This window comes from Micromonospora sp. M61 (assembly GCF_018070245.1).
Taxonomy (GTDB): domain Bacteria; phylum Actinomycetota; class Actinomycetes; order Mycobacteriales; family Micromonosporaceae; genus Micromonospora; species Micromonospora zamorensis.
Genome location: NZ_JAGPYA010000046.1, coordinates 1 through 55,878, shown reverse-complemented (window position 1 = coordinate 55,878; position 55,878 = coordinate 1). Strand labels below are relative to the sequence as shown.

56 protein-coding genes (1 of these 56 only partly in view) are annotated in these 55,878 nt (G+C 71.1%); 17 read left to right on the top strand and 39 right to left on the bottom strand.

Annotated elements, in window-relative coordinates; genetic code table 11:
* From KBX34_RS23855 to mqnC, 12 genes are all read right to left on the bottom strand, one after another.
* Positions 1-247 carry part of the coding region annotated (locus KBX34_RS23855; protein ID WP_210927020.1) for a 2Fe-2S iron-sulfur cluster-binding protein on the bottom strand (this coding region is incomplete at its 3' end). The annotated region extends 944 nt beyond the left edge of the window, so 247 of the 1,191 annotated nt are shown.
* On the bottom strand, positions 247-1,563 hold the full coding sequence (gene nuoF / locus KBX34_RS23850) for an NADH-quinone oxidoreductase subunit NuoF (protein ID WP_210792571.1): 1,317 nt from the start codon (positions 1,561-1,563) through the stop codon (positions 247-249). The genes nuoF and KBX34_RS23855, both read right to left, overlap by 1 nt.
* The gene (nuoE, locus tag KBX34_RS23845; RefSeq protein ID WP_210927018.1) at positions 1,560-2,747 is read right to left on the bottom strand and encodes an NADH-quinone oxidoreductase subunit NuoE; all 1,188 of its coding nucleotides are present in this window, start codon (positions 2,745-2,747) and stop codon (positions 1,560-1,562) included. Before nuoE ends, nuoF begins: the two co-directional genes overlap by 4 nt.
* The gene (locus KBX34_RS23840) at positions 2,744-4,069 is read right to left on the bottom strand and encodes an NADH-quinone oxidoreductase subunit D (RefSeq protein WP_141907602.1); all 1,326 of its coding nucleotides are present in this window, start codon (positions 4,067-4,069) and stop codon (positions 2,744-2,746) included. The genes nuoE and KBX34_RS23840 overlap by 4 nt, the downstream gene beginning before the upstream one ends.
* Positions 4,066-4,803 carry an NADH-quinone oxidoreductase subunit C gene (locus KBX34_RS23835; RefSeq protein WP_099849906.1) on the bottom strand — a complete coding sequence of 246 codons (738 nt, stop codon included), beginning with the start codon at positions 4,801-4,803 and terminating at the stop codon, positions 4,066-4,068. Before KBX34_RS23835 ends, KBX34_RS23840 begins: the two co-directional genes overlap by 4 nt.
* Positions 4,800-5,477, bottom strand: coding sequence for an NADH-quinone oxidoreductase subunit B family protein (locus tag KBX34_RS23830; RefSeq protein ID WP_124821345.1), 678 nt, complete (start codon positions 5,475-5,477; stop codon positions 4,800-4,802). Before KBX34_RS23830 ends, KBX34_RS23835 begins: the two co-directional genes overlap by 4 nt.
* A gap of 14 nt (positions 5,478-5,491) precedes the next feature.
* A complete protein-coding gene (locus KBX34_RS23825) occupies positions 5,492-5,857 on the bottom strand; it encodes an NADH-quinone oxidoreductase subunit A (protein ID WP_007454588.1) in 366 nt (121 codons plus the stop codon).
* A gap of 135 nt (positions 5,858-5,992) precedes the next feature.
* Positions 5,993-7,270, bottom strand: coding sequence for a geranylgeranyl reductase family protein (locus KBX34_RS23820; RefSeq protein WP_088951125.1), 1,278 nt, complete (start codon positions 7,268-7,270; stop codon positions 5,993-5,995).
* A 139-nt stretch (positions 7,271-7,409) separates the two neighbouring features.
* The gene (locus KBX34_RS23815; RefSeq protein ID WP_088951124.1) at positions 7,410-7,634 is read right to left on the bottom strand and encodes a hypothetical protein; all 225 of its coding nucleotides are present in this window, start codon (positions 7,632-7,634) and stop codon (positions 7,410-7,412) included.
* Between the two features lie 87 nt (positions 7,635-7,721).
* A complete protein-coding gene (locus tag KBX34_RS23810; RefSeq protein WP_088951123.1) occupies positions 7,722-8,432 on the bottom strand; it encodes a demethylmenaquinone methyltransferase in 711 nt (236 codons plus the stop codon).
* Positions 8,433-8,597: 165 nt separating this feature from the next.
* Positions 8,598-9,878, bottom strand: coding sequence for a cell wall anchor protein (locus KBX34_RS23805; RefSeq protein WP_210792573.1), 1,281 nt, complete (start codon positions 9,876-9,878; stop codon positions 8,598-8,600).
* A 420-nt stretch (positions 9,879-10,298) separates the two neighbouring features.
* A complete protein-coding gene (gene mqnC / locus KBX34_RS23800; protein WP_088951121.1) occupies positions 10,299-11,489 on the bottom strand; it encodes a cyclic dehypoxanthinyl futalosine synthase in 1,191 nt (396 codons plus the stop codon).
* 154 nt (positions 11,490-11,643) lie between these two features.
* On the opposite strand from mqnC, the gene KBX34_RS23795 reads away from it, so the two are divergent.
* A complete protein-coding gene (locus KBX34_RS23795) occupies positions 11,644-12,687 on the top strand; it encodes an IS30 family transposase (RefSeq protein ID WP_307871479.1) in 1,044 nt (347 codons plus the stop codon).
* 62 nt (positions 12,688-12,749) lie between these two features.
* Here KBX34_RS23795 and paaE read toward each other — a convergent pair whose 3' ends face one another.
* The 5 genes from paaE to paaA are packed head-to-tail and all read right to left on the bottom strand — an operon-like array spanning position 12,750 to position 16,408.
* Positions 12,750-13,859 (bottom strand): 1,2-phenylacetyl-CoA epoxidase subunit PaaE, encoded by a 1,110-nt coding sequence (gene paaE / locus KBX34_RS23790; RefSeq protein WP_210792575.1) that lies wholly within the window; start codon positions 13,857-13,859, stop codon positions 12,750-12,752.
* On the bottom strand, positions 13,856-14,332 hold the full coding sequence (gene paaD, locus KBX34_RS23785) for a 1,2-phenylacetyl-CoA epoxidase subunit PaaD (RefSeq protein ID WP_088951117.1): 477 nt from the start codon (positions 14,330-14,332) through the stop codon (positions 13,856-13,858). Before paaD ends, paaE begins: the two co-directional genes overlap by 4 nt.
* Positions 14,326-15,051, bottom strand: a complete 726-nt coding sequence (gene paaC / locus KBX34_RS23780) for a 1,2-phenylacetyl-CoA epoxidase subunit PaaC (protein ID WP_088951116.1) — start codon at positions 15,049-15,051, stop codon at positions 14,326-14,328. Before paaC ends, paaD begins: the two co-directional genes overlap by 7 nt.
* On the bottom strand, positions 15,048-15,332 hold the full coding sequence (paaB, locus tag KBX34_RS23775; protein ID WP_088951115.1) for a 1,2-phenylacetyl-CoA epoxidase subunit PaaB: 285 nt from the start codon (positions 15,330-15,332) through the stop codon (positions 15,048-15,050). Before paaB ends, paaC begins: the two co-directional genes overlap by 4 nt.
* Positions 15,329-16,408 (bottom strand): 1,2-phenylacetyl-CoA epoxidase subunit PaaA, encoded by a 1,080-nt coding sequence (gene paaA / locus KBX34_RS23770; protein ID WP_088951114.1) that lies wholly within the window; start codon positions 16,406-16,408, stop codon positions 15,329-15,331. Before paaA ends, paaB begins: the two co-directional genes overlap by 4 nt.
* Positions 16,409-16,778: 370 nt before the next feature.
* Between paaA and KBX34_RS23765 the strand changes: the two genes are divergently transcribed.
* Both KBX34_RS23765 and KBX34_RS23760 read left to right on the top strand, forming a co-directional pair.
* The gene (locus KBX34_RS23765; protein WP_210792576.1) at positions 16,779-17,771 is read left to right on the top strand and encodes a hypothetical protein; all 993 of its coding nucleotides are present in this window, start codon (positions 16,779-16,781) and stop codon (positions 17,769-17,771) included.
* A complete protein-coding gene (locus KBX34_RS23760) occupies positions 17,771-18,733 on the top strand; it encodes a hypothetical protein (RefSeq protein WP_210792577.1) in 963 nt (320 codons plus the stop codon). The genes KBX34_RS23765 and KBX34_RS23760 overlap by 1 nt, the downstream gene beginning before the upstream one ends.
* 69 nt (positions 18,734-18,802) lie before the next feature.
* Here the strand turns inward: KBX34_RS23760 and KBX34_RS23755 are convergent, their stop codons facing one another.
* From KBX34_RS23755 to KBX34_RS23745, 3 genes are all read right to left on the bottom strand, one after another.
* Positions 18,803-19,654, bottom strand: a complete 852-nt coding sequence (locus tag KBX34_RS23755) for a menaquinone biosynthetic enzyme MqnA/MqnD family protein (protein ID WP_088951111.1) — start codon at positions 19,652-19,654, stop codon at positions 18,803-18,805.
* Positions 19,606-20,997, bottom strand: a complete 1,392-nt coding sequence (locus KBX34_RS23750) for an MFS transporter (protein WP_210927016.1) — start codon at positions 20,995-20,997, stop codon at positions 19,606-19,608. Before KBX34_RS23750 ends, KBX34_RS23755 begins: the two co-directional genes overlap by 49 nt.
* Before the next feature lie 114 nt (positions 20,998-21,111).
* Positions 21,112-21,696, bottom strand: a complete 585-nt coding sequence (locus KBX34_RS23745) for a helix-turn-helix transcriptional regulator (protein WP_088951109.1) — start codon at positions 21,694-21,696, stop codon at positions 21,112-21,114.
* A gap of 180 nt (positions 21,697-21,876) precedes the next feature.
* Between KBX34_RS23745 and KBX34_RS23740 the strand changes: the two genes are divergently transcribed.
* Both KBX34_RS23740 and KBX34_RS23735 read left to right on the top strand, forming a co-directional pair.
* Positions 21,877-23,127, top strand: a complete 1,251-nt coding sequence (locus KBX34_RS23740) for an HNH endonuclease signature motif containing protein (RefSeq protein WP_210927013.1) — start codon at positions 21,877-21,879, stop codon at positions 23,125-23,127.
* A 307-nt stretch (positions 23,128-23,434) separates the two neighbouring features.
* A complete protein-coding gene (locus KBX34_RS23735; RefSeq protein WP_210927011.1) occupies positions 23,435-25,591 on the top strand; it encodes an AAA family ATPase in 2,157 nt (718 codons plus the stop codon).
* Here the strand turns inward: KBX34_RS23735 and KBX34_RS23730 are convergent.
* From KBX34_RS23730 to KBX34_RS23715, 4 genes are read right to left on the bottom strand one after another with little or no spacing between them, the layout of a single operon-like run.
* Positions 25,580-26,197: a hypothetical protein gene (locus KBX34_RS23730; RefSeq protein ID WP_210927009.1), complete on the bottom strand. Its 618-nt coding sequence runs from the start codon at positions 26,195-26,197 to the stop codon at positions 25,580-25,582. The genes KBX34_RS23735 and KBX34_RS23730 overlap by 12 nt on opposite strands.
* Positions 26,194-26,541, bottom strand: a complete 348-nt coding sequence (locus KBX34_RS23725) for a YbaB/EbfC family nucleoid-associated protein (RefSeq protein ID WP_099849887.1) — start codon at positions 26,539-26,541, stop codon at positions 26,194-26,196. Before KBX34_RS23725 ends, KBX34_RS23730 begins: the two co-directional genes overlap by 4 nt.
* 9 nt (positions 26,542-26,550) lie before the next feature.
* Positions 26,551-27,477 carry a WXG100 family type VII secretion target gene (locus KBX34_RS23720; protein WP_141907592.1) on the bottom strand — a complete coding sequence of 309 codons (927 nt, stop codon included), beginning with the start codon at positions 27,475-27,477 and terminating at the stop codon, positions 26,551-26,553.
* The gene (locus KBX34_RS23715) at positions 27,474-27,869 is read right to left on the bottom strand and encodes a WXG100 family type VII secretion target (RefSeq protein WP_143743148.1); all 396 of its coding nucleotides are present in this window, start codon (positions 27,867-27,869) and stop codon (positions 27,474-27,476) included. Before KBX34_RS23715 ends, KBX34_RS23720 begins: the two co-directional genes overlap by 4 nt.
* 131 nt (positions 27,870-28,000) lie before the next feature.
* On the opposite strand from KBX34_RS23715, the gene KBX34_RS23710 reads away from it, so the two are divergent.
* From KBX34_RS23710 to KBX34_RS23690, 5 genes are all read left to right on the top strand, one after another.
* On the top strand, positions 28,001-28,627 hold the full coding sequence (locus KBX34_RS23710; protein WP_141907590.1) for a transporter: 627 nt from the start codon (positions 28,001-28,003) through the stop codon (positions 28,625-28,627).
* A gap of 8 nt (positions 28,628-28,635) precedes the next feature.
* Positions 28,636-28,947 carry a transcriptional regulator gene (locus KBX34_RS23705; RefSeq protein ID WP_210927007.1) on the top strand — a complete coding sequence of 104 codons (312 nt, stop codon included), beginning with the start codon at positions 28,636-28,638 and terminating at the stop codon, positions 28,945-28,947.
* Entirely contained in the window at positions 28,944-29,885 is a 942-nt protein-coding gene (locus tag KBX34_RS23700; protein WP_210927005.1) for an ABC transporter ATP-binding protein, read from the top strand. Before KBX34_RS23705 ends, KBX34_RS23700 begins: the two co-directional genes overlap by 4 nt.
* 10 nt (positions 29,886-29,895) lie before the next feature.
* A complete protein-coding gene (locus KBX34_RS23695; protein ID WP_088951100.1) occupies positions 29,896-30,633 on the top strand; it encodes an ABC transporter permease in 738 nt (245 codons plus the stop codon).
* A 94-nt stretch (positions 30,634-30,727) separates the two neighbouring features.
* A complete protein-coding gene (locus KBX34_RS23690; RefSeq protein ID WP_210927003.1) occupies positions 30,728-31,492 on the top strand; it encodes a VOC family protein in 765 nt (254 codons plus the stop codon).
* Here the strand turns inward: KBX34_RS23690 and KBX34_RS23685 are convergent.
* From KBX34_RS23685 to KBX34_RS23670, 4 genes are all read right to left on the bottom strand, one after another.
* Positions 31,442-32,278, bottom strand: a complete 837-nt coding sequence (locus KBX34_RS23685) for an ABC transporter ATP-binding protein (protein ID WP_210927001.1) — start codon at positions 32,276-32,278, stop codon at positions 31,442-31,444. The two genes, KBX34_RS23690 and KBX34_RS23685, sit on opposite strands and share 51 nt — an antisense overlap.
* A 104-nt stretch (positions 32,279-32,382) precedes the next feature.
* A complete protein-coding gene (locus tag KBX34_RS23680; RefSeq protein ID WP_172862255.1) occupies positions 32,383-33,444 on the bottom strand; it encodes an iron ABC transporter permease in 1,062 nt (353 codons plus the stop codon).
* A 118-nt stretch (positions 33,445-33,562) separates the two neighbouring features.
* The gene (locus KBX34_RS23675; protein WP_210792583.1) at positions 33,563-34,492 is read right to left on the bottom strand and encodes an ABC transporter substrate-binding protein; all 930 of its coding nucleotides are present in this window, start codon (positions 34,490-34,492) and stop codon (positions 33,563-33,565) included.
* A gap of 363 nt (positions 34,493-34,855) precedes the next feature.
* Complete coding sequence (locus KBX34_RS23670) at positions 34,856-36,736, bottom strand: M14 family metallopeptidase (protein ID WP_088951095.1); 1,881 nt, start codon at positions 36,734-36,736, stop codon at positions 34,856-34,858.
* A gap of 211 nt (positions 36,737-36,947) precedes the next feature.
* Between KBX34_RS23670 and KBX34_RS23665 the strand changes: the two genes are divergently transcribed.
* A complete protein-coding gene (locus tag KBX34_RS23665) occupies positions 36,948-38,285 on the top strand; it encodes a C39 family peptidase (RefSeq protein WP_141907582.1) in 1,338 nt (445 codons plus the stop codon).
* A 100-nt stretch (positions 38,286-38,385) separates the two neighbouring features.
* Here KBX34_RS23665 and KBX34_RS23660 read toward each other — a convergent pair whose 3' ends face one another.
* From KBX34_RS23660 to mqnE, 3 genes are all read right to left on the bottom strand, one after another.
* Positions 38,386-38,688, bottom strand: coding sequence for a DUF4229 domain-containing protein (locus KBX34_RS23660; protein WP_210926999.1), 303 nt, complete (start codon positions 38,686-38,688; stop codon positions 38,386-38,388).
* A 73-nt stretch (positions 38,689-38,761) separates the two neighbouring features.
* Positions 38,762-39,199 (bottom strand): hypothetical protein, encoded by a 438-nt coding sequence (locus KBX34_RS23655; protein WP_141907580.1) that lies wholly within the window; start codon positions 39,197-39,199, stop codon positions 38,762-38,764.
* 23 nt (positions 39,200-39,222) lie between these two features.
* Positions 39,223-40,392: an aminofutalosine synthase MqnE gene (gene mqnE / locus KBX34_RS23650; RefSeq protein WP_088951092.1), complete on the bottom strand. Its 1,170-nt coding sequence runs from the start codon at positions 40,390-40,392 to the stop codon at positions 39,223-39,225.
* Positions 40,393-40,629: 237 nt separating this feature from the next.
* On the opposite strand from mqnE, the gene KBX34_RS23645 reads away from it, so the two are divergent.
* The 4 genes from KBX34_RS23645 to KBX34_RS23630 all read left to right on the top strand — a co-directional run bounded on the left by KBX34_RS23645 (position 40,630) and on the right by KBX34_RS23630 (position 46,879).
* Positions 40,630-42,180: a C40 family peptidase gene (locus KBX34_RS23645; protein ID WP_210926997.1), complete on the top strand. Its 1,551-nt coding sequence runs from the start codon at positions 40,630-40,632 to the stop codon at positions 42,178-42,180.
* Positions 42,181-42,294: 114 nt separating this feature from the next.
* Positions 42,295-43,956, top strand: a complete 1,662-nt coding sequence (locus KBX34_RS33770; protein ID WP_247672159.1) for a hypothetical protein — start codon at positions 42,295-42,297, stop codon at positions 43,954-43,956.
* Between the two features lie 197 nt (positions 43,957-44,153).
* Positions 44,154-46,136 carry a DEAD/DEAH box helicase gene (locus tag KBX34_RS23635; protein ID WP_210926995.1) on the top strand — a complete coding sequence of 661 codons (1,983 nt, stop codon included), beginning with the start codon at positions 44,154-44,156 and terminating at the stop codon, positions 46,134-46,136.
* A 122-nt stretch (positions 46,137-46,258) separates the two neighbouring features.
* Complete coding sequence (locus KBX34_RS23630; RefSeq protein WP_210792627.1) at positions 46,259-46,879, top strand: putative glycolipid-binding domain-containing protein; 621 nt, start codon at positions 46,259-46,261, stop codon at positions 46,877-46,879.
* Positions 46,880-46,894: 15 nt separating this feature from the next.
* Here KBX34_RS23630 and KBX34_RS23625 read toward each other — a convergent pair whose 3' ends face one another.
* The 3 genes from KBX34_RS23625 to KBX34_RS23615 are packed head-to-tail and all read right to left on the bottom strand — an operon-like array spanning position 46,895 to position 49,358.
* Entirely contained in the window at positions 46,895-47,986 is a 1,092-nt protein-coding gene (locus tag KBX34_RS23625) for a PLP-dependent cysteine synthase family protein (RefSeq protein WP_210792590.1), read from the bottom strand.
* Positions 47,987-48,018: 32 nt separating this feature from the next.
* Complete coding sequence (locus KBX34_RS23620; protein WP_210926993.1) at positions 48,019-48,849, bottom strand: SDR family oxidoreductase; 831 nt, start codon at positions 48,847-48,849, stop codon at positions 48,019-48,021.
* A 50-nt stretch (positions 48,850-48,899) separates the two neighbouring features.
* The gene (locus tag KBX34_RS23615; RefSeq protein ID WP_088951087.1) at positions 48,900-49,358 is read right to left on the bottom strand and encodes an Lrp/AsnC family transcriptional regulator; all 459 of its coding nucleotides are present in this window, start codon (positions 49,356-49,358) and stop codon (positions 48,900-48,902) included.
* Positions 49,359-49,628: 270 nt separating this feature from the next.
* On the opposite strand from KBX34_RS23615, the gene KBX34_RS23610 reads away from it, so the two are divergent.
* The gene (locus tag KBX34_RS23610; RefSeq protein ID WP_007454516.1) at positions 49,629-49,895 is read left to right on the top strand and encodes a BldC family transcriptional regulator; all 267 of its coding nucleotides are present in this window, start codon (positions 49,629-49,631) and stop codon (positions 49,893-49,895) included.
* 107 nt (positions 49,896-50,002) lie between these two features.
* Here KBX34_RS23610 and KBX34_RS23605 read toward each other — a convergent pair whose 3' ends face one another.
* Complete coding sequence (locus tag KBX34_RS23605) at positions 50,003-50,632, bottom strand: UbiX family flavin prenyltransferase (protein WP_210926991.1); 630 nt, start codon at positions 50,630-50,632, stop codon at positions 50,003-50,005.
* 161 nt (positions 50,633-50,793) lie between these two features.
* Here KBX34_RS23605 and KBX34_RS23600 point away from each other — a divergent pair, with 161 nt between their 5' ends.
* Positions 50,794-51,756: a terpene synthase gene (locus KBX34_RS23600; protein WP_210926989.1), complete on the top strand. Its 963-nt coding sequence runs from the start codon at positions 50,794-50,796 to the stop codon at positions 51,754-51,756.
* A gap of 16 nt (positions 51,757-51,772) precedes the next feature.
* Here the strand turns inward: KBX34_RS23600 and KBX34_RS23595 are convergent, their stop codons facing one another.
* The 4 genes from KBX34_RS23595 to KBX34_RS23580 all read right to left on the bottom strand — a co-directional run bounded on the left by KBX34_RS23595 (position 51,773) and on the right by KBX34_RS23580 (position 55,599).
* Positions 51,773-52,771, bottom strand: a complete 999-nt coding sequence (locus tag KBX34_RS23595) for a DUF1648 domain-containing protein (RefSeq protein WP_210926987.1) — start codon at positions 52,769-52,771, stop codon at positions 51,773-51,775.
* The gene (locus KBX34_RS23590; protein ID WP_141907571.1) at positions 52,768-53,121 is read right to left on the bottom strand and encodes a GntR family transcriptional regulator; all 354 of its coding nucleotides are present in this window, start codon (positions 53,119-53,121) and stop codon (positions 52,768-52,770) included. Before KBX34_RS23590 ends, KBX34_RS23595 begins: the two co-directional genes overlap by 4 nt.
* A 106-nt stretch (positions 53,122-53,227) precedes the next feature.
* Positions 53,228-54,139 carry a menaquinone biosynthesis prenyltransferase MqnP gene (gene mqnP, locus KBX34_RS23585; protein ID WP_141912296.1) on the bottom strand — a complete coding sequence of 304 codons (912 nt, stop codon included), beginning with the start codon at positions 54,137-54,139 and terminating at the stop codon, positions 53,228-53,230.
* On the bottom strand, positions 54,139-55,599 hold the full coding sequence (locus tag KBX34_RS23580) for a menaquinone biosynthesis decarboxylase (protein WP_099849851.1): 1,461 nt from the start codon (positions 55,597-55,599) through the stop codon (positions 54,139-54,141). Before KBX34_RS23580 ends, mqnP begins: the two co-directional genes overlap by 1 nt.
* Positions 55,600-55,878: the final 279 nt, after the last annotated feature.

Here is a 55,878-nt window from a genome sequence, read left to right as displayed (position 1 = left end):
TACGCACGACCATGCCGTCGGCGACGGCCTGGGTGCAGGAGGCCACCGGCTTGCGCTGGCCCTCCACCTCGACCAGGCACTGCCGGCACGCGCCGGCCGGGGCCAGCAGCGGGTGGTCGCAGAACCGGGGGATCTCGGTGCCCATCTGCTCGGCGACCCGGATCAGCAACGTCCCCTTGGGGGCGGTGACCTCGACGCCGTCGATGGTGAGCGTGACGGTCTCGGTCTGCTTGGCTACGTCGGTCATCAGTGCGCCCCTACCAGGGTCTTCTCCGACAGCTTGGGTGCGGTCCGACCCTCGATGTAGTCGAGGTAGTCCTGCTTGAAGTACTTCAGTGACGAGGTCACCGAGCTGGTCGCGCCGTCACCCAGGCCGCAGAACGAGCGGCCGAGGATGTTGTCGCAGGTGTCCAGCAGGGTGTCCAGGTCTTCGTGGGTGCCAAGACCTGCGAGGATCCGCCGGTAGACCCGAACCATCCAGTAGTTGCCCTCGCGGCACGGGGTGCACTTGCCGCACGACTCGTGGTGGTAGAACTCCAGCCACCGGTACGTCGCGTAGACCGGGCAGTCCTGGTCGGAGAAGATCTGGGTGGCCGTGGTGCCCAGGATCGAGCCGGCCGCCGCCACCCCCTCGAAGTCCAGTGGCACGTCCAGGTGCTCGGCGGCGAGCAGCGGGGTGGACGAGCCGCCCGGGGTCCAGAACCGCAGGTTGTGCCCCGGCTGCATGCCACCGGCGAGCTCCAGCAGCTCGCGCAGCGTGACACCCATCGAGCACTCGTACTGGCCCGGGTTGACGATCCGACCGGACAGCGAATAGATCATCGGCCCGGAGGACTTCTCGGTGCCCATGCTCTTCCACCAGTCGGCCCCGCCGAGCACGATCGGCGGCACGCTGGCGATGGTGCCGACGTTGTTCACCACCGTCGGGCTCGCGTACAGGCCGTGGGTGGCCGGGAACGGCGGGCGCAGCCGGGGCTGCCCCCGGAAGCCTTCCAGCGAGTCCAGCAGCGCCGTCTCCTCGCCGCAGATGTACGCCCCGGCGCCGGAGTGCACCACCAGCTCCAGGTCGTAGCCGCTGCGCAGGATGTTCCGGCCGAGGTAGCCCTTGTCGTACGCCTCCTGGACCGCGTTGCGCAGCCGACGCGCGGCGTGCACCGCCTCGCCCCGGATGTAGATGTAGGCGCGGTTGGCCCGGATCGCGTACGACGCGATGATCACGCCCTCGACCAGCGCGTGCGGGTCGTGGGTCATCAGCGGCAGGTCCTTGCAGGTGCCCGGCTCGCCCTCGTCGGCGTTGACCACCAGGTAGTGCGGCTTGCCGTCGCCCTGCGGGATGAAGCCCCACTTGAGACCGGTGGGGAAGCCGGCGCCACCCCGGCCGCGCAGCCCCGAGTCCTTGATCAGCTGGATCAGGTCGTCCGGGTGGGCCTTGAGCGCCTTGCGCAGTGCGGCGTAGCCGTCCAGTTGCTCGTACGTGCCGATACGCCAGGCGTCCGGCGACAGCCAGCGCTTGGTCAGCACCGGCGTCAGCTTGGCCACGGTCTCCGGGCGGGGAGTGGTCACTTCTGGGCCCCCGTTTCGTTCGCGTCCGCCGGTCCGGCGCCGTCGGCGTCCGTGCCAGCCTTCGCTTCGGTGAGGTTGCGCTCCTGCGCCCCGGCCTCGTCGCCGGCGGGCTTGCCGTCACCGGCCGGCGCGTTGGCCGCCACACCGGCGGCCTCGGCCGACCGTGCGTCGCCAGCCTCGGGCGCGGTGCCGGTGCCGTCCGTCGGGACCTTGGTGCCAGGGGCGTCCGGCACCGCCGTGCCCGCGTCCGGCTGCCGGGTCTCGGCGGTACGCACCTGCGGCGACTTGTCGTCCGGTGCCTTGACGTCCCGGGTGGTGCTGCCACTGGCCTCCGCCGGCCCAGTGGCGTCCGCCGGCTTCGCCGGCTCGCCGACCCCGGCCGCCCCCGTCGGGGCGGACGCCCCGTCGCCACCCTTGACCGGTGCCGCGCTGGCCTCGACGGGCGCCGGCTTGGCGGCCTCCGCCTTCGCCTTCGCCTCAGCGGCGGCCTTGTCGGCCTCGGCCTTGCTGCGGATCGGGGTGTTCGGGTCGAAGCCCGGCACCGAGACGCCGTGCTCCTGCGCCAGCCGCAGCCCGCGCAGGGTGGGCTCACCCGGCCCACCGTCGGCGACCGCGCCCTCGCGCTCGTCGGCGAAACCGGCGAGCTGCACCGCCATTTCCTTGAGGGTGCAGAGCCGGGCACCGCGGGTCGGCATCGGCCGCCCGCCCGCCCGCAGCTCGTCGACGACACCGACCGCCGTGGACGCGTCCACGCCGTCGAAGAAGTCGTAGTTGACAGTCATCACCGGGCCGTAGTCGCACGCCGCCAGGCACTCGGCGTGCTCCAGCGTGATCGTGCCGTCGGCGGTCGTCTCGTCGTGCCCGACGCCCAGGTGCTCGGACAGGGTGTCGTAGACCTCCTGGCCACCGAGCACGTTGCACATGGTGTTGGTGCAGACGCTGACCAGGAAGTCACCGGTCGGCTTGCGCTTGTACATCGTGTAGAAGGTCGCCACCGCGCCGACCTGGGCCTTGTTCAGCCCCAGGACCTCGGCGCAGAACGTGACCCCGGCCGGGGAGACGTACCCCTCCTCGGCCTGCACCAGGTGCAGCAGCGGCAGCAACGCCGAGCGGGACCGGTCCGCCGGGTAGCGGGCGATGATCTCGCGCGCCCGCTCCCGGGTCTCGTCAGTGAAAACACTCATCGGTCACAACCACCCATCACCGGGTCCAACGAGGCGCCGCCGGCGATCACGTCGGCGATCAGACCGCCCTCGGCCATCGCCGGGAGGGCCTGGAGGTTGACGAAGCTGGGCTCGCGGTAGTGCACCCGGTACGGCCGGGTGCCACCGTCGGAGACCGCGTGCACGCCCAACTCGCCCCGGGGAGCCTCGATCGCGACGTACACCTGGCCCGGCGGAACCCGGAAGCCCTCGGTCACAAGCTTGAAGTGGTGGATCAGCGACTCCATCGACTGACCCATGATCTTCGCTACGTGCTCCAGCGAGTTGCCCATGCCGTCCACGCCGATGGCCAGCTGCGCCGGCCAGGCGATCTTGCGGTCGGCGACCATCACCGGACCCGGGCGGAGCCGGTCCAGGGCCTGCTCGACCAGCTTCATCGACTCCCGGATCTCGGCGAGCCGGACCTGGTAGCGGCCCCACACGTCACCGTCGGGGTGGGTCGGCACGTCGAACTCGTAGTTCTCGTAACCGCAGTACGGCATGGTCTTGCGCAGGTCCCAGGCGAGACCGGCGGAGCGCAGCACCGGCCCGGTGATGCCGAGGGCCACGCAGCCGGTCACGTCCAGCACCGCGACGTTCTTCGTCCGCTCGGTCCAGATCGGCTGGCCGGAGAGCAGGTCCTCGTACTCCTTGAGCTTCTTCGGCATCATCTTGAGGAACTCGCGGATCTTGACGATCGCCTCGTCCGGCACGTCCTGCGCCACACCGCCCGGCCGGACGTACGCGTGGTTCATCCGCAGACCGGTGATGGTCTCGAAAATGTCGAGGATGTACTCCCGCTCGCGGAAGCCGTACAGCATGATCGAGATCGCGCCCAGCTCCATGCCGGTGGTGGCCAGCCAGACCAGGTGCGACGAGATCCGGTTGAGCTCCATCATCAGCACGCGGATGGTGGTGGCCCGCTCGGTGATGTCGTCGGTGATGCCGAGCAGCTTCTCGACGGCGAGGGCGTACGCCGTCTCGTTGAAGATCGGGGCGAGGTAGTCCATCCGGGTCACGAACGTCGAGCCCTGAACCCAGTTGCGGTATTCGAGGTTCTTCTCGATGCCGGTGTGCAGGTAGCCGACGACGGAACGGGCCTCGCGGACCGTCTCGCCCTCCAGCTCCAGGATCAGCCGCAGCACCCCGTGCGTGGACGGGTGCTGCGGACCCATGTTGACGACGATCCGCTCGTCGTTGATCGGGTCGGTGCCCGAGACGATGGTGTCCCAGTCCCCACCGGTGACGGTGAAGACCCGACCCTCGTCGGTCTCGCGCTCGCTGGCGTAGTTCGACGTCGTCACTGGTACGACCTCCGCTCGTTCGGCGGCTGGATCTCCGCGCCCTTGTACTCGACGGGCACACCGCCGAGCGGGTAGTCCTTGCGCTGCGGGTGGCCCTCCCAGTCGTCCGGCATGAGGATCCTGGTCAGGTTGGGGTGGCCGTCGAAGACGATGCCGAACATGTCGTACGCCTCGCGCTCCTGCCAGTCCGCCGTCGGGTAGATGGCGGTCACGCTGGGCAGGTGCGGGGCCTCGACGGAGACCGCGGCCTCCAGCCGGACCCGCCGGCGGTACGTCATCGAGGTGAGCAGGTAGACCACGTGCAGCCGCCGCTCGTCGGCGCCCAGGTAGTCCGCGCCGGACACCGACGAACAAAGCTCGAACCGCAGCGCCAGGTCGTCGCGCATCACCTGGCAGACCTCGGCGATCCGTTCCGGGCGGATGTGCAGCGTCAGCTCACCCCGGTCGACCACGACCTTCTCGATCGCGTCGCCGAAGGCCGGGTAGGCCTCCTCCAACGCGTCGCGGACCTCGTCGAAGTAGCTCCCGTACGGACGGGACGCCTCCTCGATGGGCTGGCGCTGGCGGACCAGGCCGCCGTAGCCGGACACGTCGCCGGTGCCCTGGTTGCCGAACATCCCGCGCCCGGCCGGGCTGGCCGGCGGGAACTCGGCGGGGGCACCACTGGTGGCGCCTGCCGGCACCACCGGCAGCGGTACGCCGCCGTCGTTGGGCTTGTCCGTGGGTGAGGTCATTTGGGGCCTGCCTGCGGGTGGAGGTGGTTCTGAGCGTTCATCCAGTTCTCGATCCGCAACTGCTCCTCGCGGCCCTCGCGGACCGCCCGTGTCCACTCGGCACGCCGGGCCTTGTCGCTGCGGTACGAGGAGGGCATGGAGCCGTAGGGCACGATCGGAACGTCGCCGCGCTCCTGGCGGGCAGCCAGCATCTTGCGGCCGTTCGGGCCCAGCGGCTCATACATGATCTTCTCGCGGAGCTTGAGGATCGCGTCGATGAGCATCTCCGGCCGGGGCGGGCAGCCCGGCAGGTACATGTCGACCGGCACCACGTGGTCGACGCCCTGCACGATCGCGTAGTTGTTGAACATGCCGCCGCTGCTGGCGCAGACGCCCATCGAGAGCACCCAGCGGGGCTCGGCCATCTGGTCGTAGATCTGGCGCAGAACCGGGGCCATCTTCTGACTCACGCGGCCGGCCACGATCATCAGGTCGGCCTGCCGGGGCGACGCCCGGAAGACCTCCATGCCCCAGCGGCCCATGTCGTAGTGCGGACCACCGGCTGCCATCATCTCGATGGCGCAGCAGGCCAGGCCGAAGGTAGCGCCCCACACGGACGACTTCCGGGACCAGTTGACCAGCTTCTCCACCGAGGTGAGCAGGACGCCGGCGGGAAGCTTCTCCTCGATGCCCATCTGACGTTCCTTCCTCAGTCCCAGTCCAGGCCGCCGCGCCGCCACACGTAGGCGTACGCAACGAAGACCGCGACGATGAACAGGACCATCTCCACGAAGCCGAAGATCGGCAGAGCGTCGAACGAGACCGCCCAGGGGTAGAGGAAGATGATCTCGATGTCGAAGACGATGAAGAGCATCGCCGTCAGGTAGAACTTGATCGGGAACCGGCCGCCGCCGACCGGCTGCGGGCTGGGCTCGATGCCGCACTCGTAAGCCTCGAGTTTGGCCTTGTTGTAGCGACGGGGACCCGCGAAGCGGGCGGCGCCGACGGAAAACAGCGAGAACGCCGCGGCGAGGGCGAACAGCCCGATGATCGGTGCGTAAGGCGAGAGCGACATCGTTTTCTCCTGCTCGTCCTTCCCTGCCCTCGGTGCTTGACGAAAATCACACTATTCACGTCCCTCGCAGTGGCAGTCGGCGGGGGTCGATCTTTGTCGGCGTCGGGGCTGTGACCAGCACCGATGCCGTCCTACTTATACGGCTGGAGCTGCCTTCGTCATCGCGTTGATGACCCGGTCCATCGCATCCCCGCCACGCGGGTCGGTCAGGTTGGCCAACAGCTTGAGGACGAAACGCATCAGCGTCGGGTGCGGCATGCCGTGTTTGGTGGCGATCCGCATGATCTCCGGGCGGCCGATCAGTTTCACGAAGATGCCGCCCAACCGGTAGTAACCGCCGAGTCGGGCCTTCAGCTCGTTCGGGTACGCCATCAGCGCCCGCTCCCGCTCCGGGCCGGCCGGCCGGGCCAGGGCCTGGACGATGGCCTCCGCGGCCAGTTCGCCGGACTCCATCGCGTACGCGATGCCTTCGCCGTTGAACGGGTTGACCATGCCGCCCGAGTCACCGACCAGCAGCACGCCACGGGTGTAGTGCGGCACCCGGTTGAAGCCCATCGGCAGCGCGGCGCCGAGGATCGGGCCGTCGGCGTTGGTCTCGTCGGTCATCCCCCAGTCCTCGGGGGTGTTGGCGAGCCAGTCGGTGAGCAGCCGGCGGTAGTTGGTCTTGCCGAACGCCGAGGACGAGTTGAGCACGCCGAGACCGACGTTGACCCGACCGTCACCCAGGCCGAAGATCCAGCCGTACCCGGGCAGCAGGTTGTCGCCGCTGTCCTTGCTGCGCAACTCCAGCCAGGACTCCAGGTAGTTGTCGTCGTGCTTGGCCGGCGAGCGGTAGTAGCGGCGGACGGCCACGCCGATCGGCCGGTCCTCCCGCTTGGCCAGCCCGAGCGCGAGCGGGAAGCGGCCGGAGACCCCGTCCGCCGCGACGACCAGCGGGGCGTGGAAGGTGGTCGGCTCCTTGCCCGGCCCGACCTCCGCCTCGACGCCGGTGACCCGGCCGTCGCCGTCGAGCACCGGGCCCAGCACGTTGACGTTGGTCCGCAGCTTGGCACCGGCGGCCACCGCCTGCCGTGCGAGCAGGTCGTCGAAGTCCAGTCTCGTACGCACCAGGCCGTAGTTGGGGAAGCTCGCGAGCTCCGGCCAGTCCAGTTCCAGGCGCACCCCGCCACCGATGACGCGCAGGCCGCGGTTGTGCAGCCAGCCCGCCTCGGGCGAGGTGTCCACACCCATCCGGATGAGCTGACGGACGGCGCGCGGGGTCAACCCGTCGCCGCAGACCTTCTCCCGCGGGAACTCGGTCTTCTCCAACAACAGCACCCGTACGCCGTGCCGGGCCAGGTGGTACGCAGTAGCTGATCCACCGGGACCGGCGCCCACGACAATGACGTCGGCGTCGTGTTCCACCGGGGTCATTCGCGCCTCCTCCCGCACGCTCGTGAAATGCTTCACAAGCCAGACGGGACGAGTGTATGACCGGCGTCATACCAGCGCAGGATCAGGGGTACCTAACTCGCCGATGTGACAGTCCCCGACCGTCCACAGCAGTCAGGTGTCAGGCCGAGCTGGAGGCGTCCAGCCCCGCATCGACCCGGATTGTCTCGGGCAGATGCTCACGGAGCGCGCCACCCGCCGCCCGGTCCAGTGCCGCCAACACCTCGGCGACCACCAGCCGGACCTCCACCGGGTCGGCTCCGGCCAACGCGCGCAACTGCGCGATGAGTTCGGCCGCGTCGTCGTCGGTGGCGGCCACCGGGTCCGCCGGGTCTGCTCCGGTCATGCGATCGAGCGTACGGGGCAAAGTGGACTAAAGACCGATATTCACGAAACCTGAATAATGTCCGTGCCGTCCCGTGTCGATCGCGGACTACTCGCGGATGCCCCGATGCAGGGCAACCACACCACCGGTCAGGTTGCGCCACGCCACTCGTCCCCACCCGGCTGCGGCGATTCGCCCGGCAAGCGCGGCCTGCGCCGGCCAGGCCCGGACCGACTCGGCGAGATAGACGTACGCCTCGGGGTTGCTCGACACCGCTCGGGCGACCACCGGCAGCGACCGCATCAGGTACGACAGGTAGACCGTCCGGAAGGCCGGGTTGACCGGGGTGCTGAACTCGCAGACCACAAGTCGCCCGCCCGGCCGGGTGACCCGGGCCAGCTCACGCAGGGCCGCGTCGGTGTCGTTGACGTTGCGCAGCGCGAAGGAGATGGTCACCGCGTCGAAGCTGGCGTCGGCGAACGGCAACCGCAGCGCGTCGCCGGCCAGCAGCGGCACCTCGGGGCGGGCCCGCTTGCCGGCGTACAGCATGCCCAACGACAGGTCGGCGCCCACCGCGTACGCCCCGGACTGCGCCAGCTCCCGCGTCGAGACGCCGGTGCCCGCGCCCACGTCCAGCACCCGCTCACCCGGCCGCAGCCCCAGCGCCGCCCGGGTGGAGCGACGCCACGAGCGATCCTGACCCAGCGAGATCACCGTGTTGGTCAGGTCGTAACGCTCCGCCACGCCGTCGAACATCGCGGCGACCTCGTGCGGCTGCTTGTCCAGACTGGCTCGCTGGCCCTGCGGGGTACGGCTCACCCCTCCACTCTGCCAGCCGGCCGACGAGCGCCGCCAGCTGGGTGCGGTGCCGTCGCACGGGTACGCGAAAGGGCGGGGTGGTCGCCCACCCCGCCCTCGCGTCGTGCCAGGTCCGCCGCCGTTGCGCCTCGTGTCGAAGCGCCTCGGGTCAGCGGCGCGGTGTCATCAGTCGGTCGACTTCTCGTCGCCCGGAGCGACCAGGACGACCTTGCGCCGACGGGAGAGCACCAGCAGCGCCCCGCCCACGAGCAGGATGATCGCGCCGATGCCGCCGATCAGGCCGACCTGCACACCGGTCACCGGCAACCCACCACCGCCGGCGCCACCGCCACCGGCGGCCGGCGACGTGGTCGTGCCGGGCGTCGTCGTGCCGCTCGGGCTCGGCGTGCCGTCCGGCGTCGGCGTGGCGGTGGGCGTCGGGGTCGCGGTGGGCGTCGGCGTGGGGGTCGGGGACGGCTGGGTGGTCAGGTCGACGAAGACGTCGAAGATCGCCTGGTTGTCACCCTCGTCGACCTCGGTGAAGGCCTTCCGCTGGGCGCTGGTCGCCGGCTCCGGCTCCTCCTCGGGCTGGCCCGTCGCCGCGTCCAGACCATGCGCGACCAGCTCACCAACGCGCAGCACCGGCTCGGTGACGTTCGTGCCGACCGTCACCTTGATGTCCGCCGTGTAGTACTCACCGGGCTTGATCACCGCGCCGTCGTCCTGGCAGAGCGCCTGGGCGACGCCGCCGAAGGTCTGCGCGACGCAGGTGTCCGGCAGGGTGGCGAAGGTGACCCCGGCCGGGAGCGTGAGCACGTAGGACAGGCCGGTGGCCTTGCGGCTGCCGTCGTTGTAGACCGCCCAGTCCAGTGGCACCGTCTCGCCGCGCCGGACCGGCCTGAGGTCGGGGTCGTCGCCCTGGACGCCGTTCACCACCACGTTCGCGTTGACGTCCTGCACCCAGCTGGTCAGGTCGTAGCCGGGCTTCGCGACGGTGATGTCGTGCTCGACCGTGTTGTCCTCGCGGTTGGGGTCGGCGGTGGCCGATTTGATGGTGACCACCAGCGTGCCGGCCTCACCGCGGCCACCGGTGGAGAAGAGCGGGATGCCGAAGTCTTCGCTGGTGCCGGCGGCCACGTCGCCGAGCTGGCAGGTGAAGGTCCTGCCCTTCACCTGGCAACCGTCGGGCACCAAGACCCCGACCCGGCCCTTGCGCAGGTTGCTGGTGTCCACGGTGTAGCTGACGCCCTTGGCGGCGACCGTGCTCCGGGTGTTGTCGACCAGGAACTTGAACGGCTTGGCCTTGGCCGCCTTGACGCCCTTGGCCAGCTCGTAGCTGAGCGGCACCAGCGCCAGGTCGGCCTGGTCGGCGGCCTGCGCCGGGGCGGCCACGGTGGCCAGGCCACCTGCCGCGAGCAGAGCCACAACGCCGGCGCGCGCCAGGGCCGAGCGGTGGAACGCTGTCATCAGTCCCCCGGGGGTAGGGAAGAAGAATGGTTGCGGAACGGAGCGGACGCTATCGAAGGTCGATCTCTTACGCCAGCTGGGGAGGGCGTTTTCATCCATCCGGCCCGAGCTGGGCAGACGGTACGGGCGGGATGGTCACCCATCCCGCCCGTACCGCCGTGCGTTATATGAACGACCCTCAGCGGGCCGATGGAGGACAGCCCACGGCCATCAGACCATCCGCCACCAGCACGGTCGCGCCGTTCTCGGCGGCCGACTGTGGCAACGGATACGAGGCGCGACGCTAGCCGTCGACGATCATCTCCACCACCCCCGCGACGAACAGCCTGACGCTGCGGCGACGGGGACCACCCGTACCGCCGACCCGACCAGGCGAGAGCATGAGCCTCGGTCAGCCGAACGGCCGGACGCCGATCCGCGTCAGTTGACCTCGACCAGCGGCAGGGATTTGCCCGCCCCGCCACCGGGCAGCGCGATCGAGGAGAAGTGTGAGACCACCCGCTCGTCGGTCGGGTCGTCGGCCGGCGTGTGGTGCACGGCGAGCCGGTTGTAGAGGGTGTCCCGCTGCGCGGGGATCCGGTCCGCCGAGCGGATCATGCCGATCAGCTCGTGCAGGTTGGAGCGGTGCCGGGCACCGGCGGAGGAGATGACGTTCTCCTCCAGCATGATCGAGCCGAGGTCGTCCACGCCCATGTGCAGCGAGAGCTGCCCGACGTCCTTGCCCGTGGTCAGCCAGGACGCCTGGAGGTGCGGCACGGTCTCGAAGAAGAGCCGGGCCACCGCGACCAGCCGCAGGTATTCCAGCGTGGTCGCCTGGGTGCGGCCCTTGAGGTGGTTGTTCTCCGGCTGGTACGTCCACGGAATGAAGGACCGGAAACCGCCGGTGCGGTCCTGCACGTCACGGATCATGCGCAGGTGCTCGATCCGCTCGGCGTGCGTCTCACCGGTGCCCATCATCATGGTGGCGGTCGACTCGATGCCCTGCCGGTGGGCCAGCTCCATGACCTCCAGCCAGCGCTCGCCCGACTCCTTGAGCGGCGCGATGGCCTTTCGCGGCCGCTCCGGCAGCATCTCCGCGCCGGCGCCGGCGATCGAGTCCAGACCGGCCGTCTTGATCCGGGCGATCGCCTCGTCCAGGCTCACACCGGAGACCTTCGCCATGTGCAGGATCTCGCTGGGGCCGATCGAGTGGATGACCAGCTGCGGGTATGCCTGCTTGACCGAGGAGAACAACTCCTCGTAGTACTCCACGCCATAGTCCGGGTGGTGCCCGCCCTGGAGCATCACCTGGGTCGCGCCCAGCTCGACCGCTTCGCCGCACCGGCGCAGGATCTCCTCGGTCGGGTGGGTCCACCCTTCCTTGTGCTTGGGAGCGCGGTAGAACGCGCAGAACTTGCACGCCGTCACGCAGACGTTCGTGTAGTTGATGTTGCGGTCGATCAGGTACGTGACGACGTTGTCCGGGTAGCGCCGCCGGCGCACCGCGTCCGCCGCCTCGCCCAACGCGTGGAAGGGCGCCTCGGTGTAGAGCAGCAGCGCCTCCTCGGGCGTGATCCGCCCGCCGTCCGCGCCACGCTGCAGGATGTCGTCGATCTCCCGGCTCACCGTCACACCCCGAGCCTACGTCGCCCGCCCAGCGCCCGGCATTCCGCTCCGCCTCCCGTGACGTGCACCCCAGCGTCTGAGAGCTGTCCGGAGGGCCAAGATCTTGGACAGTTTCCGTCAGCGCGGCGGGCTCAACTGGTGGTTGCAACACCCTTCCGTGATGTTCGTTGGGGTGGTTATGGCGTCGAGGTTGAGTCCGTTTGAGCGGGAGCAGATCGGGTTGGGTCGGGCTGCGAGTGAGTCGTTGCGGTCGATCGCGCGAAGGTTGGGGCGGTCGGTGTCGACGATCTCGCGGGAGGTGGGTCGGTTCGAGCGTTATGGGCAGCGGTATCAGCCGTTGATGGCGCAGTGGGCGTCGTTTCTGCGGCATAACCGCTGCGGGCGGGTGGCGCGGTTGGCTGTTGACGGGCCGTTGCGTCAGGTGGTGCTGGATATGCTGCGTCGACGTCGTTCGCCGCAGCAGATCAGTGCCCGGCTGCGGGCGCAGTTCCCGGACATGCCGGAGATGTGGGTGTCGCACGAGACGATTTACCAGGCGATCTATCTGCAGGCGCGGGGCAACCTGCGCGCGGAGTTGACGCGGCAGGTGGCGTTGCGGTCGGGTCGGGCCGCTCGCCGCCGTCGGGCCGCGCCGGCCGGGGCGGTGCGCTCGGCTAGGCCCTGGGTGAACCTGCGTATCGCTGACCGGCCAGCTGAGGTCGCTGACCGGGCGGTGCCCGGGCACTGGGAAGGTGACCTGCTCGAAGGCGTCCGTCGGGGCGGGCGTGGTGGTTCCGCGATCGCCACGTTGGTGGAACGCGCTACCCGGTTCGTGATCCTGGTCGGGCTGCCTGAGGGCAAGGTCTCCGAGCACGTCGTGTCCCAACTGGCCGCCGCGATGACCTGGCTCCCGCAACGGTTACGGGCCTCGCTGACCTGGGACCAGGGCGTCGAGATGGCCCGGCACCGTGACTTCACCATCGCCACCGACTGCCCGGTCTACTTCTGCGACCCACACAGCCCCTGGCAACGCGGCAGCAACGAGAACACCAACGGACTGCTGCGCCAGTACTTCCCCAAAGGCAAATTCGACTTCACCACCATCGACCAGGCCGGCCTCGACCACGTCGCCGACGAACTCAACGACCGCCCCCGCATGACCCTGGGCTGGGCCACCCCAGGTGAGAAGATGACCCAGCTACTCGGTGTTGCAACCACCAGTTGAGCCCGCCCGCCGAACGGAAACTGTCCAAGATCTACGCAAGGCGACCCCGTCGTTCGGCGTCGTCATGCGTCGTAGTCGACAGTGAGCTTGTCGGTCGTCGGGCTGGACTGGCAGGTCAGGACGTAACCGGCGGCCAGCTCGTCGGGCTCCAGGGCGTAGTTGCGGGCCATCGTGACGGCACCGTCCACGACCTTCGCCTTGCAGGTCGAGCAGACACCACCCTTGCAGGCGTACGGCAGCTCGCCGCGAACCTTCAGCGCGGCGTCCAGCACCCGCTCCTCGCGACCCATCGTGAAGCTCGACGAGCGGCCGTCCAGCACGATGGTCACCTCGGCCCCGGCGCCCACCTGGTCGGTGGGCCGGCGGACCGGCTCCGGAGGCGCGTCGACGTGGAACAGTTCGGTACGCACCGCCGACTCGGGAAGCCCGCGCGCGGTCAGCACGTCCCGGACGTCGACCACCATGCCGTACGGGCCGCAGAGGAACCATTCCTCGACCAGGTCGCCCGGCACGATGCTGCCCAGCAACTGGCCCAGCCTCTCGGCGTCGATGCGCCCGGAGAGCAGTGGTGACTCGCCCTGCTCCCGGGACAGCACGTGCACCAGGTGCAGCCGGGTGGGATAGCGGTCCTTCAGGTCGGCCAGCTCCTCGGCGAACATCACAGTGTTCGCCGTGCGGTTGCCGTACACCAGGGTGAACGTGCTGGCCGGCTCGACGGCCAGGGCGGTCGCGACCAGCCCGAGCACCGGTGTGATGCCGGAGCCGGCGACGACCGCGCCGTAGTGGCGAACCCGGTCCGGCGCGAAGGCCGTCGTGAAGGTGCCCAGCGGCGGCAGCACCTCGACCGTGTCGCCGCCGCGCAGCGCCCCGCAGGCGAACGCCGAGAACGCGCCGCCGGGGATCTCCCGCACCCCGATCCGCAACCGGCCGCGCCGGGTCAGGTCGTCGGGAGTGGAGCAGATCGAATACGACCGGCGCACGTCCGAGCCGTCCTCAGCCACCCGCCGCACCGTGAGGTGCTGGCCCGCCCGGAACGCGAACGTGTCCCGCAACTCCTCCGGTACGGCGAACGTGACCGCCACGGAGTCGTCGGTGAGCCGGTCGACGGCCGCGACCGACAACGGGTGGAAGGCCGGCCGGCGACGGACCGGGCGGGTGATGGTGACAGTCACAGCGCCTTCAGGTGGTCGAAGGGTTCGGAGCAGGAACGGCAACGCCACAGCGCCTTGCACGCGGTGGAGCCGAACCGGCTGACCTGCTCGGTCTCCGGCGAACCGCACTGCGGGCAGCGGACCGCGAGGGTCAACGACACCACGCCGGCGGCCGGCACCGGGGCCGGCGGGGCGATCCCGGCGGCGGCCAGCTTGGCCCGCCCACCATCGGAGATCCAGTCGGTGCTCCACGGTGGGCTGAAGACCGTGCGCACCTCGGCGTCGGCGTGGCCCGCGACCGCGAGCGCGCGGCGGATGTCGGCCCGGATCACGTCCATCGCCGGGCAGCCGGTGTAGGTCGGGGTGATGGTGACGGTGACCCGACCACTGGCCGGATCCTCCTCGACCGCCCGCAGGATGCCCAGCTCGTCGATGGTGATCACCCGGATCTCCGGGTCCACCACCGACGCGGCCGCCTCCCTGGGGTTCACCACTGCGCTCCGGGGTGGGCGCGGTGCAGCACCTGCATCTCGGCGAGCAGGTAGGCCAGGTGCTCGGTGTGCACGCCGGTTCGTCCACCGGCCGGCGCCCAGCCGCTTCCCGGCAGGGTGAGCGTCGCCTCCGCCAGCACCGCGCCGACGGTCTCGTCGAACGCCGGCCGCAGGGTGGCCGGGTCGACCGGCGCCGCCGGGTCCGCGGCGAACAGCTCATGGGTGTACGGCCACACCTGGTCGACGGCGGCCTGCATGCGACGGTGCGACTCCTCGGTGCCGTCGCCGAGCCGCTTCACCCACAGCGCGCCGTGGTCGAGGTGGTACGCCGACTCCTTGCGCGCCTTCGCGCCGATCGCGGCCAACCGCTCGTCCGCGCAGCCGGCCAATGCCGTGTACAGCGGCAACTGGTACGCCGCCAGGAAGAACAGCTTCGCCATCGTCACCGCGAAGTCGCCGTTGGGCAGCTCGACCAGGAGCGCATTACGGAACTCGCGGTCGTCGCGCAGGTACGCCAACGCGTCCTCGTCCCGGCCCGCGCTCTCCAGCTCGCCCGCGTACGACAGCAGCAGGCGGGCCGCGCCGAGCTGGTCGAGGGCGATGTTGGCCAGCGCCACGTCCTCTTCCATCTCCGGGGCGCGGGTGGTCCACTCGGCCAGGCGCTGCGCGGCGATCAACGCGTCGTCGCCGAGGCCGAGGGCGAAGTCAAAGGGTCCATTCACAGGTGGGCCACCCCGTCCGGCACCTCGTAGAAGGTGGGGTGGCGGTAGACCTTGTCGGCGGCCGGGTCGAAGAAGGCGTCCTTCTCGTCCGGGCTGGACGCGGTGATCGCGCCGGCCGGCACCACCCAGATCGACACGCCCTCCTGGCGACGGGTGTAGAGGTCCCGGGCGTTGCGCAGGGCCAGCTCGGCGTCGGGGGCGTGCAGGCTGCCGACGTGGGTGTGCGACAGCCCGCGCCGCGCCCGCACGAAGACCTCCCACAGAGGCGAGTGATCCGTCATGCCGCTACCTTCTCCCGCTGTTCTGCCCGCTTCGCGGCGTACGCCGTGGCGGCCTCCCGTACCCATGCGCCGTCGGCGTGTGCGGCCCGGCGGTGGGCGATCCGTTCCCGGTTGCACGGCCCGTCGCCGGAGATGACCCGCATCAGCTCGTCGTAGTCCGGCTGGGTGTAGTCGTGAGCCTGCCGTTCCTCGTTCCAGCGCAGATCCGGATCGGGGATGCGCAGCCCGAGGATCTCGGCCTGCTGGACGCACATGTCGACGAAACGCTGCCGCAGGTCGTCGTTCGAGAAGCGCTTGATCTTCCAGGCCATCGACTGACCGGAGTGCGTGGAGTCGCCGTCCGGCGGGCCGAACATGGCCAGCGACGGGTACCACCAGCGGTCCACCGCGTCCTGAGCCATCGCCTGCTGCCCCGGGGTGCCGTGCGCCAGGGTGTGCAGGATCTCGTAGCCCTGCCGCTGGTGGAACGACTCCTCCTTGCAGACCCGGATCATCGCCCGGGCGTACGGGCCGTAGGAGCAGCGGCACAGCGGCACCTGGTTGACGATCGCCGCGCCGTCCACCAGCCAACCGATCGCGCCCACGTCGGCCCAGCTCAGGGTGGGGTAGTTGAAGATCGAGCTGTATTTCTGTCGCCCGTCGAGCAGCAGCCGGACCAGCTCGTCGCGGCTGATGCCGAGGGTCTCGGCGGCGGCGTAGAGGTAGAGGCCGTGGCCCGCCTCGTCCTGCACCTTGGCCAGCAGGATCGCCTTGCGCTTGAGTGACGGCGCCCGGCTGATCCAGTTGCCCTCCGGCTGCATGCCGATGATCTCGGAGTGGGCGTGCTGCGCGATCTGCCGGATCAGCGTCCGGCGGTACGCGTCGGGCATCCAGTCGCGTGGCTCGATCTTCTGCTCGGCGTCGACCACCTCGGCGAAGTACGCCGCCAGGTCCTCGTCCGGGGCTGGGCCGCCACGCCGTCCGCGCGCTGCCGCCGCGCGAAGCTCGGCCTCGGCGGCCTCGACCTCACCCAGCAGGCCGCTACCGGGGGCGTCGTCCGGGGTGCCGTTCGGGGCGGAGAAGTCGTTGCCATACATGACGCTAAGTGTTACAGCTTGCGCCACGTTGCACCAGGGGGTGTAACAGGAATCCGAGGATCCCATCCGTAACGGAATGAGCGCTTTGCGTCACCTGGATCGCCGGACGTCGCAGTGACTTGGGCCACGAAACAAAGGTGAATCCCCGCAAGAACCGCATACCGGTCCCATATCGCGTCTTTATGGCGACGTGCCTGGTGTCGGACTCTGGCGGGTCCGGCAACCGGACGTAGACTTTCCGCCGTCACACCGATCGGCTTCAAACGATCGCCGTACGACAGAGGCCACCTCCCCCGGCCTTGGCGATCAGCCGGTTTGTCCGGACAACAAGCCGGTCCCCCCGGCCCTGACACCTGGAGCTCACCCACTCATGCGATCTCGCGTGACCATGGTGCTCGCCATCACGGCGGTCCTGCTCGGCGGCGTCCTACTGGTCCCCGCCGCGTACGCCCGCCTCTCCGACGGCGACAGCAGCGGAGGCGGAGGCGGCGGTGCCGCCTCGACCGTCGCCGCGCCCGCGCCCACCCCGCCGCCGCCGCCCACGCTGGCGGCCGGACCCGTGTCGGTGAGCTTCCAGGGTGAGTTCTTCTCGTGGGCGCTGCTGGACCGGCAGACGGGCACGATCTCCGGATCGCCGAACATGACCGCGACCAGCTCCACCGAGTCGATGATCAAGGCGTGGATCGTCTCCGACTATCTGCGGCAGCTCAAGAACAAGGAGCCGTCCGCAGCGATGAAGGAGATGGCTCGAGTCGCCATCGTCGACAGCAACGACGGGGCTGCCAACAAGGTGCACGCTGCTGCTGGCGGCTCGTACAAGCCCTCCAACAGCAGCACGCCCGACGCGGTGATCCAACGGGCGATCACGATCTGCGGGCTGACCGACACCAAGCGCGGCAACGTCAAGCCGTACACCGGTTACTGGAGCTTCACCCGGATGTCCCCCCGCGACGCGGTCCGGCTCGGCGACTGCATCGCCGACGGCAAGGCCGCCGGGCCCAAGTGGACCAAATGGGTGCTGGACCAGATGAGCAAGGTCAAGGGCACCACCGCCAAGAAGGACCAGAGACCAGACTCCGGCGGTGGACGCTGGGGGATCATCGACGGTCTGCCCAAATCGATCACCGCGCAGGGCCCGGTCAGCATCAAGAACGGCTGGACCCCGATCAACTACGACGGCAACTGGCACGTCAACTGCCTCGCCGTCAACGACAAGTGGAGTCTCGCGGTGATGCTGCGCTACCCGCAGAAGAGCGGTCTGGACTACGGCGCGAAGGTCTGTGCCAGCGTGGCCACCCAGCTGGTCACCCCGCAGCCGGGTGCCGCGCTCAAGGTGCCGCAGCAACCGGTCGGGAAACTCTGATGGCCGGCAACCGTCGGGCCGCCCGGCGCGAGGGCGCTGACGCGTCCCCCCTTCGGCTGGTCGCGATCGCGGTCATCCTGATCGGCCTGGTGCTGGTGTCGCTGCGGCTGCTGCCCGGGTCGCCGTTCGAGTCGTCCGCCGCCGCCAAGTGGGGAAACGCCGGCACGACGACCAACGACCGGTCCACCGGCAAACCCACCGACCGCAGCGCCCGCCAGCCGGCCCCGCCGTCGCCAAGCCCCAGCCCCTCCCTGGCACCGCTGCCGTTCGCGGCCAAGGACCTCGACCTGGACATCGAGGGCTGGTATTCCTGGAGCGTGCTGGACCGTCGGACCGGGCAGATCATCGGCTCCAGGAACATGGGCGAGACCAGCACCACCGCCTCAATGATCAAGTCGTGGATCGTCGCCGACTACCTGCGTCGCGCGGCCGACGCCGGTCAGACCCCGAGCGACGCGAAGCTCGCCGACGCGACGCGGATCATCCGGGACAGCGACAACACCCGGGCCGAACAGTTCTACAACCAGGTCGGCCGGGACGCCTCGATCAAGCGGCTGATCTCCATGTGCAAGTTGACCGACAGCAGCGTCGCCCCCGACCGCGGTTGGAGCCGCACGGCTCTCTCCCCCCGGGACACCGCCCGCCTGGGCAACTGCATCGCCACCGGCACCGCTGCCGGGCCGAAGTGGACCAAGTGGCTGCTCAACGAGATGAAGCTCGTGCGCGGCGCCGGGGACTTCGGCATCCGCAAGGCCTTCCCGGCCGCCGAGCAGAAGCAGATCGCCATCAAGAACGGGTGGATCGACCGGACCAGGGAGCAGGAGATGCACATCAACTGCCTGGCCATCGGCGACACCTGGACGATGGGCGTGATGGTGAAGTACCCGATCGACAAGGGCTACGACTACGGCATGAAGAACTGCGAGAAGATCACCGAGGCGCTGCTCCGCCCCGGTGCCTGAGCCCCGCCGGCCCCGGCCGGCTGCTCAGCTGGCCCGCGCAGGCTGGCTGGCAGGGGCCGCGCCCGCCGCTCAGCCCGCGAAGAACTCCGGGCCGCCGTCCGGCAGTGCCGGGGCCTCGCCGATGGCGGTAGCCCGCCGGGCCCACTCCCGCAGCCCGGCGACCTGACGGTCACCGAGGGAGAAGTCCAGGGTCCGGAAGTACGTGGCCAGCGTCTCCGCGTCGAACGTCTCCCACCGGGCCGCCGCCTCGGCGACCTGGTCCAACTCGGCCAGGCAGAGGTCCCGCGAGCGCAGGAACGCCTCGTGCACCTCCTTGACCATGCCCGGATGGGCGGCGGCGAAGTCGCGGCGGACTGCCCAGACGGCGAAGACCATCGGCAGGCCGGTCCACTCCCGCCACGCCTGCCCGAGATCGGTGACGGTCAGGCCCCGCTGGGGCGCCTCGTAGTACGCCCGCAGCGCCACGTCACCAATCAGCACCGCGGCGTCGGCCTCCAGCAGCATCTGGGTCAGGTCCGGCGGGCAACGGAAGTAGTCGGGCCGCACGTTGTACTGCTCGGTGAGCAGCAGTTGAGCCAGCATGACCCCGGTCCGCGACGTCGAGCCGAGCGCCACCCGGGCGCCGTCCAGCTCGGCGAGGGGTCGGGTGGAGACCATATTGACCGAGAGCACCGGCCCGTCGCTGCCCACCGCCAGGTCCGGCAGGAGCAGAAGCTCGTCGGCGTGCTTCAGGTACTCCAACAGGGTGATCGGGCCGATGTCGAGGTCGCCGGCGACCAGCGCAGCGCTCAACCGGTCCGGTGAATCCTTGTGCAGGTCGACGTCGAGCAGGGCGCCGGAGCGCATCAGACCCCAGTAGATCGGCAGACAGTTCAGGAACTGGATGTGCCCGACCCGCGGGCGTGCGATGCGCTCAGCCATGACCCGACCGTATCCCCGGCCTCCGGCTCCGGCTCGGCGGGCCGGCCCGAAGTGGCCAACCCCGCATCCGTGCCAGCGGCCTGGGGATGTCGGAGGGCTTCGTCCGGCACCGGCCGTCGTACCGCCCGGGCGACGACCGGCACGAACGCCAACACCACCACGAGCCCGGCCGCGCCCGCTGCGGCGATCAGTGGTCGGGGCGGGACGACCGTGAGCAGCGCCCCACCGATCAGATAGCCGGCCATCGAGCCACCCTGCACCGCAGCGCCGTAGCTGGCGTACGCCCGGCCGCGCATCGCCTCCGGCACCCGGCGGCTGGTGAGCAGGTTGGCGAAGACGTTCTCGCCGCCGTTCGCCGCGCCGGCCACCAGCCAGAGCGGCACGAGCAGGGCGGCCGTCGGCACCGTCGCGGCGATCAGCACCAGCAGGCTGCACATGGCCAGCGTCACCAGCACCCCACGGATGAGCGCCCCGTCGTGGTCGAACCGGCGGGCGAGTCGGGCGGCAATCCAGCTGCCGGGCAGCATGCCGGCCATCCATGCCGCTCCCACCAGGCCGTACGTGGTCGCCGAACCGTGCAGCGTCTCCCGGATGAAGAAGACCTCGATCACGTTGATGCCGCCGATCGCCGCGATCACCACCGCGGTGCTGGCCACCATGACCAGCATCAGCGGGTCACGGCGCAGCCGCCAGCCCATCCCCGTACCGCTCGGGTCGGCCTGGTTCGCGGGGCGTCCCCCGCCCGCCGGCCCGGCCGCGGCGGGCCGCCGGCCGCCCCGCCGGGTCCGTAGGAGCAGGCCCGCGACCACCAGCGCCAGGTAGGTCACGGCATCGAGAAGCAGGGGTACGCGAGTGCCGAACTGCCCCACCAGCAGGCCGGCCAGCACCGGCCCGCCGAGCGCGCCGAGGGAGACGGCGTTCTGACTGATCGCGCTGGCCCGGGGCAGGTCGGCCGGGCGGACCATCGCCGGCAGCAGCGCCGCCAGGCAGGGCTGGGTCACCGCGAGCCCGCAGGCGAGCAGGGCGACGAGGCCCACGACCAGGACCGGGTGCTCGGCGACGGCGAGCAGCGTACAGATGACAGCCTGCGCCAGCCCGACGGTGACCAGCAGGGTGCGGCTGTCCACCCGGTCGGCGAGCCGTCCGGTGAGCGGGGCGAGCACCACCAGGGGCAGGGTGGCCGCGAGCAGCAGCCCCGACACGGCAAGCCCTCCGGCGCCGGAGCCCTGGAGCGCCAACGCGAGCGCGGTGGCGGCCAGAAAGTCGCCGCAGATCGTGGTGCCACGGGCGGTGGCGGCGAGCCAGACGTCCGACCAGCGCGACGGCTCAGTTGTGAAGGACATACTTCGAAAATAATACTTCACAACTGATCAGCACAACCCCCTGCCGCCGCCACGACGGTGAATGGCCGGTCGGCGATCAACCCGCGTGCGGCTCGGCGCACCGCGACCGTCCAGTCAGGCCAGCGGCACAGCCCGGTACTGCACGGCGACCATGCGGGCCCCCGCCGGAGGATCGGCCTGGCGCAGGCGAGCCCGGTACGGCTGCAGCATGGTCATGACCGCCTGGTTCACCTCGGCCAACTCCTCAGCGGTGAGCAGCAGCAATGTGTCGTTGAAGAGCGCGGCGTCGTACCACTCGGCGGGCTCATCCCCGGCGCGCCGCAGCCAGTCCCGGGTCCGCTCCATGGCCCGAACGGCATGCGCCTCCACCAGCGCCTGCTCGGCCGCGCGCGCCTCGGGCCCGGCATCGCGACCCGCCTCGACCCACACACTCACACTCGGCACTCGCCACAGCCGCTCGCGCGCGTCCCCGCGACTCGGCGCCTGCTCGACCAGGCCGAACTTCGCCAGCGCGCGCAGGTGGTAACTGGTCGCGCTCGGCGACAGCCCGACGATCTCCGCGCACTCGGTGGCGGTCCCACCGCTCTCCCGGCTACTCAGGTATTCCATGATCGCGATCCGGGCCGGATGAGCCATCGCCCGCATCACCTGCGGGTCACTGATCGTCATCCGACGGGAATCGGGGCTGGCCTCGGTCATGAGCCCATGATCCCGGGCGGCTCCCCGACCCGCCATCACCCCCGCTCTCCCCGACCAAGCCTGCCACCTCGGTGACCGACTCAGCTCGGGTCAGCGAGCCGGCAATGTCGGGTGGATTGGGTTGTTCCGCGTCGATCAACACGGACCGAAACTGTCGTACACCTGTTCTAGTCTCGGTCTATGTTGAGGGCGTTGGCGCAGGCGGGCGGTGCCGTCGACGACTGTGCCGGCACCTCGCTGTGGGCGCTCTCCGACGACGACCTGCTCGCGTGTCTCGACGCGACCCACGTGCTGGCGCAGCGGTTGGCTACCGTCCAGCTCGGCCTGGTGCGCGAGGTCGACTCTCGCGGCCTCGCGGTCGCCCAGGGTGCCTCGTCCACGTCCGTCTGGCTGCGGGAACGGCTGAGGCTTTCCAGTCGCTCCGCCCGCCAGTTGGTCCAGCTCGCCGCCGCCGTCGACGCGGCACCGCAGGCGGTGCGTGACGCACTGCTCAGCGGCGCGATGACCGTCGAGCAGGGTCGGGTGGTGGCAGAGACGATCGCGGCCCTGCCGCCCGAGGCCGGTCCGGAGGTGGCGGACAAAGCCACTCAACTGCTGGTCAGCTGGGCCAACCGCTTCGATCCGACCATCCTCAGCCGGCTCGGGGAGCGCGTCCTCACGCACGTCGCACCGGATCTGGCCGACCAGGCCGAGCTGGCCGCCCTCGAAAAAGCCACCGAGCGGGCCGTGGCCCGTCGGCACGTCACGCTCTCCGAGCAGCAGGACGGGCAGGTACGCCTCAGCGGCAACCTCGACACCGAAACCGCGAGCCTGCTACGGGAGGCGATCGACCCGCTCTGCGCCCCGGCCGGCGAGCACGACGACCGCAGTCCCGGTCAGCGCCGAGCTGACGCGCTGGGCGAGGTCTGTCGTTTGGCGCTGCGCACCGGCCAGCTGCCCGACAACGGCGGCGACCGGCCGCAGCTCGTCGTGACCGTGTCGCTGGACGAGCTGGTCAACGGCGTACGCGCCGGCGCCCTGGAGACCGGGACACCCCTCACGCCGGGCGCGATCCGCCGTCTCGCCTGCGATGCGGGCGTGCTGCCGGCGGTGCTGGGCGGCGACAGTCAGGTTCTGGACGTCGGGCGCCAGCGCCGGCTCTTCAACGGCCCGTTGCGCCGGGCACTCGTGCTGCGCGACGGCGGTTGCGCCTTTCCTGGTTGTGATCGGCCACCCCGATGGTGCGACGGTCACCACGTCCGGCACTGGGCAGACGGCGGAGCCACCGCGCTGGGCAATGCCGTGCTGCTCTGCGGCTACCACCACCGGCTCATCCACCGCGGCGACTGGCTGGTCCGCATCGCGCCCGACAGCCGGCCGGAATTCCTCCCGCCCAGCTGGCTCGACCCGCTACGCGCACCACGACGCAACCTCTACCACCGGCGCCGCTGACACCCGGCAGACGTGCCGTCGCCACCCGAGACAGGGATCAACCACCCGGGCCGACCGCTGACGTCGGGGCAGCGCGTTGCTACCCGACGACACGCCCACTTTCGTGCGCCGCGCCCGGCGACACGCCCTCTCGTACGGATGGTCGCGTGGGTAATTCGGTGGAACGGTCAGGCTGGGGAGCGTAGGGTTGCAGCCCGCTTGACGGCCGAGGTGATCTGCACCGGAACGGACGTCTTCGCGCCGGGCGGCCGGCCATCCGCCCCCGGACACGCGAGCGCGCAGCAGATGTGAACGATGGGACGTCAGCATGCCCGCACTTGACCTCGACACCCACCTCGACACGGATCTGGCCGCCGAACGCACGCACCTCGCAAACTCGCGGGCAGCGCTACGCCGGATGCGGGAGCGGGCCGAAGCCCTCTTCTCGACCGGTGACCAGGTTGCCGGCGACGCCTACGCGGCCGAGACGCTGGGTCGCACCCTGGCCCGCCGGGTGGCCGAGCTGGCGGACGACCCGACCACGCCGCTCTTCTTCGGTCGCCTCGACTTCACCGGAACCACGGACCACGAAACCATCGACAACGCGACCGCGGACAGCGAGGCCACCAGCAGCGGGTCTACCGACGGCCGCCCGGCGCAGGGCGGCAGCGGCAGCGGCAGCGGCAGCGGTGATCATGAAGGCCGGCGGTACCACGTGGGGCGGCGGCACGTCACTGACGAGCTTGGCGAGCCGTTGGTGCTGGACTGGCGGGCACCGGTCTCCCGGTCGTTCTACCGGGCCAGCGCGCGGGATCCGCAGGGGGTGGCCGTCCGGCGGCGGTTCGGGTTCAGCAACGGCGTGCTGACCAGCTTCGAGGATGAGCGGTTGGATCGGGGCGAGGAACTCGGCACGACCAGCCGAATCCTCACCTCCGAGATCGAACGACCGCGCGTCGGGCCGATGCGGGACATCGTCGCGACCATTCAGCCGGAGCAGGACGAGCTGGTCCGGGCCGACCTGGCCGACTCGATCTGTGTGCAGGGAGCACCGGGGACCGGCAAGACGGCTGTCGGCCTGCACCGGGCCGCGTACCTGCTGTACCTGCATCGGGAGCGTCTGCGACGGGCCGGTGTGCTGATCGTCGGACCCAACCGGGCGTTCCTGTCGTACATCGCGGCAGTGCTTCCGGCGCTCGGCGAGGTCGAGGTCGAGCAGGCCACGGTGGAGGAGTTGATCTCCAGGGTGCCGGTTCGGGCGGTCGAGGCGCCGACGGTCGCCACGCTCAAGCACGACGTACGCATGGCGAGCGTGCTGCAACGCGCGGTGCAGGCACAGATCGACACGCCCACCGAGTCGATCACCGTGTCGGACGGTTCGTTCCGGTGGCGGATCGGTCTGGAGCCGTTGCACCGGATCGTCGAGGAGACCCGCCGGGAAGGTCTGCCGTACGGCACCGGCCGGGAGCGCGTCCGGGCGCGGGTGGTGAGCCTGCTGCAACGGCAGGCCGAGGCCCGTCGGGCCGAGTCGCCCGGTGATGCCTGGCTGCGTCGGATGAGCCGCTGCCGCCCGGTGGTCGACTTCCTGGACGCGGTCTGGCCGGCACTCACCCCGGAAGGGCTGGTGCACAGCCTGCTCTCCGACCCGGATCGGCTGGCCGCGGCGGCGGACGGCCTGCTCAGCGACGCGGAACAGGCGTTGCTCGTCTGGGCGAAGCCGGCTCGCACCCCCAAGGCGACCCGCTGGACCGCCGCCGACGCGGTGCTGATCGACGAGGCGACCGGGCTGCTGGAACGACCCTCCGGGTTCGGGCACGTGGTGGTGGACGAGGCGCAGGACCTCTCCCCGATGCAGTGTCGGGCCATCGCCCGGCGCAGCGAGCACGGCTCGATCACCCTCCTCGGTGACCTGGCCCAGGGCACCGCGCCGTGGGCGGCCACGGACTGGAAGGAGTCCCTCGCCCACCTGGGCAAGCCGGACGCCGTGGTGGTCCCGCTGACGATCGGTTTCCGGGTGCCAGCCGCGGTGGTCGCGTTCGCGAACCTGCTCCTTCCGGCGCTCGCTGTGGACGTACCGCTGGCCGAGTCGCTACGGCACGACGGCGGCCTGGACGTGCGTACGGTGACCGACCTGACCTCGGCGACGGTGGCGGAGGTGCGCTCGGCGCTCGCGCACGACGGCTCGGTCGGTGTGATCGCCGCGGACGACGCGGTCGACGGGTTGCGCGCCGCACTGGCCGACGCCGGTGTCGCGACCGCGACCGCCGACGACGTGGCGTCCGCGGAGCGGGTCACCCTGGTGCCCGCGACGCTGGTCAAGGGCCTGGAGTACGACCATGTGGTGGTGGTCGAGCCGGCCGCGATCGTCGCGGCCGAACCGCGTGGGCTGCACCGGTTGTACGTGGTGCTCACCCGAGCGGTGTCCCGGCTGGCGGTGCTGCACCACGAGCCGCTGCCCGCGCCGCTCGTCGGCGGGTCAGCCGGCTGACAGGGCCGCCGCGACCTCCCGCAGGGGGCGGCCGGAGTCAGCCAGTGGCACGTGGAACGACAACCACGACCCGTCGGCAAAGTCGATCCGCAGCCGCTTCCAGTTCAACCGGTACCGGCCGACCCGGGCGGTCACGGCCGTGCGCGGCACCAACCCGAGCAGCTCGATGTCGGCCTGCGCCCGTTCGTCCGCCGCTGAGCTGGAGAGCAACCCGACCGGTGCTGTCGCGCCGACCAGCAACCGCTGGTCGGTGACCCCCAGCACGATGTCGCGGACGCCGGAACCCTTCGCCGTCACGGTCAGGGCGTGGTGCAGCAGGGAAGCCTGCGAAGGCTTCCCTGGTTCGCCTCGACCTCCGACGCCGAAGAAGAGCCAGTCGACGGCGTCGTCCGCCCGACCGAAGGTGATGTTCGGCGACAGCACGTTGAGCAGGGCACCCAGGAAGCCCGGCCCACCCGGGATGGGTGGCGCCGACGGCTGCGGGGGTGCCGCCGGGGTCAGCCCTCCCCCCGCTCGGACCCGGGCCACCGCACGCACCTGCTCTCCGGCCGCTAGCAGCCGCGTGATCCCCTCGACGTACCGCGCCTGACTGCCGTCGACCGTCATCGGCGCTCCTCGTGGTCGCCGGGCCGGCGCGGGCCGGCACCTGGTTCCCCGATGACCTCACCGACCAACTCCCGGACCTGGGCCGCAGCGGCCTCCTGCGCCCGGTTGGCGGCTGCGGTGAACTCCTCGGCCAGGCTGTAGGAGTCCAGTCGCATCGCCCGCGCGTTCAGCTCCGCAGAAACGATCTTCCCGTCGGCGGCGGCGGTGACGCGCACCAGGCCGGAGTCGCTCACCCCCTCGGCGCTGGTCTGCTCCAGCTCCGCCATCCGGTCGGCGAGCTGCCGCTGCCAACCGTCCAGGTTGCGGGCCAGCGCCTCGATGCGGTCCAGGGCGGGGAAGGTCATGGCTGCCTCTCAGTTCACGATGGAGTCGAAGACATTCTGCACACTCTTGGTGTACGGGCCCAGGTCATCGCTGTACGTGCCGTCCACGAGGTAATTGCGGTCCTTCTGCCCGTCGGAGATGTCGTGCAGGCCCACACCGGTGTCCAGCAGTGCGCCGCCGAAGCCGGGGACGTTGACCGGCGAGACATGGTTGATGACGAACTTGCCGGGAAAGAGGGTCTTGAACTTCTCGATCTGGAAGGCACGCCCCTCCGGCGTCCAGCCACCCTTGGTAATCAGCTTGTACTGCTTTTTCCGCTTCTTGAGCTCCATGACGGTGTTGGCGTACTCGCGGAGCTGCCCGGCGACTTTGCCCAACCGAGTGGCGAGGCGGGTGAGCACCTCGGCGAACCGGGCGACGATCTTGACCATCCGACCCACGGTGGTGGCCAGCCGGGCCAGCACCCGGACCACAGTGGCGGCCAGCGAGACGCCGGCGCTCAGCGCCGCGGCCACCGCCGCGATGATCACCTCGGTGAGGAACCAGAGCAGGAACTCGAGGATCAGCTCGACCAGCAGGTTGAACGCGTCGACCGCCGCGTTGGCCGCCTCGACCAGCACGTCCTTGGTGCCGTCGAGCCCTCGGGCCAGCTCCTCGATCGCCTTTTCCACCGACTCCATCGAGGCGTGGAAGCTCTCTGCGGCGTCGCCCTTCCAGTTGCCGCGCAAGCGGGCCCGGTCGGCGATCTGGTCGCCTGCGATCTCCCGGACCGCCGCGCCGGTGTCCAGGCAGACCTGCGCCGCCCGCATCAGGTCGTCCGGTTCACCGGCGACCAGTTCCAGCAGTTGCTCGAACGGCCAGAGCACCGCGTTGGAGAGCGGCTTGAAGGGCTCCGGAGTGCCCGACACGATCTGCTCGAAGTAGGTCTTGTTGCGGTGCAACGCCTCCGTGCTCATGCGGGCACCGGCCCGCTCGGAGCGCCGGTGCCACCCGACCAGGGGCCGGGAGCGATGAGGTCGGGAGCTGGCGGGCGGCCGGGCACGAACATGTCGGTGTTGGCCACGTCGGTGCCGGTGTAGGCACCGGCAGTGTCGCTGACCCCCTCCGCGATGTCCGCCATCATTTCGGCGCCGTCGGCGAGCCCCTGCAGGCACGCCTCGAACTGCTCGGCGTACGCGGCGGCGAGGCCGAACGACGCCGGCATCACCCCGAACGCGTGCCGGGGCACGTGCCCGTCGCCAAATGAACGGTGCAGCTCGCGGAAGCGGGCCGCCCGGTCGTTGGACGTCTTGGCGAACGCCGCCAGCGCCTCCGGCTGGACCTCCAGGTCTCTGCTCGGGCTCGACACGGACCCTCCCCTGTGTCCTGTGCGACCGGTCAGCCGCCACGGTTCCCCACCATAGGCACTGCGCGCCGCTGTCGTAACCCGGACGCCGAGCGGGACACCGCGTTCGGACTTTGCATCGTAAAGTAGTTTGCGTGCACCTAGACGATGACCTTCCACCCGCCGACGCGGCAGCGGCCCTCCGGCTGATCCAGGACCAGCGTTCCGCGACGGCACGGCGCCTCGATCCCGACGCCCGCCTGGTCTACTGGCCCTGGGGAGTCGCCTGGCTGGTCGGCTTCGGGCTGTTCTTCCTGCGGTTCTCCCCCGACGACCGGGAGCTGCTCCGGCTGCCGAGCTGGCTGCCGCTGACCGTCCTCTTCGCGCTGCTCGTGGCAGCCGGAGTGATCCAGGCAGTGGTCAGCACACGGGCCTACGGCCAGGTGATCGGTGACTCCGCCCAGCGTGGGCGCTGGTATGGGTGCACGTGGGCCCTCGGCTCCGTGAGCATCTACGCGGGGCTCGGCCGGATCTCCGAGCACCTACCGGACGATCTGGCGGGCCTGGTCTGGTCGGCGACCGCCGTCGGGCTGACCGGCGCGCTACACATGGCCGGTGGAGCGATCTGGCTGGATCGGGACCTTTTCCGGCTGGGCGTCTGGATCAGCGTGATCAACCTGGCCGGTGTGATCGCCGGGCCCGGCTGGCACGCGCTGGTCATTGCGGTGGCCGGCGGCGGCGGGATCCTGGTCGCTGGCGCGATCGCCCGACGGCGACAGTGACACCGCCGATGAGCGAACTGGACCCGGTCATCCACGCGCAGGCTCGGCTCCGGGTGGTCGCCAGCCTCTCCGCTCTCGGCGACGGCGACCTGATCGCCTTCCCCCGGTTGCAGGAACTGCTCGCGATGACCGCCGGCAACCTCTCCGTGCACCTGCGCAAGCTCGAGGAGGCCGGCTACGTGGAGATCAGCAAGACCCACCGTGGACGCACCCCGGCAACCCTGGTCCGGCTCAGCCGGCGGGGCCGGCTGGCGTTCGAGGAGTACACCGAAGCGATCCGCACCCTGCTCGACCCCACCCCGTCGAAGGAGCAGACATGACCCTCGCCCGCGCCGACCAGGCCAGTCGCCGGTACGGCGACGTCCTCGCCCTCGACCGTGTCGACCTGGAAGTCCGGGCCGGTGAGCTGGTCGGCCTGCTCGGCCCGAACGGCGCCGGCAAGAGCACACTGATGAACCTGCTGGTCGGCCTGCGCCGGCCCAGCTCGGGGCGGGTCGAGCTGTTCGGCGGCGACCCCCGCGACCCGGCGAACCGGCGGCAGATCGGGGTCACCCCGCAGGAGACCGGCCTGCCGGGCACACTGCGCGTCGGTGAGGTCGTCGACTTCGTCTCCGCGCACTACCCGGACCCGGTGCCCCGCGGTGAGTTGCTCGACCAGTTCGGCCTGGGCGACCTCGCCCGACGGCAGACCGGAGGCCTCTCCGGTGGGCAGCGTCGCCGGTTGGCGGTGGCGTTGGCATTCGTCGGCCGACCCCGGCTGGTGCTGCTCGACGAACCGACCACCGGTCTGGACGTCGCCGCCCGGCACACCCTGTGGGAGGCGATCCGCGCGTTCCACGCCGACGGCGGCACCGTGCTGTTGAGCAGCCACTACCTGGAGGAGGTGGAGGCGCTGGCGCACCGGGTGGTGGTGATCGGGCAGGGCCGGGTGCTCGCCGACGACACGGTGGACGCCGTGCGCGGCATCGTCGGCGTACGCCGGGTCAGCCTTGTCGCCGACCAACTGCCCGATCTGCCCGGCGTCGTCCGCACCGAACGGGTCGACGGCCGGCTGCACCTGCTCACCACCGACGCCGACGAGCTGGTCCGAGCGCTGGTCACGGCCGGAACGGCCTTCACCGACCTGGAGGTACGACCGACCTCGCTGGAGGAGGCGTTCCTCGCCATCACCAGCGGGGACGCGCCCGCTGGGGACCAGCCGGCCACCGAAGGCCGAGCCACCACCGCCGCTGCCGGCGGCCAACCCACCACAGTCTGAGGAGGCCACCGTGCAGCTCGCCCTGGTTCACGCCCGCTACCAACTCCTGGAGATCATCCGGATTCCGGTGGCCGTCGTCGGCAGCGCCTTCTTCCCGGCCGCCGCCATGATCTTCTTCGTGGTGCCGTTCGCTGGTGACGACGCGGCCGGTGCCACCTTCGCCACCGCCTCGATGGTCACCTTCTCGGTGATGAGCGCCAACATCTTCCAGTACGGCGTCGGCGTCGCCGAGGACCGCGACCAGCCCTGGAACCCGTACACCCGGACCTTGCCGGCCGGGCCCGCGCCCAGGTTCGCGGGCCGAGTGCTGGCCGGCCTGGCGCTCACGTACCTCTCGCTGATCCCGGTCGTGGTGATCGGCGCGACGCTGACCGCGGCCCAGATCACCCCCGCGGCCCTACTGCTGACCATCGGCACCGTGGCCGTCATCTCGGTGCCGTTCACTCTGATGGGCCTCGCGATCGGCTACTCGCTGCCGAGCAAGGCGGCGATCGTCGTGGCGCAGGTCGTCTTCCTGCCGCTCGCGTTCGGCGGCGGCCTGCTCTCCGCGCCGGGTGAGGCACCCGGGTTCATCGAGACGATCGCGCCGTACCTGCCCACCCGGGGCGCGGCCGAGCTGATGTGGTCGGCGGTCGGCGAATACCGCGTCGAGCCGCTGGCGATGATCATGCTCGGCGTCTGGGTGGTGCTGCTCGCAGCGCTCGCCGGTTGGGCGTACCGACGGGACGAGGGTCGCCGGTTCAGCTGACGATTCGTCCGTTTCCGCCCCGGGCCGCGGCGGGACGATGCCAGGATTCCGGCAGGGGGTCGCCGTGACCGCCCGGGCCGAGAGGGGTCTTGACGTGAGCACCGTCCCGCCGGGTACGCCCTGCTGGGCCGACCTGGCCACCCCGGACCTGACCGAGGCGCGACGCTTCTACCCGGAGTTGTTCGGCTGGACCGGCCGGGTGACAGCGGAGCCCGAGGCGGGCGGCTACACGGTCTTCCTGCTCGACGGCAGGCCGGTGGCCGGGGCCGGGCCACCGGCGATCCCGGACCAGGTGCCGATCTGGTCGACGTACCTGGCCACCGACGACGCGGAACTGGTCGCCGGCCGGGTCGAGCGGGCCGGCGGGCAGGTCGTCGTGCCGCCGTTCGAGGTCTTCGACCGGGGCTGGATGGCGGTCTTCGCCGACCCGGCCGGCGCCACGTTCAGCGTCTGGCAGCCCTTGGCCATGGCCGGGGCCGAAGTGTTCAACGTGCCGGGCGCGATGAGCTGGAACGAACTGGTCACCCCCGACCCCGAGGGCGCGAAGGTCTTCTACGAGCTGGTGTTCGGCTGGCAGCCGGACGACCAGGCGGTGGGCCCCATGACGTACACCGGCTGGCGGCTCGGGACGCAGATCGTCGCCGGGATGATGCCGCCGCTGGCCGACGACTTCCCGGCCGACCTGCCCGCGTACTGGACGGTGTACTTCGCGGTGACCGACGCGGACGCCGCCGCGGCCCGCGCCGCCGAGCTGGGCGGAACGATCCTGGTCCCGCCCCGGGACATCCCGGCGGGCCGGTTCGCAGCCCTACGCGACCCCCAGGGCGCCCTCTTCTCCGTCATCGACCTGGGCCCCTGACCCGGACGATCTGGCGCGAGGGCGGACCGGGACCACCAGTGGGCCGTGGGTGCCGGGGACGACCCGGACGCTGGCCCGGTAGTGGGTCGCCAACAGGTGCTCGGTCAGCACCTCGGACGGGGTTCCGGCGGCCACCACCTGACCGCTGGCGAGCATCACCATCCGGTCGGCGTACTCGCCGGCCAGGGAGAGGTCGTGCATCGTGGCGAGGACGGTCAGGCCGTGCTCGCGGCGCAACTGGTCGACCAGTTCCAGCACCTCCTGCTGGTGCCCGATGTCGAGTGCGCTGGTCGGCTCGTCGAGCAGCAGCAACGTCGCGCCCTGGGCGAGCGCCCGGGCGAGGAACACCCGCTGCCGTTCGCCTCCGGAGAGGGTGGCCAGCTCACGGCGGTGGAAGCCGGTGAGGTCCAACCGGCCGAGCACCTCGTGCACGGCGTCGAGGTCGGCGGTCGACTCCCGGCCCAGCGTGGGGATGTACGGGGTGCGGCCGAGCAGCACGTAGTCCAGCACCGACATGCCGGGCGGCACCACCGGCGACTGTGCCACGGTGGCCACCACCCGGGCGCGGTCCCGGCGGCGCAGCGCGGTGCTCGCCGTACCGAACAGGGTGATCGCCCCCGGCGCGGACAGCAGGCCGCCGACGGCGCGCAACAGGGTGGACTTGCCGGCGCCGTTCGGGCCGATCACGGTGACCCACTCGCCGACGGCGACGGTGAGGTCGACGCCGGTCAGGATCGGTGTGCCGCCGAGGTCGACGTGCAGCCCACGCACCTCGACGGCCGGCACACCGCCGTCGCCACCCCCGGACGAAAGACCCCCGGACGAAGGACCCCCGGACGGAAGGCTGCCAGGCGGGCGACCGCCGGGCGGGCCGGCGGTGGGTTCGCGGCTCACGTGAGCACCCGTCGGGCGGTCCGCAGCACGATCACGAAGAACGGGCCGCCCAGCAGGGCGGTCACCACCCCGATCGGCACCTCGGATGGAGCGGCGACGGTGCGGGCCACCACGTCGGTCAGTGCCAGGAACGCACCGCCGAACAGCAGCGACAGCGGCAGGATCGCCCGGTAGCTCGACCCGGCGAGCAGCCGGACGGTGTGCGGCACGATGATGCCGACGAAGCCGATCAGGCCGGTCGCGGAGACCGCCGCAGCGGTGCCCAGGGAGGCTGCGGCGATCAACAGGTAGCGGGTGCGCTGCGGGTGCAGGCCCAGACTCCTCGCCTCGTCGTCACCGACCGCGAGGACGTCCAGCTCGCGGCGGTGCAGCAGCACCACCACAGTGGTCAGAGCGGCGTACGGCAGCACCAGCAGCACGTCGTGCCAGCCCGCGGTGGCCAGCCGGCCGAGCAGCCAGGAGTAGACCGGTTGGATGCTGTCGGAGTGTCGTTGCAGCAGGTACGTCTGCCCGGCGGAGAGGAACGCGGAGACCGCCACTCCGGCCAGGATCAGCATCGCCGGTGAGCCGCCGCGTCCGCCGGCCGCGCCGAGCACGTAGGTCATCGTGACGGCGAGTAGTGAACCGGCGAAGGCGGCCAACGGGATGGTCATCGGCAGCCCGGAGATCGCGCCCTGCCGGCCGGCGCCGCCCAGGGCGATCGCCGCGGTGACCGCAAGGCCGGCGCCAGCGGCCACGCCCAGGAGGTACGGGTCGGCGAGCGGGTTGCGGAAGACGCCCTGGTAGCAGCCGCCGGCGAGGGCGAGCAGCCCGCCGACCAGGAGGCCCAGCACCACCCGGGGCAACCGCAGCTCGGTGACGATCGCGATCTCCCGCTCGGAGAGACCGCTGTCGAGGTGCACCCCCGGGATCAGGTTGAGCAACTCGGCCGCGACGCTGCCCGCGGGCAGGCTGACCGGGCCGAGCGACACCCCGGCGACGAGCGCGACGAGCACCGCGAACACCCCGGCGACCAGCCACCGCTTGCGCAGCCCAGCGGGCCGGGCCCTTGAGGGCAGCCGGGCGGCGGAGGGCGCGGACGACGACGGCCCGGACGCCGACCCGGCGGGCCGGCTGCCGAATCGCAGCCCGGCCCGGCGGGACGGAGGCGGAGTTGTGGTCACCGACGGACGACGGTCACGCGGGCACCTTGGCGACCGCGTCGATGATGACCCGGAGCAGGTCCACGACCCGCGGCCCCCAGCGGGAGGCGACGTCGTCGTCCAGTGCGATCACCTGGCTGTTCTTCACCGCGGTGAGCCCGGACCAGCCGCTGCGCGCCTTGACCGAGTCGGCGTTCTGCTGGCAGCACTTGGAGTCGGCCAGGAAGACGAAGTCCGGGTTGGCCTTGACGATGAACTCCTGGGACAGCTGCGGGTAGCCGGCGTTCTTACCGTCCGCGTCGGCGGGGTCGGCGATGTTGGTCAGACCGATCTGGCTGTAGAGCGTGCCGATGAAGGTCTTGCTGGTCGCGCTGTACAGCTCGGGGCCCAGCTCGTGGTAGTAGGTGAGCTTCTCTGCGCGCTGCGGCACGTCCTTGACCAGCTTGGCGATGTCGTCCTTCATCCGGCTGGCGACGTCGGTGGCCTGGTCGGCGTGCCCGGTCAGCGTGCCCAGCTCGGTGATCTGCCGGTACGTGTCGTCGAGGGTGGTGGCCGCCGGGGTCTGGTACACCGGGATCTTCAGCTTGCCGAGCTGCTCGACGATCTTGTTGCGGTCGTCGGAGAGCACCACCAGGTCGGGGTTCTTACCGGCGATCGCCTCGGCGTTCGGCTGGAAGGCGGAGATGTCGCTCTTGGGCACGTCGGCCGGATAGTTGGACTGGTCGTCGACGGCGGTCACCTGCGGGCCGGCACCGATCGCGAAGAGCATCTCGGTGGCGGTCGGCGACAGCGCGACGATCTTCTCGGGGCGCTTGTCGAGGGTGAGCGTGCCGACCGTGACCGGGTACGCGGCGGCCGCGGTGCCGGTGGTCGGCTTGTCGTCGGCCTTCTCGGCGCAGGCGCCGAGGGCCAGCGCGGCGACCGCGAGGGTCGCGGCGAAGAGCCGAGGGGTACGTCTGAACATGGGGCCTCCTGTCGGTCGAGGAGTGTGGTGCTTCGCCGACAGGACTTTCGTACGCCCGCCCACGAGGCGCCCTTCCTCGAGAGCGCGTTTCGCGACCGATCCGCAGGCGACCTGGCTCGTCCCCACCGTCGGGTGGGGCATCACAGTTGCGGGACAGCGCCGGGTTTCGCACCGGCTTCGCTGCGGACTGGTCGGTAAGACGGTAGCGCACCGCCGGGACGTGCCGGATCGATCACGCGCCGATCGCCGCGAGTCGATCCCCCGGAACCGTCACACGGTGACCGTCGGAGGGCGTATGTCCGAGTTGGTGGTGTTCGGAAACGGGTGGTGGGGCCCCGCGGGGCGGAGCGGGGCCCCACCTGATCAGGAGGACGTGATGGTGACGTTGTCCACAGCCGCCTCTACCAGGCTGGCGCCGGAGGCGTCCGCCGCCTCAACGAGGATGCGGACCGACTGCCCGGCGTACGGGGTGAGGTTGAGGTTGGCCACCGCCCAGCTCCCGTTGCGGTTGGTCGCCGCGCCGGCCTGGGTGAGCAGCGCGGTGGTGCCGCCGTTGTGCACCACGCTCACCCGCAGGTAGTCCGCCGACGAGGCGTTCGAGCCGTGCGCCAGATACCAGGCCAGCGAGAGGCTCAGAGTCCCGGACGACGGCAGGGTGACCGCCGGGGACCTGGCACTGGTCACACCGCCGTCGACGTCGTAGTCACCGGCCGCCGAGCCGGCGAGCCGGCCGGTGACCAGGTCGTTGGATCCGGCGTACGGGGTGAGCTGCTTGGCGCCGGAGGACGTGGTCGCCTGGGCGGCGCCCCGCTCGAACGCGCCGAGGGTGGCGGTGTCGGTGCCGGACGGGTTGATGGTCCAGCCGGTGGCGGTCTCGAAGGTGTCCGACCAGACCGTGGTGCCGCCACCACCGCTGCCGCAGTACTGCGCCTGCTTGCCGATGGCCCGGTACGGGCAGTCGGCGTACTCGCTGAGCAGCAGCACCGCCTCCCGGTTGCGCGAGGTCTGCGCCGGAATGACCTCATCGGGCGGGTAGAAGCCGCCGCCGCCGGACGAGCCCGGGTACATCTCGAAGGTGTACGCCCAGATGTTGTGGGTGGCCCACATCCAGTCGAGGCTGTCCCCGTCGGTGATGTAGAGGTCGCTGGACTGTTCCGGGGTGTAGTTGTTGGTGGCCGCCATCTGCTGGCCGATGGTGGCGAAGGTGTTGTACTGGTCCGCGTTCATGCCCGTCGCGGTGTTCGCCGTCGTGTAGCCGTAGGGCCAGAGCACCAGCTGCGAGTACGTGTGGAAGTCGATGTTGGCCTTGATCTGCTGGACGCCACCGACCACCCGACCGTTGACGAAGTTGCGCAGCGCCTGCGTCTCGGGTGCGGAGAACGCCGACGGCCCCCGGTAGGTCTCCGACGAGGTGGTGCCGGACGAGCCGCCGCAGCAACCCCAGTTGTAGGACCAGTTGCGGTTCAGGTCGGTGCCGACGTTGGACGAACCACTGTTGGGCTGCCGGTTCTTGCGCCAGGACCGGTACGACCCGGTGGCGATGTCGTACTCGCTGCCGTCCGGGTTGACCGTCGGCACGATCCAGATCTCCCGGCCGTTGACGATGTTGGTGATCCGGGAGTCGGAGCCGTAGCTGTCGGTGAACAGGTTGAGCAGGTAGATCGCCATCTCGACGGTCAGGTGCTCACGGGCGTGCTGTTGGGAGTTGAACAGGATCTCGGGCTCGTTCTCGTCGGTGCCGACGTTGTCGGAGATCTTCACCGCCATCAGGTCGCGGCCCTCGTACGACGAACCGATGCTGATCTTGCGGGCGATCGCCGGATGGTCGGCGACGACCTGGTTCACGACGGCGGTCAGTTCCGCGTAGTCGTGGTAGTTGGAGTCGGCGGGCGGGAAGGCCATCGTGCCGATCTCGCCGGCGCCGCGCTCGGCGTTGGGCGGCGGGGCCAGCGGTTCCAGCCGGAAGCCGAGCTTGCCGATCTCGGCGGCCTCACCCGCGGTCGCCGAGATGTGCAGGACTCCGTGTTCGGAGTAGTCGATGGCGGCTCCGGTGCGGGCCACCGCGTTGCGGTCGGCGAGGGTCCGGGGGCCGAGCACCCGGTAGCTGGCGGCGGCCGGCTCGGTGGACCGGTCCGGTGCGGGTCGGGCGGCGACCGGACCGGCGGCGACGGTGACGATGCCCAGCCCGGTGACGACGGCGAGCACCAGGACGCGGCGGAGAGGGATGGGCGTGCGGAGGGCCATCAACTACCTCCTTGATCGGCGGGAGATCCCGCTCGGTGAAGCACACTTCACCACCTGTCACATGGTCATATCAATATCCTTCGCTGCCTTGTCCATCCCGAGCCGATCATCCCGGCGGCAATGATTTTCCACTCAGGAACATCTGGCGAAACTTCCCTCCAAGCGGGAAACTGACCAGCGACGATGCCCCTCTCGACACCGCGGAGCACCCATGGCCAGATCCCGCCTGCACGCGGCCGCCCTCGCCGGCGTCACCGCGCTCACCCTGCTCGCCACCAGCGCGCCAGCGACGGCGGCCCGCCCGCCCGCCGTCACCCACGACGAGCAGATCACCTTCCAGGACTGGTCCGGGCCCGCCGACTGGCACCGGGGCAGCCGGGCCGGCACCCGCGTGGTGCCCGGCGCCCGAGCGGGCCTCACGCTGGCCCGTCCGGCCGGCACCACCGAGTACGCCGACCCGCACACCGGCACCACCCGCACCTGGGAGTACGGCACCTGGACCTCACCGGTGACCCGGGTCGGGTTCGACGCCAGCGAGCTGATCGCCTCCTGGAACGCGGAAACCCCTGCCGGCACCTGGATCCAGGTGGAGATGCAGGGCAGCTACACCAGCGGCGACCAGACCCCGTGGTACGTCATGGGTCGCTGGGCGTCCGGCGACACCGACATCAAGCGGACCAGCGTCAACCGGCAGGGTGACCCCTGGTCGACGATCTGGACCGACACCTTCAGCATCGACGACGCCACCGCCGGGGTGCTGCTGCGGTCGTACCAGCTGCGGCTGACCCTCTACCGGGCACCCGGGCAGACCGCCGCACCGGTGGTGCGGATGCTCGGCGCGATGAGTTCCACAGTGCCGGACCGGTTCACCGTGACCCCGAGCGCCGGGCACATCGCCTGGGGCGTCGAGCTGCCGGTGCCGCGCTACTCGCAGAACGTGCACTCCGGGCACTACCCCGAGTACGACGGCGGCGGCGAGGCCTGGTGCTCACCCACCTCCACCGAGATGGTGGTCGAGTACTGGGGTCGCAAGCCCTCGGAGGCCGACACCTCCTGGGTGGACCCGACCTACCCCGACCCGACGGTCAACCACGCGGCCCGGATGACCTACGACTACGCGTACGACGGCGCCGGCAACTGGCCGTTCAACACCGCGTACGCGGCCAGCTTCCCGGGGCTGGAGGGTCGGGTGACCCGACTGCACTCGCTGGACGAGCTGGAGCGTTTCATCGCCGCCGGCATCCCCGTCGTGACCAGCCAGTCCTTCCTCGCCAGTGAGCTGGACGGGGCGAACTACGGCACCTCCGGGCACCTGTTCGTGGTGGTCGGCTTCACCGCCGACGGCGACGTGATCGTCAACGACCCCGCCTCGTCCAGCAACGACGTGGTGCGCAACGTCTACAAGCGCGCGCAGTTCGAGCAGATCTGGCTGCGGACCAAGCGCACCAACGCCAGCGGCGGCGTCTCCGGCGGCTCCGGCGGCATCGCGTACCTGATCAAGCCCACCTCGAAGCCCTGGCCCAAGGTCCCCGGCTCCACCAACTGGTAACCCACCACCCCTGCCACCCGGCCCCGCGCCGCCCCGCCGATCGCGGGTGATCAAGAGGTTTGCGTCACCGGAGCCCAGTTCCGTGACGCAAACCTCTTGATCAACGCGAAGTGTCTGGGCCTTCGGCCGGGCGGGTGGGGTTGGGGTTCGGGTCGGGGTTGTCTTCGCCGGCCAGGGCGCTGCGGAGGCGCTCCTTCTCGGTGCGCCTGCGCTCGGCGGCGGTGCCCATCTCCTCGGCCATCTCGTCCCGCCAACCGCGCAGCAGGAAGAAGGAGAGCGCGGCGGAGAAGGCCAGCGCCAACATCAGCTTCAGGAACACGTTCATGTCGATCAGCCAGAGGCCCGCCAGCACGGCGACGAACAGCCCGATCCGGCCCAGCGTGTACTTGAGCGCGGCGCTCACCCGTACCACTCCGTTCTCTCCGTCGCCCGCCGATGTCGGCGGGAGGGTCGATCCGCCCGGCGGGCGGTCGCGGTCAGCCGGTTCGGCGGGCCAGCCAGCGGACGCCCGGGAACCAGAGGGCCGCGTACGCCACGGTGAACGCCGCCGCCGCCAACGCGCCGGAGAGCAACGGTGGCAACCCGGAGCCCAGACCGGCGATCAGCAGCCCGACGAACACCCCGACGGCGGCGGCGACCAGCGCCGCCACCACCCGGGCCGCGCCGAACTCCCAGGCCCGGAAGTCGTCCCAGAACAGCCACGCCGGCAGGATCACCGCCAACCAGCCGTTGGTGTGCCCGAAATCACCGGCGCCGATTGACGCGAACGCCCAGTCGAACAACACCAACGCCAGCACGCCGATGACCAAGCCGGCGAGGCACACCCCGAGCAGATCGCCGAGGGTACGGATGCGCCCCTCGGCGTCCCGGCGGGGAAACCCACTCTGCTGCTCAGGTTCGCGTTGCTCGGTCATCGACTGCGAGGGTACGTGGTGGCTCAGGCCCAGACCTGCTGCGGCTCGGCGCGCCGCTCGGCCAGCGACGGGGCCTTGTCGTACTCCCGGACCACGTTGTATCGGGTGTCCCGCTCGACCGGCTGGAACCCGGCGTCCCAGATCAGGTGCAGCAGGTCCTCGCGGTGCATCGTGTTCGGGGTGCCGTACGAGTCGGCATCGTGCGTGATCTTGTATTCGACGACGGAGCCGTCCAGGTCGTCCACGCCGAAGTTCAGCGAGAGCTGGGCCACCGACAGCCCGTGCATCACCCAGAAGTTCTTGACGTGCGGCACGTTGTCGAAGAGCAGCCGGGAGACGGCGAACGTCTTCAGCGACTCGGCCGGCGAGGCCATCGTGGTGCGCGCCTGGATCCGGTTACGGATCTTGCCGTCCGCCGAGTCCACGAAGTCGTGCTGGTAGCGCAGCGGAATGAAGACCGCGAAGCCCCCGGTCTCGTCCTGAAGCTCACGCAGCCGCAGCACGTGGTCGACCCGGTGCCGGGGCTCCTCGATGTGGCCGTACAACATCGTCGCCGGGGTCTTCATGCCCTTGCGGTGCGCCAGGGCGTGGATGCGCGACCAGTCTTCCCAGTGGCAGGCGTGGTCGACGATGTGCTGCCGGACCTCCCAGTCGAAGATCTCCGCGCCACCGCCGGTCAGCGACTCCAGGCCGGCGTCCATCAGCTCGTCGAGGATCTCGTCGGCGCTCAGACCGCTGATCTTCTCGAACCACTGCACCTCGGTCGCCGTGAAGCACTTGAGCTTGACGTTCGGCAGCGCCGCCTTCAGCTCGCGCAACACCTTGGGGTAGTAGCGCCAGGGCAGGGTCGGGTGCAGGCCGTTGACGATGTGCAGCTCGGTGAGCTGCTCATCCTCCATCTCCTTGGCCTTGCGGACCGCCTCGTCGATGCGCATCGTGTATGCGTCCTTCTCGCCCGGCTTGCGCTGGAACGAGCAGTACGCACAGGACGCCGAGCAGACGTTGGTCAGGTTGAGGTGCCGGTTGACGTTGAACATCACCCGGTCACCGTTGAGCTCGGTGCGCTTGTGGTGCGCCAACCGGCCCAGCCACGTCAGGTCGTCGCTGTCGTAGAGGGCGACCCCGTCCTCCCGGGTCAGCCGCTCACCGGCGTACACCTTCGCTTCGAGCTCACGCTTGAGTCCGGCGTCCATGGCACGTCCCTTCCACCTGCGGTCCTCGTCGAGCGTACGTCGGGACGCCGACAGCCACGGCGGCACGGTCGCCGGCAGCGATCCACTTCACCAGACTCTCAGCCTCCTGTAACCCGGAGATGCATCGACATCACTGCCGTCGTGCGGTAAGACAGAACGGGGCGGAACCACACACTGGTACCGTCCCGACCGCCGCGCCCACCAAGCGCGGTGACGGACTGCGGGACGGGGAGCGGAATGGTCGACAGCGGGCGCGGGCGACGGCAGCGACGACGGAACCCGGTGATCTCGCCGGTGCTGCGTCCGAAGCTCTGGGCCGCCCTGCTCGGCGCGATCGCCGCAGCCGTGCTGTCCACCCCCGCGTACGCCGAGCCCGGATTGCCGACCACCGTGCCGGACAGCGGTTCCCGCCCCGCGGTGACCGGTGCGCTTCAACTGCCCGGTGGCGCTCCCGTCGCCGGTGTCCCGGTCCCGCCGGTGGTCAACGTGGGCACGGGTCCGCTGGCCGCCGCCATCTCCGCCGGCGAGGCCCAGGTCGGCGCGCTCGGCGAGACGCTGTTGCTGACCAAGCAGAAACGCGTCGACGCCAAGGCGCAGCTCGACGCGGCCGGCAAGACACTGGCAACCGCGCAGGACGCCCTGCTCCGGGCCCAGCAGGCGGCCGACGCGGCCGCCGCCGACGCCGTAAAGGCAGCTGCCGCGCTGCCGGACAGCGACCTCGCCCAGGACATCCGCGAGCTGAACCGCCTCCAGCAGATCACCCGGGGCCAGAAGGTCGACGGCGGCACCACCGGCGTGGCCGGGGAGCTGTCCCGGGCCCGCAGCAACGAGCAGCTCGCCTACCAGGCGCACGCCGCCGCCAAGATCCGCGTCGACTCCGTCGAGGCGGAGTTCACCGCCGGCGAGGCGTCGCTCCGCACGGCCGAGGCGAGCCTGCTCAAGTTGCGCCGCGACAACGCCACACAGCTGATCGAGATCGAGCGCCAGCAGGAGGCCGCCGAGCAGCAGATCGGCGCCGGCTACGTCTCCAACCAGAACATCAGCGGCATGGCCGCCCATCCGCGGGCACTTGCCGCGGTCCGGTACGCGCTCGCCCAGCTCGGCGACCCGTACAAGTGGTCCGAGGAGGGGCCGAACCAGTTCGACTGCTCGGGTCTGATGTGGGCGGCGTACCGGTCTCCCGGCGCCGACTACTTCGACCTGCCCCGGGTCTCCCGCGACCAGTACGCCGCCACCCGCGCCCGGACGGTGCCGCAGAGCGCGCTGCTCCCCGGCGACCTGCTCTTCTTCGCCTCCGGCAGCAGTTGGACGACGATCCACCACGTCGGCATGTACATCGGCAACGGCAAGATGGTGCAGGCGCCCACCACCGGCGACGTCGTCAAGATCTCGGTCGTCAGCTGGTCCCGCCTGTACGCGGCGACCCGGGTCATCGGCGCGGTGCCGGGACCGATCGTGTCGATCCCGACCCCGCCGGTCACAACGCCCAGCAAGCCGCCCGTGAAGCCGACGCCCACCGTGAAGCCGACGCCCACCCCGACGAAGTCGGCCACCCCGACGCCGACGGGTTCGGCCACGCCGAAGCCGACCGGCAGCGCGACGCCGACGCCCACGCCGACCAAGACCACCTCGCCGAGCTCGCCAGCCACCCCGAGCAACACGCCGTCGACCCTGCCCCCGCCACCGACCAACGCCCCGAGCAGCTCGCCACCGGCGACCACCCCGAAGGCCACCACGAGCGCGTCGGGCGGCGACAGCCCGTCGGGCAGCCCCAGCACCGCTGGTTGATCCGCCACGACCGGCTCCGGCTGTCCGGTCGGGGCGATCTGTGGCACCGTGACAACCAGGCACATCCGACTCGACGTCACGAGTCCGGGTGCGAGCATGGCGCGGAGGGCGTAGATGGCCGAGCAGAAAGATCCGGCGGAGACTGTCGACCCTGTGGTCGACCAAGCCGACCCGCCAGGGCTCGGCACCGGCGACCCGGTGTCTCCCACCGAGGCCGCCCCGGTCGGCCCTCCCGCTGACCCGGCTGCCAGCGACACGGCCCCGGCCGACACCGGCACCGCCCCGGCCGACACCGGCACCGCCCCGGCCGACACCGGCACCGCCCCGGCCGACACCGGCACCGCCTCGGCCGCCACTGACGACACCCCGTCCCCCCGTGACGACTCAGCCGACGCCGATACCGCGCCCGCCGACGCCGACGCGGCCGACACCACGCCCGCCGACGCCGACGGGGCCGACGCCGCTTCCGTCGGCAGCGGCGTCGACACGGACGGTCCCGCCGTCGGCCCCGGGCAGGCGGCGCCCGCCGACGCCCGCCCGGACCAACCCGCCGCGCCGGTACGGGCCAGAGCCAGCGTCGCCACCGCCGGGGCTCTCCGCAGTGACCTGCCGGTCAGCGCCCCGGTCACCGCCACCACCTACCGTGCGACCGGCTCGGCCAGTCCGGCTGACGTGTCGTTGCCCGGGCAGCGGAACGACTCGACCGCGCCGGCCCGGGCCAGCGCCACGGTTCCCGGCAGCAGCCGGGCCACGGCCGGTGCCATCGGCACCCTGGCCTCCCGGGGGAGCACGCCCACCGTCTACGGAGCCGGGCCGGTGAACCCCGAGCCGCCCGAGCCGGCGCAGCCACCGGAGCCGGCCCAGCCACCGGAGCCGTCGACTCCGGAACCGGAGCCGTCACCCACCCCACCCGGCCCCGGGCCGACCCAGCCGTCACCACCCGAGCCGGAGCCCGCGCCGGATCCGGGGCCGTACCCGCCCGGCCCGATGCCGACGCCAGGGCCCCGACCCACGCCGCCGCCCGGTCCGGTTCCGCCCGTCCCGGGTCCACCCGTACCGCCGCCCTCGCCGGTGCCGCCCATGCCGGGCCCGCCCTCGCCGCCCATCCCGGGCCCGCCCGTGCCGCCGCCCGGTCCGCCGGTGCCCGCGCCGCCGGGTCCGCCGGGCCCGATGCCGGCGCCGCCGTTTCCGCCTCCGCCGGCGATGACCGACACGCCCGGCGTACGAGCGAGCGCATCGGTTTCCGCACCGCCGGCCGGATGGCAGTCCACCGCCCAGGCGGCCCGCCCCGCAGCGGGCGGCGGCTGGGCCGAGGCACCCGTCTCCGCACCGCCGGTGGTGCCCGCGCCAGCGCTGCCGAGCTGGCCGCCGTCCAGCGTCGGCACTCCCCCGTCGACGGGCAGCGCCGGCGGAAACTCCCGGTTCACCGGAGGGACCGCAGGCCCTTCGTTCAGCTCCAGCCAGGGCACGACCGGTGCTCGTGGTGGGCGACACAGCGGCGACACCGACCTGGCCGGAACCGTCTACGGCAGCGGCGACGGGCCGGGTTTCGCCACGATCGCGATGCCCGCCAACGCGGTGGAGAATTCCGGCTCGCTGACCGGGCACATCCTGGCCCAGGGCTGGGCCGACACGCCGTCCGAGCGGCGCAGCAACGCCAAGGTCATGATCGTCCTGGCCGCCGCTCTGGGGCTGTTGGTCGCGATCAGTGTCATGATCGTTCTGCTTGCCGGCGACGCCCTGGACGGTCTGGTCGGCGGCGCGCTCAACGGGTGAGTCATCGGGCGGGCGTGATGGTGAGTCCGCCCACTACCGCCGGACAACCGACTGGCGGGTTCGCCGGACCGCCGTACACTGGCATAGATCACTGACCCGGCGCGCGTGGTGTGCGCCCATGGGCGGTCTTGCGGGCGATCCGGCGGCACAGCCGCGGCAGGCCATCGCGAAGATGCGCCCCGCTCGAAAGGCATTTGTTGACCACCTCTGCTGACCCCAGCACCGTTACGTCCGTTTTCCACTCAACCCCGGCGACCGACACCGCCTCGGAGCCGCTCGACGCCGCTCTGAGCGAGGCCGGCACCGCGGCGGCGACCGCCGCACAGCCGGCCGAGTCCGCGCCGGCCGAGTCCGCCGCACCGGTCGACTTCGCCTCCCTCGGCCTGCCCGAGCCGCTGGTCCGCGCGCTGGCACAGCAGGGCATCACCAGCCCGTTCGAGATCCAGCGGGCCACCGTGCCGGACGCGCTCGCCGGCCGTGACGTGCTGGGCCGTGGGCAGACCGGTTCGGGCAAGACGCTCGCCTTCGGTCTGCCGCTGATCGCCCGGCTGGCCACCCGCAACCGGGCCCGTCCGATGCGCCCCCGCGCGCTCATCCTGGTTCCGACCCGGGAGTTGGCCATGCAGGTCAACGACGCCCTGTTGCCGCTGGGCAAGGCCGTCGGCATCTTCCTCAAGACCGCTGTCGGCGGCGTTCCGTACGACCGTCAGATCGACGCGCTGCGGCGCGGCGTGGAGATCATCGTGGCCACCCCCGGCCGGCTCGGCGACCTGATCGAGCGGGGCATCTGCCAGCTCGACGACGTCGAGGTCACGGTGCTCGACGAGGCCGACCAGATGGCCGACATGGGCTTCCTCCCCGAGGTGACCCAACTGCTGGCGAAGACGCCCGCGAACGGTCAGCGGCTACTCTTCTCGGCGACCCTGGACGGCGACGTCGACGCGTTGGTCCGGCGGTTCATGACCGACCCGGTGACCCACTCCACCGCGCCGTCGACCGCCTCGGTGTCCACCATGGACCACCACATGCTGTTGATCCCGCCGCACGAGAAGTTCCCGGTGGCGGCCTCGATCGCCGCTCGGGACGGTCGGACCATGGTCTTCGCCCGCACCCAGCTCGGCGTGGACCGGCTGGTCGAGCAGCTCGCGGCGGTCGGCGTACGCGCCGGTGGGCTGCACGGCGGCAAGACCCAGCGGATGCGCACCAAGACGCTGGCCGAGTTCCGTGAGGGCCGGATGAACGTGCTGGTCGCCACGGACGTGGCGGCTCGGGGCATCCACGTCGACGGTGTCACCCTGGTGCTGCACGTCGACCCGCCGAAGGACCCCAAGGACTACCTGCACCGCGCAGGGCGCACCGCGCGGGCCGGCGAGTCCGGCGCGGTCGCCACGTTGGTGCTGCCCAAGCAGCGCCGCACCACCCTGGCGATGATGGAGAAGGCCGGCGTCGCGCCGGCCGAGACCCGGGTCCGGGTCGGCGACCAGGCGTTGGCCGAGCTGGTCGGCGCCCGGGAGCCCAGCGGCGTCCCGGTTCGCCTCGAGGCGGAGCCCCGGGGCTATGGCGATCGCTCCGGCGGCTCGCGTCGGTTCGACGACCGTTCCGGCGGTCCGCGTCGGTTCGGTGACCGCACGGGCGGCGAGCGCCGCTACGGCGATCGGCCCACCGGCGAGCGTCGCTACGGCGACCGGCCCCAGGGCGACCGCCCGACCGGTGAGCGTCGCTACAGCGACCGGCCGCAGGGCGACCGCCAGTACGGCGACCGGCCCCAGGGCGAGCGGCGCTTCGGCGACCGGCCGCAGGGTGACCGCCAGCACAGCGACCGGCAGCACAGCGACCGCCCCCAGGGCGAGCGACGTTACGGCGACCGGCCCACCGGCGATCGGGGCTTCGGCGACCGGCCGACCGGCGAGCGGCGTTACGCCGACCGGGACACCCGGGGTTACGGCGACCGGCCGCAGGGCGAGCGCCGGTTCGGTGACCGCCCGCAGTTCGGCGACCGGGACGGCCGGGGCGACCGGCCGACCGGTGACCGGCGCTTCGGCGACCGCGACACTCGGGGTGGTTTCCGCCCGGAGAGCCGTGTTCGGGACGACCGCCCCCGCGACGACCGGCCCCGTGAGGACCGTCCGCGTGACGACCGGCGCGGGTTCGGCGGGCGACCGCCAGCGCGTACCCACTGATCCACTGATCCACTGATCCACCGATCCACCGAACGCCGCCGCGGAGCCCAGGCTTCGCGGCGGCGTTCGCGCATGCCCTGCCGATGTCCTCCTGGTCGCGTAACGTCCGGCTCATGCCGACCATGCCGAAGACGATCTTCTGGTCCCGGACGGACACCGCCGGCAGCGAGCAGGTGCTGCTCGACGACGGTCGCGGGTTGACGGCTCGGGGCACCCTGCTCGCCGTGGACCCGATCCCCTGGACCGCCCGTTACCAGCTGACGACCGCGCCGGACTGGACCACCACCCGGGTCGAGGTCGAGGCCGAAGGACTGGGCTGGCTGCGCAGGGTGAAGCTGGAGCGAGCCGCGGACCGGTGGCGGGTGACGACCGCCGAGCAGGGCGACCTGGACGCGGCACTGGTCGCGGCCGGACATCGGCGGGCCGGCCTGCCGGGCACCGACGACCCGGACCGGCTGGCCGACGCGCTCGACGTCGACCTGAGCGGCTCACCGCTGTTCAACTCCCTGCCGGTCCACCGGCTGGGGTTGGCCGCCGAGCCGGCCGACGTGGCCCACCGGATCACCGTCGCCTGGGTGCTGCTGCCCGGTCTGGAGGTGGTGGCGGCGGAGCAGATCTACAGCGGGCTCGGGCCGGGCCGGGTGCGCTTCGCCAGCGGCACCTTCACCGCCGACATCGATCTGGACGACAGCGGCTTCGTGGTGCGCTACCCCGGGCTTGCCGAGCGGATCGACCCGCGCTGACCGCGCCCGCGTGACTCAGGCGGGCCAGGTGCCGCTGGTCAGGAAGCGTTCGATCGTGGCCAGGTACGGCGTCAGGTCGAGGCCCTGGGCGGCCACCCAGTCGTCGGCGTAGTACGTGTCGGCGTAGCGGTCGCCCGGGTCGCAGATCAGGGTGACCACCGAGCCGGTCCGGCCCTCGGCGAGCATCGCGGCGATCAGGCCGAAGGCACCCCACAGGTTGGTGCCGGTGGAGCCGCCCACCCGGCGGCCGAGCACCGCCGAGCCGGCACGCATGGCTGCCAGTGACGCCGCGTCCGGCACCTGGACCATCCGGTCCACCACCGAGGGCAGGAACGACGCCTCCACGGCGGGACGGCCGATCCCCTCGATCCGGGAGCCCTTCCCGGTGCGCACCGACCAGTCGGCGGCCAGCCAGGCCGGGTAGAACGCAGAGTTCTCCGGGTCGACCACGCAGAGCTTGGTGGCGAGCCGGCGGTACCGGGCGTACCGGCCGATGGTCGCGCTGGTGCCCCCGGTGCCGGCGCCCACCACGACCCAGGTGGGGATCGGGTGCCGCTCCAGCTCCAACTGGGCGTAGATCGACTCGGCGATGTTGTTGTTTCCCCGCCAGTCGGTCGCCCGCTCGGCGTAGGTGAACTGGTCCATGAAGTGCCCGCCGGAGTCCTCGGCCAGCCACCGAGCCTCGACCACCACGCTCGCGGGGTCGTCCACCAGATGGCACCGGCCGCCCTGGAACTCGATCTGCGCGATCTTCTCGGGCGAGGTGGAGGCCGGCATCACCGCGATGAACGGCAGCCCGAGCATCCGGGCGAAGTACGCCTCGGAGACCGCCGTGGAGCCCGAGGACGCTTCAACGATCGTGGTCTGCGGCCCGATCCAGCCGTTGCAGAGGCCGTAGAGGAACAGTGAGCGGGCCAACCGGTGCTTCAGCGAGCCGGTGGGGTGGGACGACTCGTCCTTGAGGTAGAGATCGACCCCCCAGGCGCGGGGCAGCGGGAACGGCAACAGGTGGGTGTCGGCCGAGCGGTTCGCGTCCGCCTCGACGGCGGCGATCGCCTCCGTCACCCAGGTCCGGCTGGCATCGTCGCAGCGGTCGAGATGAGTCACGCTCGGAAACGTAGCAAGCAGGCCAGCGGTGGTCAGCGCCGGTCCGGCGGCGTGCTCCGACGGTGTTGGCGGCGCTGACCTGCGCGGCCGGCCGCCTGGACGATCGGGGTCAGTGCGACGGCCAGCCCTGGCAGGACGTCCAGCAGGCGCACCTGCGCTCCCCGCCAGCGGGGCAGGCTGACCACCGGGCGGGGTCGGCGGGCCAACCGGACCGCCCGGGCGGCCACCTGTTGCGCGGTCAGCATCGACCCGGTGAACGAGGCCACCGCCCCCGGGTCGTCCAGCCGGTCGTGCAGCATCGGGGTCCAGATGCCGTCCGGGCAGAGGCAGGAGACGTGCACCCGCCGGTATCCGGCCATTCGCAGGTCGGACAGGGTGCCGAGGCTGAACGCCAGCAGGGCGTGCTTGCTGGCCGCGTACACCGTCTCGCCGGGCGCGGCGATCAGCCCGGCCAGCGAGACGACGTTGAGCACGTGGCCGTGACCTTGCTCGCGCATCACGGCCAGCGCGGCGAGGGTGCCGTTCATGGCGCCGAGGGCGTTGACGTCGAACACCCGCTGACGGGTCGGGCCGTCATGCTCCCACGACGGCCCGGTGACCAGGATTCCGGCGTTGTTGACCCAGAGGGCGAGCTCGCCCCGGCCCGCCGCGGTCGCGGCGACAGCGGCGCAGGCGGCCTCGTCCCGGACGTCCAGGGCCGCCGACCAGCCGCCGAGGGGTGCCGCGGCGGCGGCGACCGCCGCCGGGTCGAGGTCGGTGAGCAGCACCGACCAGCCGTCGGCGTGCAGCGCGGTGGCGATGGCCCGGCCGAGGCCCCCGGCAGCACCGGTCACCACGGCCACAGGACGTACCGGCGGGGTCATCGGCGCACGCTACCGCCGGCAGGCCGGGCGACACCAGGGGTACGCGGCGGTCAGGCCGTGGGCGGGCCGACCGGCTGCGGGCGGTTCTCCCACTTCGTGGAGAGGGCGATGGCGGTGCGGGTGGAGGCGACCCCGGGGGTGCGGTTCAGCCGCACGATCAACTGCTCCAACTCGGCGATCGTGCCGACCCGCGCCTTGAGCAGGAAGGACTCCACGCCGGCCATGAAGTAGCAGGACTCGATCTCGGGCAGCACCCGCAGCGACTCGAGCATGTCGTCGCTGTCGGCGCCGGAGTCCTCGACGATGCCGATCAGCGCGGTGACGCCCAGCCCGATCGACTCCGGGGCCACGTCCGCCCGGTAGCCCCGGACCACGCCGCTGCTCTCCAGCTTGCCGACCCGTTCGTGCACGGCCGGGGCCGAGAGGCCCACCTGTCGGGCCAACTCGGCGTACGAGAGGCGAGCGTTGCCGCGCAGCAGGTCGACGAGGTTCAGGTCGATGGCGTCCACAGAGAGTGACCCTAACCGCTGAGGCATAACGCGAGGCGTTCGGCATCCGTTGGACTGAGCGGTGAGTCACTGTTCGCAAACCGCCGGTCAAGGCAGAGGTAGCACCAGTACCATTACTAACTCCCCACTCAGTGCATTTTTCGCGTTTGGGCGGACAGGCCATGTCCCTGGTGCTGTAATTGCCATACGTCCCTCATGACGGCTCTGGGCTACGCACCAGCCGGGGGCAGTGTGTTCAGCCGGGGGCTTCGTCGACGCGAGGAGGGGGCTGTGGACACTGGAGATCGCCTGCTGACACCGGGTGAGGTCGCCGCGCTGTTTCGGGTAGACCCGAAAACTGTGACTAGATGGGCGGCGGCCGGCCGGATAGGAAGCATCCGGACTCCAGGCGGGCATCGCCGGTTTCGGGAATCCGAGGTGCGAGCCCTGCTTGAGGGGGAGGGCATGCTGGACGAGGTGGATGAGGTCGGAAAGCCACGCAATGTGGGGCCGGCCGCATCCACGGGGCCGGGTCCGGCCAACGCTGGCATGTACTGAACTGGTGCGGACAACGCTACGCGGACCGGACACCAGTCCGGTCCGCGTCCCGCTACGACCGACGACCGCCGGGCGGCACGGCGGGGCGGACTGAGGATCAGGCCGGCTCAGGTCCGGGTCGCGCCGAGCTGCCCGGACCACCGACGGAACAGGGTGTGTGGGACGCCGAGCGCGTCGAGCACCTTGCCGGCCACGAAGTCGACCAACTGCTGGGCGGTGGCGGCCGCGCCAGCCCCGTAGAAGCCAGGGCTGGCCGGCAGCACCACCGCGCCCGCATCGTGCAGCGCGATCAGGTGCTCCAGATGGCTGCGGGTCACCGGTGTCTCCCGGGGGACCACCACCACCGGGCGGCGTTCCTTGAGGTTGACCTCGGCGGCACGCTGCAACAGGTCCTTGGAGAGCCCGATCGCGATCCCGGCGCAGGCTGCCGTGCTGGCCGGGACCACGGCCATCCCGCGTACCCGGTATGAGCCGCTGCTCGGCCCGGCGGCCAGGTCGCCGGCCGGCCAGTGCCGCACATCCGCCCCGGTCAGGTCCCGGTCGAGCCAGGCGGAGAGGTCCTCGGCCCAGTGCACGTCGCGGAATGATCGGCCGGTCTCGTCGAGCACGGTGAGTCGTGCCGCGCGGGACACGATCAGGTCCACGGGCTCGCCCGCGTCGAGCAGTCCGCCGATGACGGCCGCCGCGTACGGCGTACCGGAAGCGCCGGAGACTCCGACCACCCATGGTTCGCGCATGCCCCCAGCCTGCCTGGTCCGGCCGGGCGCCGCGCCGTGGCCCCCCGCCCTCGCCCGTCCGCCGTCCTCCCGGAGCGCGACGGACATCATCGACAGCCGATTTCTGACATGCTCGGATGGGGGGAAACCTCTGTGCGGCAACCGGAGGGACGGTACGACCGATGACGGTGGCGGCAGCCCGCGCACTACGTGCCGAGTGTCCCCTTCCCTCGCGGTGCTCGCCGCATGCCGAGGCGACCCAGGAGTGGCTGGCGGGCTGGGTGCGCCGCTTCGACCTGCCGCTGGACGACGACGAGCTGCGCCGGCTGGATGCCGGTCGCATCGCCTGGTACGCGGGTCGGCTCTACCCTGACGCCAGCGCCGCCGACCTGCGTACGGTCGCCGCCCTCTGGACCTGGTTCTTCCTGCTCGACGACGCCTGCGACGGACCGCACGGTGCGAGCGGCGCGGACGTCGCTGCCTTGCGGGACGGCGTGCTCCACGTGCTGCGCCACGGCCCCGGCGCCCGCACGGCAGGGTTCCGGGGACCGCTGCGCCGGATGCTCGCGGACGCGTGGCAAGCGCCGCGTGCCCGGATGCCCCCGCCCTGGCAGCAGCGCTTCGCTGACGCGGTCGCCCACCACCTGGCAGGCGACCGGACGGAGGCGGAGAACAAGACCAGGGGCCACGTCCCCGCCGTCTCCGAATACGTTGCGCTGCGCCGGGCGACCTCGGCGGCGTACGTGTCGTACACCATGATCGAGTTCGTCACCGGTCACGCGCTGCCAGACTCCGTCTACCACCACCCGGCGCTACTGGCGCTCGCGGCAACCGGCAACGACCTGCTCTCCTGGTTCAACGACCTGGTGTCGTTGGAGAAGGACAGGGTCACCTCGGGCGGGCACAACCTGGTGCTGGCCATCGCACGGGAGCAGCGCCTGCCGGACGAGCGGGCCGTGGAGGCGGCGGTGGCCCGCTGGCGCACGACGATGGGCCGATTCATGGAGCTGCGGGCCACTATCCCGTCCTTCGGCCCGGAGCTGGACCGGGCGGTGGCCGCGCACGTCGAGGGAGTCGCCCGCTCGGTGCGGGGGACGATCGACTGGTCGATGGAGAGCGCGCGGTATTCGGCATCCCGGAGCTGACCCCGGGGCTACCGGGTCAGAGGGTCGGCCGATGACGGTCGGCGAGCGTGTTGAGCAGCCCGGCGGCAGTGCCAGCGCCGGCAACCGTGACGACGGTCCAGCGCCCGCCGGTCCGCTCGACCAGCAGGCCCTCACCCGCACGCAGAACGATGCCGACCCGGCCGCCACGGCCCACCCGCCAGCCCCAGCCACCAAACTCGCGCAGCGGGTTGACCTGGACAACGCTGGCGCGAAGCACCTCGTCGAGGGGGACGTGGGTGCGCGGCCAGCCGGCCGACGACCGGACCAGCAGGCCGGTCTCGTCGATCCGGACGGTGAAGGCGAACATCGCCACGAACACCCCGACCAGCAGGGCCGCGACGATCAGCAGGCCCCACACGCCGCTGATGACGGCGAGCGTGACCAGGACGACAATCGCCGCGGCGCCCAGGGCGATCCCCGGCCCGGCACCGGTGTGCCCGATCCAGACCGCCCGTTCGCTCGCCGCCAAAGGGACGCGGGACGCCTCGGGCGGAACGGGGGCGTCGGCCGGCTGGGGCGGGTCACCAGGCAGGAGCACGCCGACGAGCACGGCCGGCAGGAGCGAGCCAACGGTCGCCAGGATGAGCGCAGCGCCGATGTCGTCGGCGCCGCGCGCGTCAGCCAGCCCAAGCTGGACGTGCAGTGTGCCGATCTGGAGGAGGGCCAGGAAGAGCGCCAGCCAGATGGTGGTCCCCGCGCCGATGCGGCGGCTCGCCGCCGACTGCCCCCACAGCGTCGTGACCGCGCCGAAGGCGAGCACCAGGAGGGCGCCCAGGCCGAAGCCGACCCAGAGGAACGCACCGAGGGACATGAAGCCGTCAGGCGTGCCCCGGGCTCCCCAGTGCGTCGCAACCGGATCGGGCAGGTCGCCACGCCAGGCGAGGGCGACGGCGGTGGCCACGGCCAGGATCACGAGCCCGCAGATGGTGACCGTCAGGCCGACGCGGCGCATGCGTCGACGCTGGGCACGGGCAGGCTCGGTGCCGGTCGTCATGAGAACGCCTCCTTGAGGAGTGTGGCGGTGGCTTCCGGGGAGAAACGCAGGGCACGCGCCTCGCGCACCACCTCGTCGATGGCGGCCAGCAGCTTTGCGTGGTCGGCTGCGGGTCGGGCGGTGACGATGGCACCGCGACCTCGTCGTAGCTCGATCAGCCCGTCGTCTCGGAGCATCTGGTAGGCCCGGAGCACGGTATGCACATTGAGGTCGAGCGAAGCGGCGAGCTCGCGGGCGGCGGGCAGCCGTTCGCCGGGCTGGAGCGCACCCTGAGCCACTGCGAGGCGGACCTGCGTGACGAGCTGGGCAAAGAGCGTCTCATCCAACGACGGGTCGATGCGGAAGAGCATGCTTAAAGGCTACTTGTTCTAGTGTTCATAGAACAAGTTCCTGGACGGAACGCCGACGGCGGCGGTGCCGAGCGCACCGCCGCCGTCTGCCGCCGCCACAGCGGCCCTAGCCGCGCAGGCCGAGCCGCACTACAAGATCGAGCAGGGCGAACACGAACAGCGCGATGCCGACGAACCCGTTGGCGGTGAAGAACGCCCGATTGACCTTGCTCAGGTCTGTCGGCGTGACCACCAGGTGCTGGTAGCCGAACGCCACAGCGGTCAGCACCAGCCCGATCCACCAGAGCCAGCCGAAGCCGATCAGCGCGCCGAACCAGACGAACAGCCCGAAGGTCACCACGTGCGCGACAGTGGAGGCGTGCAGGGCGAAGCGCCGACCGTAACGGGCCGGCACGCTGTGCACGCCGATCTCCTGGTCGATCTCGGAGTCCTGGCAGGCGTAGATCAGGTCGAAGCCGCCGATCCACAGCCCGACCCCCACGCCGAGCAGCCAGGCCGGCCAGGAGCCGTCCAGGGTGCCGGTGACGGCCAGCCAGGCGCCGACCGGGCCGACCGCCTGGGCGATCCCGAGGATGGCGTGCGGCCAGTTGGTGAACCGCTTGGCGTAGGGATAGACGACCAGCGGCACCACGGCCAGCGGCGCGAGCACCAGGCAGAGCGGGTTGAGCAGGGCTGCGGCGGCGAGGAAGACCACCAGCGCGACGGCCGCGCCGGTCCAGGCCGTCCGCACGCTCACGGCCCCGGTGACCAGTTCCCGGCCGGCGGTACGCGGGTTCCGCGCGTCGATCCGCCGGTCGAGGATCCGGTTGGCGGCCATGGCGAACGTCCGCGCCCCGACCATCGCCACGGTGATCAGCAGCAGGTCCCACCAGCGCACCCGTCCGCCGTTGACCTGCATGGCGCTCAGCGCCGACAGGTACGCGAAGGGCAGCGCGAACACCGAGTGCTCGATCGCGACGAGCTTGAGGAAGGACTTGACCCGGCCCGGCTTCTCGGCCGGTGCGTCGAGGACGGCCATCAGAGCCCGTACTCCTTCCAGCGCTTGTCGACCAGGGCGGTGACCTCCGGGCTCATGCGCATCTCCTCCGGCCAACCGCGGGTGTAGCCCTCGGTGGGCAGCTTGCGGGTGGCGTCGACGCCGGCCTTGCCACCCCAGAACTGCTGGTACGAAGCGTGGTCGAGGTGGTCGACGGGCCCTTCGGTGAGCAGCAGGTCGCGGCCGTAGTCGACGTTGCCGAAGGCCCGGAAGGCGACCTCGTTGTAGTCGTGCACGTCGCAGTCCTCGTCGACGATCACGATGAGCTTGGTCAGCGACATCATGTGCGCGCCCCAGATCGCGTTCATCACCTTCTGGGCGTGCTTCGGGTACCGCTTGCGGATCGACACGATCGCGCAGTTGTGGAACACCCCGGCGGCGGGCAGGTCGTAGTCGACGATGTCCGGGATCAGGAAGCGCAGCAGCGGCGCGAAGATCCGCTCGGTGGCCTTGCCGAGACCGTGGTCCTCCTGGGGCGGCTGCGACGTGACGATCGAGTGGTAGACCGGGTCGCGCTGCATTGTCATGCACTCGATGTGCATCACCGGGAACGGCTCCACCGGGGTGTAGAAGCCGGTGTGGTCGCCGAACGGGCCCTCGGGCAGCCGCTCGCCCGGCTCGATGTAGCCCTCGAGGACGATCTGTGCGTGCGCCGGCACCTGCAGCGGCACGGTCAGGCAGTCGACCATCTCGACGCGCTCGCCGCTCAGGAACCCGGCGAACAGATATTCGTCGATGTCGGCCGGCAGTGGCGCGCTGGCCGAGTATGCGACGGCGGGGTCGGCGCCGATGGCGATCGCCACCGGCAGGCGCTGCCCGAGCCGCTCAGCGACCGCGTGGTGTGCAGTGGAGTTCTTGTGGATCTGCCAGTGCATGCCGATGGTGTTGCGCGAGTGCTGCTGGAGCCGGTAGAGCCCGAGGTTGCGCTTACCGGTCTCCGGGTGCTTGGTGTGGGTCAGCCCGAAGTTGTGGAAGATCCCGCCGTCACCCGGCCAGATCTGCAGCCCCGGCAACCGGTTGAGGTCGACGTCGTCGCCGCGGTAGACCACCTGCTGGCAGGGGGCCGTCTTGACCTTCTTCGGCGGCATCGACTTGAGCTGCATGACCTTGCCGAGCCCGCCCATCATGCCCGAGAAGCCCTGCGGCAGCTCCGGCTTGAGCAGCTCGCCGATGCGCGCGCCGATCTCGTCGAGGTTCTCCACCCCAAGGGCCATCGCCATGCGCTTCTCGGTGCCGAACAGGTTGATCGCCACCGGCATGTCGCCACGGGTCGGGCGCTCGAAGAGCAGCGCGGGGCCGCCGGCCCGCACCGTGCGGGTGACCACCTCGCTGATCTCCAGGGTGGGGTCGACCGGGACGTCGACCCGGCGCAGCTCCCCCGCGCGCTCCAGCGCCGCGAGGAAGTCCTTGAGATCGGTGTACGGGAAGCCACGAGCCGCCATGTCGCCAGTCTCCCGCACGGGGTGCCGAACGGCCCAGGCCGGGTGCTGTGACACTCGCGATGACCCGGTCGGCTGCCGGTCAGGAGGCTCGGCCCGCACCTTGATCCACTCGGATTTCCGGAAGCCGGGGTGTCCACTGGCCCGGGATGGCCCCCCGTGCTCAGCCGGTGGAAGCAATCTGGCTGGTCAGCAGCTCGGCGAAGACTTCTTTGGGTTTCTTGTAGCCGAGGATACGGCGGGGTCGGTTGTTGAGTCGGTCGGCGATGGCGTTGAGGTGGT

Bases quoted from the DNA above. Each gene is read 5' to 3' on its own strand.
- KBX34_RS23670 (WP_088951095.1), bottom strand. From the start codon at position 36,736: ATGGCCCTCCGCACGCCCATCCCTCTCCGCCGCGTCCTGGTGCTCGCC.
- KBX34_RS23740 (WP_210927013.1), top strand. From the start codon at position 21,877: ATGTTGAGGGCGTTGGCGCAGGCGGGCGGTGCCGTCGACGACTGTGCC.
- KBX34_RS23755 (WP_088951111.1), bottom strand. From the start codon at position 19,654: ATGGCTGAGCGCATCGCACGCCCGCGGGTCGGGCACATCCAGTTCCTG.
- KBX34_RS23700 (WP_210927005.1), top strand. From the start codon at position 28,944: ATGACCCTCGCCCGCGCCGACCAGGCCAGTCGCCGGTACGGCGACGTC.
- KBX34_RS23760 (WP_210792577.1), top strand. From the start codon at position 17,771: ATGGCCGGCAACCGTCGGGCCGCCCGGCGCGAGGGCGCTGACGCGTCC.
- KBX34_RS23835 (WP_099849906.1), bottom strand. From the start codon at position 4,803: ATGACCTCACCCACGGACAAGCCCAACGACGGCGGCGTACCGCTGCCG.
- KBX34_RS23630 (WP_210792627.1), top strand. From the start codon at position 46,259: ATGCCGAAGACGATCTTCTGGTCCCGGACGGACACCGCCGGCAGCGAG.
- KBX34_RS23655 (WP_141907580.1), bottom strand. From the start codon at position 39,199: ATGACCGAGCAACGCGAACCTGAGCAGCAGAGTGGGTTTCCCCGCCGG.
- KBX34_RS23705 (WP_210927007.1), top strand. From the start codon at position 28,636: ATGAGCGAACTGGACCCGGTCATCCACGCGCAGGCTCGGCTCCGGGTG.
- KBX34_RS23605 (WP_210926991.1), bottom strand. From the start codon at position 50,632: ATGCGCGAACCATGGGTGGTCGGAGTCTCCGGCGCTTCCGGTACGCCG.
- mqnP (WP_141912296.1), bottom strand. From the start codon at position 54,139: ATGGCCGTCCTCGACGCACCGGCCGAGAAGCCGGGCCGGGTCAAGTCC.
- KBX34_RS23820 (WP_088951125.1), bottom strand. From the start codon at position 7,270: ATGACCCCGGTGGAACACGACGCCGACGTCATTGTCGTGGGCGCCGGT.
- KBX34_RS23735 (WP_210927011.1), top strand. From the start codon at position 23,435: ATGCCCGCACTTGACCTCGACACCCACCTCGACACGGATCTGGCCGCC.
- KBX34_RS33770 (WP_247672159.1), top strand. From the start codon at position 42,295: ATGGCCGAGCAGAAAGATCCGGCGGAGACTGTCGACCCTGTGGTCGAC.
- KBX34_RS23620 (WP_210926993.1), bottom strand. From the start codon at position 48,849: ATGACCCCGCCGGTACGTCCTGTGGCCGTGGTGACCGGTGCTGCCGGG.
- KBX34_RS23600 (WP_210926989.1), top strand. From the start codon at position 50,794: ATGACGGTGGCGGCAGCCCGCGCACTACGTGCCGAGTGTCCCCTTCCC.
- KBX34_RS23815 (WP_088951124.1), bottom strand. From the start codon at position 7,634: ATGACCGGAGCAGACCCGGCGGACCCGGTGGCCGCCACCGACGACGAC.
- KBX34_RS23580 (WP_099849851.1), bottom strand. From the start codon at position 55,599: ATGGCGGCTCGTGGCTTCCCGTACACCGATCTCAAGGACTTCCTCGCG.
- KBX34_RS23825 (WP_007454588.1), bottom strand. From the start codon at position 5,857: ATGTCGCTCTCGCCTTACGCACCGATCATCGGGCTGTTCGCCCTCGCC.
- KBX34_RS23720 (WP_141907592.1), bottom strand. From the start codon at position 27,477: ATGAGCACGGAGGCGTTGCACCGCAACAAGACCTACTTCGAGCAGATC.
- paaB (WP_088951115.1), bottom strand. From the start codon at position 15,332: ATGACGGATCACTCGCCTCTGTGGGAGGTCTTCGTGCGGGCGCGGCGC.
- KBX34_RS23805 (WP_210792573.1), bottom strand. From the start codon at position 9,878: ATGACAGCGTTCCACCGCTCGGCCCTGGCGCGCGCCGGCGTTGTGGCT.
- KBX34_RS23730 (WP_210927009.1), bottom strand. From the start codon at position 26,197: ATGACGGTCGACGGCAGTCAGGCGCGGTACGTCGAGGGGATCACGCGG.
- KBX34_RS23590 (WP_141907571.1), bottom strand. From the start codon at position 53,121: ATGCTCTTCCGCATCGACCCGTCGTTGGATGAGACGCTCTTTGCCCAG.
- mqnE (WP_088951092.1), bottom strand. From the start codon at position 40,392: ATGGACGCCGGACTCAAGCGTGAGCTCGAAGCGAAGGTGTACGCCGGT.
- KBX34_RS23750 (WP_210927016.1), bottom strand. From the start codon at position 20,997: ATGTCCTTCACAACTGAGCCGTCGCGCTGGTCGGACGTCTGGCTCGCC.
- paaA (WP_088951114.1), bottom strand. From the start codon at position 16,408: ATGTATGGCAACGACTTCTCCGCCCCGAACGGCACCCCGGACGACGCC.
- KBX34_RS23595 (WP_210926987.1), bottom strand. From the start codon at position 52,771: ATGACGACCGGCACCGAGCCTGCCCGTGCCCAGCGTCGACGCATGCGC.
- KBX34_RS23745 (WP_088951109.1), bottom strand. From the start codon at position 21,696: ATGACCGAGGCCAGCCCCGATTCCCGTCGGATGACGATCAGTGACCCG.
- KBX34_RS23795 (WP_307871479.1), top strand. From the start codon at position 11,644: ATGTTCGTTGGGGTGGTTATGGCGTCGAGGTTGAGTCCGTTTGAGCGG.
- KBX34_RS23665 (WP_141907582.1), top strand. From the start codon at position 36,948: ATGGCCAGATCCCGCCTGCACGCGGCCGCCCTCGCCGGCGTCACCGCG.
- KBX34_RS23830 (WP_124821345.1), bottom strand. From the start codon at position 5,477: ATGGGCATCGAGGAGAAGCTTCCCGCCGGCGTCCTGCTCACCTCGGTG.
- KBX34_RS23675 (WP_210792583.1), bottom strand. From the start codon at position 34,492: ATGTTCAGACGTACCCCTCGGCTCTTCGCCGCGACCCTCGCGGTCGCC.
- KBX34_RS23645 (WP_210926997.1), top strand. From the start codon at position 40,630: ATGGTCGACAGCGGGCGCGGGCGACGGCAGCGACGACGGAACCCGGTG.
- nuoE (WP_210927018.1), bottom strand. From the start codon at position 2,747: ATGAGTGTTTTCACTGACGAGACCCGGGAGCGGGCGCGCGAGATCATC.
- KBX34_RS23765 (WP_210792576.1), top strand. From the start codon at position 16,779: ATGCGATCTCGCGTGACCATGGTGCTCGCCATCACGGCGGTCCTGCTC.
- KBX34_RS23725 (WP_099849887.1), bottom strand. From the start codon at position 26,541: ATGACCTTCCCCGCCCTGGACCGCATCGAGGCGCTGGCCCGCAACCTG.